This window comes from Mesorhizobium sp. CNPSo 4661, from assembly GCF_057784215.1.
Genome location: NZ_JBWGIO010000018.1, coordinates 112614 through 154239 on the forward strand (window position 1 = coordinate 112614; position 41626 = coordinate 154239).

At 60.5% G+C, this 41626-nt stretch carries 36 protein-coding genes and 3 pseudogenes; 14 read left to right on the forward strand and 25 right to left on the reverse strand.

Translation table 11 applies throughout. From position 1 onward, the window contains the following. Positions 1–30 precede the first annotated feature (30 nt). The 16 genes and pseudogenes from AC0YKC_RS25955 to AC0YKC_RS26030 form a co-directional block, all read right to left on the reverse strand. The gene (locus AC0YKC_RS25955; RefSeq protein ID WP_434721429.1) at positions 31–324 is read right to left on the reverse strand and encodes a hypothetical protein; all 294 of its coding nucleotides are present in this window, start codon (positions 322–324) and stop codon (positions 31–33) included. 449 nt (positions 325–773) lie between these two features. Beyond that, positions 774–1022, reverse strand: a complete 249-nt coding sequence (locus tag AC0YKC_RS25960; protein WP_320293645.1) for a cytochrome C oxidase subunit IV family protein — start codon at positions 1020–1022, stop codon at positions 774–776. Further along, positions 1019–1654, reverse strand: coding sequence for a cytochrome c oxidase subunit 3 (locus AC0YKC_RS25965; RefSeq protein ID WP_320293644.1), 636 nt, complete (start codon positions 1652–1654; stop codon positions 1019–1021). The genes AC0YKC_RS25960 and AC0YKC_RS25965 overlap by 4 nt, the downstream gene beginning before the upstream one ends. Then, positions 1651–3294: a cytochrome c oxidase subunit I gene (locus AC0YKC_RS25970; protein ID WP_488513138.1), complete on the reverse strand. Its 1644-nt coding sequence runs from the start codon at positions 3292–3294 to the stop codon at positions 1651–1653. The genes AC0YKC_RS25965 and AC0YKC_RS25970 overlap by 4 nt, the downstream gene beginning before the upstream one ends. After that, complete coding sequence (gene coxB, locus AC0YKC_RS25975) at positions 3291–4244, reverse strand: cytochrome c oxidase subunit II (RefSeq protein ID WP_320293642.1); 954 nt, start codon at positions 4242–4244, stop codon at positions 3291–3293. Before coxB ends, AC0YKC_RS25970 begins: the two co-directional genes overlap by 4 nt. Continuing rightward, positions 4241–4984 carry an SCO family protein gene (locus AC0YKC_RS25980; protein WP_434721426.1) on the reverse strand — a complete coding sequence of 248 codons (744 nt, stop codon included), beginning with the start codon at positions 4982–4984 and terminating at the stop codon, positions 4241–4243. The genes coxB and AC0YKC_RS25980 overlap by 4 nt, the downstream gene beginning before the upstream one ends. Positions 4985–4989: 5 nt before the next feature. Further along, the gene (locus AC0YKC_RS25985) at positions 4990–5436 is read right to left on the reverse strand and encodes a hypothetical protein (RefSeq protein WP_488513139.1); all 447 of its coding nucleotides are present in this window, start codon (positions 5434–5436) and stop codon (positions 4990–4992) included. Next, complete coding sequence (locus AC0YKC_RS25990) at positions 5429–6541, reverse strand: hypothetical protein (protein ID WP_488513140.1); 1113 nt, start codon at positions 6539–6541, stop codon at positions 5429–5431. The genes AC0YKC_RS25985 and AC0YKC_RS25990 overlap by 8 nt, the downstream gene beginning before the upstream one ends. Next, a complete protein-coding gene (locus AC0YKC_RS25995; RefSeq protein WP_488513141.1) occupies positions 6538–7080 on the reverse strand; it encodes a c-type cytochrome in 543 nt (180 codons plus the stop codon). The genes AC0YKC_RS25990 and AC0YKC_RS25995 overlap by 4 nt, the downstream gene beginning before the upstream one ends. Next, positions 7077–7604, reverse strand: a complete 528-nt coding sequence (locus tag AC0YKC_RS26000) for a DUF3341 domain-containing protein (RefSeq protein WP_320293637.1) — start codon at positions 7602–7604, stop codon at positions 7077–7079. The genes AC0YKC_RS25995 and AC0YKC_RS26000 overlap by 4 nt, the downstream gene beginning before the upstream one ends. Further along, on the reverse strand, positions 7601–8959 hold the full coding sequence (gene nrfD / locus AC0YKC_RS26005; RefSeq protein ID WP_320293636.1) for an NrfD/PsrC family molybdoenzyme membrane anchor subunit: 1359 nt from the start codon (positions 8957–8959) through the stop codon (positions 7601–7603). The genes AC0YKC_RS26000 and nrfD overlap by 4 nt, the downstream gene beginning before the upstream one ends. Continuing rightward, a complete protein-coding gene (locus tag AC0YKC_RS26010; RefSeq protein ID WP_488513142.1) occupies positions 8952–11924 on the reverse strand; it encodes a TAT-variant-translocated molybdopterin oxidoreductase in 2973 nt (990 codons plus the stop codon). The genes nrfD and AC0YKC_RS26010 overlap by 8 nt, the downstream gene beginning before the upstream one ends. Next, positions 11908–12564, reverse strand: coding sequence for a cytochrome c3 family protein (locus AC0YKC_RS26015; protein WP_488513143.1), 657 nt, complete (start codon positions 12562–12564; stop codon positions 11908–11910). The genes AC0YKC_RS26010 and AC0YKC_RS26015 overlap by 17 nt, the downstream gene beginning before the upstream one ends. A 504-nt stretch (positions 12565–13068) precedes the next feature. Then, the gene (locus AC0YKC_RS26020) at positions 13069–15345 is read right to left on the reverse strand and encodes a xanthine dehydrogenase family protein molybdopterin-binding subunit (RefSeq protein WP_488513144.1); all 2277 of its coding nucleotides are present in this window, start codon (positions 15343–15345) and stop codon (positions 13069–13071) included. Between the two features lie 3 nt (positions 15346–15348). Continuing rightward, positions 15349–16370: pseudogene (locus AC0YKC_RS26025) on the reverse strand (FAD binding domain-containing protein). A gap of 1 nt (position 16371) precedes the next feature. After that, positions 16372–16938, reverse strand: a complete 567-nt coding sequence (locus AC0YKC_RS26030; protein ID WP_488513145.1) for a (2Fe-2S)-binding protein — start codon at positions 16936–16938, stop codon at positions 16372–16374. Positions 16939–17172: 234 nt separating this feature from the next. Between AC0YKC_RS26030 and AC0YKC_RS26035 the strand changes: the two genes are divergently transcribed. The 4 genes from AC0YKC_RS26035 (at position 17173) to AC0YKC_RS26050 (ending at position 19446) form a co-directional block, all read left to right on the forward strand. Beyond that, positions 17173–17616, forward strand: coding sequence for a PPC domain-containing DNA-binding protein (locus AC0YKC_RS26035; RefSeq protein WP_434721421.1), 444 nt, complete (start codon positions 17173–17175; stop codon positions 17614–17616). Positions 17617–17625: 9 nt separating this feature from the next. Beyond that, positions 17626–18639: an ATP-dependent DNA ligase gene (locus AC0YKC_RS26040; RefSeq protein ID WP_488513146.1), complete on the forward strand. Its 1014-nt coding sequence runs from the start codon at positions 17626–17628 to the stop codon at positions 18637–18639. Positions 18640–18729: 90 nt separating this feature from the next. Then, a complete protein-coding gene (locus AC0YKC_RS26045; RefSeq protein WP_434721419.1) occupies positions 18730–19011 on the forward strand; it encodes a hypothetical protein in 282 nt (93 codons plus the stop codon). A 141-nt stretch (positions 19012–19152) separates the two neighbouring features. After that, positions 19153–19446: a hypothetical protein gene (locus AC0YKC_RS26050; RefSeq protein ID WP_488513147.1), complete on the forward strand. Its 294-nt coding sequence runs from the start codon at positions 19153–19155 to the stop codon at positions 19444–19446. A gap of 149 nt (positions 19447–19595) precedes the next feature. On the opposite strand, the gene AC0YKC_RS26055 is transcribed toward AC0YKC_RS26050, so the two are convergent. After that, positions 19596–19928, reverse strand: a complete 333-nt coding sequence (locus AC0YKC_RS26055; protein WP_320293628.1) for a low affinity iron permease family protein — start codon at positions 19926–19928, stop codon at positions 19596–19598. Between the two features lie 115 nt (positions 19929–20043). On the opposite strand from AC0YKC_RS26055, the gene AC0YKC_RS26060 reads away from it, so the two are divergent. The 3 genes from AC0YKC_RS26060 to AC0YKC_RS26070 all read left to right on the forward strand — a co-directional run bounded on the left by AC0YKC_RS26060 (position 20044) and on the right by AC0YKC_RS26070 (position 22992). Then, positions 20044–21255 carry an NAD(P)/FAD-dependent oxidoreductase gene (locus AC0YKC_RS26060; RefSeq protein ID WP_488513148.1) on the forward strand — a complete coding sequence of 404 codons (1212 nt, stop codon included), beginning with the start codon at positions 20044–20046 and terminating at the stop codon, positions 21253–21255. Positions 21256–21451: 196 nt separating this feature from the next. After that, a complete protein-coding gene (locus AC0YKC_RS26065; protein WP_434721417.1) occupies positions 21452–22357 on the forward strand; it encodes a hypothetical protein in 906 nt (301 codons plus the stop codon). Between the two features lie 194 nt (positions 22358–22551). Further along, a complete protein-coding gene (locus AC0YKC_RS26070) occupies positions 22552–22992 on the forward strand; it encodes a DUF6766 family protein (RefSeq protein ID WP_320293625.1) in 441 nt (146 codons plus the stop codon). A gap of 371 nt (positions 22993–23363) precedes the next feature. Here AC0YKC_RS26070 and AC0YKC_RS26075 read toward each other — a convergent pair whose 3' ends face one another. After that, positions 23364–23795, reverse strand: a complete 432-nt coding sequence (locus AC0YKC_RS26075) for a GFA family protein (protein WP_488513150.1) — start codon at positions 23793–23795, stop codon at positions 23364–23366. A gap of 121 nt (positions 23796–23916) precedes the next feature. Here AC0YKC_RS26075 and AC0YKC_RS26080 point away from each other — a divergent pair, with 121 nt between their 5' ends. The 4 genes from AC0YKC_RS26080 to AC0YKC_RS26095 all read left to right on the forward strand — a co-directional run bounded on the left by AC0YKC_RS26080 (position 23917) and on the right by AC0YKC_RS26095 (position 25336). Further along, positions 23917–24252, forward strand: a complete 336-nt coding sequence (locus tag AC0YKC_RS26080) for a hypothetical protein (protein ID WP_320293624.1) — start codon at positions 23917–23919, stop codon at positions 24250–24252. 82 nt (positions 24253–24334) lie between these two features. Beyond that, entirely contained in the window at positions 24335–24598 is a 264-nt protein-coding gene (locus tag AC0YKC_RS26085) for a hypothetical protein (RefSeq protein ID WP_488513163.1), read from the forward strand. Beyond that, positions 24595–24897 carry a hypothetical protein gene (locus tag AC0YKC_RS26090; RefSeq protein ID WP_434721415.1) on the forward strand — a complete coding sequence of 101 codons (303 nt, stop codon included), beginning with the start codon at positions 24595–24597 and terminating at the stop codon, positions 24895–24897. The genes AC0YKC_RS26085 and AC0YKC_RS26090 overlap by 4 nt, the downstream gene beginning before the upstream one ends. A gap of 124 nt (positions 24898–25021) precedes the next feature. Next, complete coding sequence (locus tag AC0YKC_RS26095; RefSeq protein WP_488513151.1) at positions 25022–25336, forward strand: plasmid stabilization protein; 315 nt, start codon at positions 25022–25024, stop codon at positions 25334–25336. Positions 25337–25601: 265 nt separating this feature from the next. On the opposite strand, the gene AC0YKC_RS26100 is transcribed toward AC0YKC_RS26095, so the two are convergent. Both AC0YKC_RS26100 and AC0YKC_RS26105 read right to left on the reverse strand, forming a co-directional pair. Next, on the reverse strand, positions 25602–27902 hold the full coding sequence (locus tag AC0YKC_RS26100) for an FdhF/YdeP family oxidoreductase (RefSeq protein ID WP_488513152.1): 2301 nt from the start codon (positions 27900–27902) through the stop codon (positions 25602–25604). A gap of 484 nt (positions 27903–28386) precedes the next feature. Then, positions 28387–28821, reverse strand: a complete 435-nt coding sequence (locus tag AC0YKC_RS26105) for a hypothetical protein (RefSeq protein WP_488513153.1) — start codon at positions 28819–28821, stop codon at positions 28387–28389. Between the two features lie 413 nt (positions 28822–29234). Here AC0YKC_RS26105 and AC0YKC_RS26110 point away from each other — a divergent pair. Further along, a pseudogene (locus tag AC0YKC_RS26110) lies at positions 29235–29580 on the forward strand (IS66 family transposase); the annotation flags it as partial. A 591-nt stretch (positions 29581–30171) separates the two neighbouring features. On the opposite strand, the gene AC0YKC_RS26115 reads toward AC0YKC_RS26110, so the two are convergent. From AC0YKC_RS26115 to AC0YKC_RS26135, 5 genes and pseudogenes are all read right to left on the reverse strand, one after another. Next, on the reverse strand, positions 30172–32220 hold the full coding sequence (locus AC0YKC_RS26115; protein ID WP_488513154.1) for a response regulator: 2049 nt from the start codon (positions 32218–32220) through the stop codon (positions 30172–30174). Positions 32221–32227: 7 nt separating this feature from the next. Beyond that, positions 32228–37906, reverse strand: coding sequence for a HAMP domain-containing protein (locus AC0YKC_RS26120; RefSeq protein ID WP_488513155.1), 5679 nt, complete (start codon positions 37904–37906; stop codon positions 32228–32230). A gap of 212 nt (positions 37907–38118) precedes the next feature. Further along, a pseudogene (locus AC0YKC_RS26125) lies at positions 38119–38476 on the reverse strand (ABC transporter substrate-binding protein); the annotation flags it as partial. A 38-nt stretch (positions 38477–38514) separates the two neighbouring features. Then, the gene (locus AC0YKC_RS26130) at positions 38515–39147 is read right to left on the reverse strand and encodes a hypothetical protein (protein WP_488513156.1); all 633 of its coding nucleotides are present in this window, start codon (positions 39145–39147) and stop codon (positions 38515–38517) included. Positions 39148–39215: 68 nt separating this feature from the next. Then, positions 39216–39392, reverse strand: a complete 177-nt coding sequence (locus tag AC0YKC_RS26135; RefSeq protein WP_488513157.1) for a hypothetical protein — start codon at positions 39390–39392, stop codon at positions 39216–39218. A 121-nt stretch (positions 39393–39513) separates the two neighbouring features. On the opposite strand from AC0YKC_RS26135, the gene xth reads away from it, so the two are divergent. Further along, on the forward strand, positions 39514–40287 hold the full coding sequence (gene xth, locus AC0YKC_RS26140; RefSeq protein ID WP_488513158.1) for an exodeoxyribonuclease III: 774 nt from the start codon (positions 39514–39516) through the stop codon (positions 40285–40287). A 524-nt stretch (positions 40288–40811) separates the two neighbouring features. Next, a complete protein-coding gene (locus tag AC0YKC_RS26145; RefSeq protein WP_488513159.1) occupies positions 40812–41531 on the forward strand; it encodes a Crp/Fnr family transcriptional regulator in 720 nt (239 codons plus the stop codon). The last annotated feature ends 95 nt before the right edge of the window (positions 41532–41626 follow it).

Sequence of the window (41626 nt, forward strand, 5' to 3'; positions counted from 1 at the left end):
CACCTCGCGCTCTCCGGACCGCCATCGCCGTCAGGCGATCGTCAGCACGCCGTCGACGAGATCCTGGCTGCCCGTCACGTAGGCCGCCTCGCCTGAGATCCGGACGGTCGATGACGGCACTGCCACCAGTTCGCGCACCGAATGGGTGTTGTTGCCGGGCACGGCAATGCCGTCGCCGTGATGGGCTTGCAGCCAGCGCGCCGAGGCAATGTTTGCCCCTTCGCCGGTGACGCCGACGAACAACCCGGCGGCGATGCCGTTGAGCAGGTGGCAGCCGGAATAAATGGCGTGGGCAACCTTGCCGCTCTGACGGCCGGCGACCACTGCTCGGTCTGGCGCTCACTGCGGATGCCGATGTCGGCGGCATGGCGACCGATGTCAACCGGTTCGGCGGTGGTAACGAGTTCCACCCCTTTTGAACGGGCACTTTTTCAATTTGTCGGAAATCGCCGCTCAAAATGCTACGATTTTCGGCAAAATCATTGGAACAGAATCCTAAATCGCATCACAGCATTCCGTGTTCTTCACCGACGACGGCTTACCGTATCGGCATCTCGCCGCGAAACAGCGGCTGGTGGGCCGCATCAAGGCGCTAATTCGATTGGCGACTTTTCGGACCGGCGGGAAGTGACGTTCCTGGTGTTGGGTGACGATCCATTGGTCGGTTTCGAGTTCGGGGATTGGCTTGGCGACGCGAACCAGTCGCGGATCGCTGTGACCGACGAAGCACGGAAAAGGCCGGGGCCGCCTGAACCGCTTCAGCCCGACGCGCTTTAACGTCCGATCAGTGTCAGCCCGAACAGGATGATGAGCCAAAGCCCCGCGGCCACAACGGCAAGCCGGGGCAACGTACCGATCAGATGCATGAACAGCATGGCGATCAGGACCGCCTTCGCGGCCGCTATCGCCAGGTTAAGGGCGACATTGAAGGGGCCGAGATCGATCAAGGAGGAGCCGACCGTCAGCGCCAGCAGCGCGAGCAGCCCGAGATAGCCGAACGTGAGTTTGCGCAGTTCGCTCATCGGTTGATCAGGTAAAGAACGGGGAACATGAAAACCCAGATGATGTCGACGAAGTGCCAGTAAAGACCGACGGCCACCACCTGGCGCAGCCGGTTGGCAGGGCTGGAAGTCGGCCAGAGCGCGACCATACCGGCGACGACCACCAGGCCGCCGATCAGGTGCAGCGCATGCAACGAGGTCATTGTGAAATAGAGGCCGAAAAACAACTCGGCTTGGGCCGGGTCCGGCCCGGCATAGCGAAACGGCAGGCCGAGGAGCGGCGCCAGGCCGTCGCTGATCTCCCTGCTATATTCGATCCCCTTCACGATCAGGAAGCAGATACCCAGCGCCGACGTCGCGGCCAGCGCCCAAACGGTCGCGCTCCAGCGTCTGTGAACGGCAAGCTTATGGGCCAGCGCCATGGTGAAACTGCTGGTGATCAGCACCGCGGTGTTGAAGGTGCCGAGCGGCAGCGAAAGATGTTTCGAGGCTGCGGCGAAGGCGGGGCCGAAATCGATATGCGCGACAAGGAAGACCAGAAAGATGGCGCCGAACAGCATCGCCTCGGAGCCGATGAACACCCACATGGCGAAAGTGTCGGCTCGCCGTTCGCGTTGAGGTGTATCGAAAGCGACGCTTTCGGTGCCGCTCATCCCGCCGCCTCCTCCCGGTGCGGACTGAAGCGTTCGTGCTCGAGCCCCTTCATGTCGTAGTCATAGGCCGGCCGCGTCACGACCGGTATCGTCTCGAAATTATGCGGCGGCGGCGGCGAGCTCGTTTGCCATTCGAGCCCGGTGGCGCTCCACGGATTGTGCACTGCGCGGGCGCCGCGAAACAGCGACCAGCCGAGGTAGAACAACGGCATCAGATAGCCGATCGCCAGCACCACGGCGCCGGCCGAGGACAACACGTTCCAGAACTGGAACTCCGGCGGATAGGTATGGTAGCGCCGCGGCATACCGTCGAAGCCCAGCACATATTGCGGGAAGAAGGTCAGGTTGAAGCCGATGAAGGTGACAGTCGCCGCAATCCTCCCTGACGTTTCCGAATACATGCGGCCGGTCAATTTTGGCCACCAGAAATGCAGGCCGGCCATATAGGCGGTCACCATGCCGCCAACCATGATGTAGTGGAAATGTGCGATGACAAAGTAGGTGTCATGGACATGCACGTCGACCGCGAGCGACGCAAGGAACAGCCCAGCCAATCCGCCGAAGGTGAACAGCGCGAGGAAGAACAGCGCGTAAAGCATCGGCGTCTCGAAGCTGATCTCGCCCTTGCGCAGCGTCAGGCTCCAGTTGAAGACCTTGATCGCCGACGGAATAGCGACACAGAAGGACAGGAACGAGAACACCACCCCGGCATAGGCCGATTGCCCGCTGACGAACATGTGGTGGCCCCAGACCAGGAAGCCGAAGACGGCGATCGCCATCGACGACATCGCCACCGCCTTGTAACCGAACAGCGGTCGGCGGCTGAAACAGGGCAGCACCTCCGACACGACGCCCATTCCGGGCAGGATCATGATGTAGACCGCAGGGTGCGAATAGAACCAGAATAGATCCTGAAAGAGCAAAGGATCTCCCCCGAGATCGGGATTGAAGATGCCAATGCCGAAGACACGCTCCAGCACGATTAGGATCAGGGAGGCGGCAAGCACCGGGGTGGCCAGCACCATCACCAGGCTGGTGGCGTAAAGCGTCCAGACGAAAATCGGCAGGCGAAACCAGATGAGCCCGGGAGCGCGCAGCATGTGCACGGTGACGATGAAGTTGATGCCGGTCATGATCGTCGAGAACCCGACAATGAAGACGCCGAAAGCCGCGGTCGAGACCCAGCCATTGGCGTAGAGCGTCGACAGCGGCGTGTAGAACGTCCAGCCGGTGTCCACGCCGCCGGCCACCACCGCAAACAGCGCGAACAGGCTGCCGAAAATGAAGACGTACCAGCTGACGAGGTTTAGTCGCGGGAAAGCGAGATCGCGCGCGCCGATCATCAGCGGCAAAAGGAAATTGCCAAGCGTGGCCGGGATCGACGGCACCAGGAAGAACCAGACCATGATGATGCCGTGCAGCGAGAACAGCCGGTTGTAGACATCGTCAGACACAAGGTCGCCGGCCGGTGTCGCGAGCTCGATCCGCATCAGCACCGCCATGGCGCCGCCGAGGAAGAAGAAGGCCGTCAGCGAGATCAGGTAAAGCCACGCCACGCGCTTATGGTCAGTGGTCAGCAGCCACGCGCGAGGGCCGCTTCCCTCCTCTAGATAAGTGCCAGGCATCGCCGCGTTGGTCATGGCTTGGCTCCTGCCTTAGGTAGACGCGATAACGACTTCAGATAGGCGAGCAGCATCTGCAGCTCACCTTCATCGATCAGGCCGTCGAAGCTCGGCATCACCGGCTCGTAACCGGCGGCGATCTCCTTCTTCGGATTGAGGATGGAGTCGCGCAGATAGCGCTCGTCGGCGATCACTGTCTGCTGGTTGTCGAGCGCCACCGGCCGACCGAAGATGTCTTCAAGCGAGGGCGCCCTCACCTTGCTGCTGGCGCCATGGCAGCCGGAGCATCCCAGCGCGCGAAACAGTTTCTCGCCGCTCGCGGCGAGCGTCTCGCCTTCGCTCTGACTGTTCAGCCAGGCGGCATATTGCTCGGGCGCCATCACAGTCACCCAGCCGCCCATTTGGGAATGTTGCGTGCCGCAATATTGGGCGCAGAACAGATGATAGCGGCCGGGCTCCGTGGCGATGAACCAGATATGCGTCGTGCGGCCCGGCACCGCGTCCTGCTTGATGCGGAATGCCGGCACGTAGAAGGAGTGGATGACGTCCTGCGAGGCGAGCGACACCACGACCGGTTTGCCGATCGGAACATGCAATTCGTTGATCTCACGCTGACCGCCGGGCTGTCTGAACTCCCACATCCATTGCTTGCCGAGTGCGATGATCTCCAGCGCATCCGCCGGCGGATGGTCGCGCCGAACGAAAAGGGTGGCGCCCCAGCCGAAGAAGACAAAGGCAATGACCAGGCTGGCCACGGTCCAGCTCATCTCAAGCGGCAGGCTGCGGGAACGCTTGCCTGTGCGATCCGCCTTCGAGCCGATGCGGTATTTCACCGCATAGCCGACGACCAGGCCGCTGAGCGCCAGTCCGAGAAGGATTGAAAAAGCGACCAACGTGTAAAATAGCGCATCAATCTGGCCGGCTTCCGACGAGGCTTCCTGCGGGAAGAAGGGGATGCCGAAGCTCACCTTGCCCTCCCCCAGGTCTGCCAGAGCACAGTTGCGCCGAGGCCGAGTAGCGTTGCCAGGCCTGCCACTTTCAGCGCCGCCCAGATGGCAGGCGTGTACTGGCCTTTCGACCTGTCGAACCCAGCGCAAAGCAGGAAGGCGTGATCCGCGATAGAGCCAAGTTTGTTGGCCGACGCCTCGACCAATGCAAGCTCGAGGTCGCGCGGCGTAAAGGTCAGCGCCGGCAGCACCTGTGAAATTCGGCCCGAGGGTGTGAGCGCGATAATTGCGATCGGATGGACAAACTGATCGATGCCTTTGCGCCGATCGAAAGTGATGCCGGCCTCGTTGGCGAGCGCTGCGCCAGCACCTTCGCTGCTGGTCAGAAAACGCCAGGTGGACAGGCCCACCGGACCGGCGGCGGAAGCGATCTCATCCCGTGCCGCTGTGGCATCGGCGGGGGTCTCATCGGCGTCGATCGAGATGAACAGCGCGCGGTAATCTGTCGGGAGAAGCGATGTCTTTTTCAGGTCGGACGCGACAGCCTGCTGGGTGACGCCGCAAAGGTTCGGGCATTTGTCGTAGCCAAAGATGACCAGGGCTGGACGGCCGTTCAGTGTTTTGCCAAGCGTCAGCCTCGCACCGCTTGCATCGGTCATTTCGCGATCGAGAGTCAGTTGCGCTCCGAGCCTCGGATCGAATGTCGGTCGCTCGGCGGCAGGAGCCGCGCCGGCAATGAACAAACAAAGCGCAGCGAACAAGCTTCTCATCGTCCTGCTCCGCTTTGCCCCCGGCAATTCTGACTCTGCGGAGCGCGGGGAACCGCCGCAGTAACCAACCCGCAGTCATCCCCTCCAGAGCTCACTGATCGCTGCTGCGACCAATCCGGCAAACCGTTGCTGACAATCGCCCACATGGCGTCGTCGATCGGCATACAAGCGATGCCGGCATCGCGGTCGATCCAGCCAAGCATTTTGAGCTGGCGATCCTCCTCGGCGCGAAAGCTGATCAGGTCCTGGTTTGGCGCGGTCTGCAACCCAGGGCTTTCCGGACTAGTGTTGCCCGGAACCGGCAACCAGGTCGGCGCGGTGTTGAAGGCAAGCTTCACGCCGATCGTGGCTAAAGCGATGAACAGAAGCAGACCGCCGCTGAAAGCGAGCAGCACACCCGGCTGGACATCGCGCACTTCGGGATGGCGGTGCGCCTTAGCCATGGGCGACCTCCCGCTTCCACCAAGTGATCCGATCCGGTCGGCGAAGAAGGAAGAGGAAGAGCACGAGCCACAGCCCGCCAACTCCAATCCATGCTGCCGCATCTCGCCATAGTCCCAGCAAGCCGCCGGAAAACAGCGGTGGGCGAATACGCCAGAACACATCGGCGAAATGGCCTGCTAAAGTTACTCCTGCCAGCCAGACCAAGCCGTCATGGCTGCGCTTGAGCGGTCGGCTGAGCGAGCCTGCGAACGCAGCCACCTGCAAGGCAATCAGCAGCCACAGCAGATACCACCAGCCGCCGGTGGCCCGGACGATGTACCACTGGATCTCGTCCGGAAGGTCACCGCCCCAGACGACAACCCACTGCATGAAGACGAGGTAGATCCAGGTCAGCACGAAGCCGAGCTGCATGTTGGCAAGGTCTTCGCCAAGCGCGGCATCTTCCTCACCGCCGGGTATGACCTCGACCGCCTGCCTCGCCGCCAGCACAAGGATCGCCAGAGCGAAAGCTCCAGTGACCTCCGCTGAAGCCTCGCAAAGTGCGTAGATAGTCGAGGTGAATTCGGGCTCGATCGAAAGCATCCAGTCGATGGCAAAGACGCTGACGGCAAGCGCATGGAGGATCAGGCTAAGGGCATATTTCCTCCCGCTGCCAGCCTTCCCGGAACCCTCTGAAGTCGGGCGGAGCACCACCCAAGTGAGGACGAGCCAGATCGCCGCGCAGACAGCAAAGCGCAGCATGAAGAATGGCACGTTGAGATAGGCAAGCTTCTCTCGAACCTTCTCGGACAGCGTCGCGGGATCGGCGCCGGCCCATGGTAAGATCAGATCGAGCCTCATCAGCACCGGCAGGAGCAAGACGAGTCCAAACGGCAGTGTTGCGGTCATGGCCCGCAAAGGCTGACGGACCGCCTCGCCCCAGCGTCCGCCGGTCAGCCCATGCACCATCAATATGGTCAGCGCGCCGAGCGGCAGGCTGAGCGCGAAGAGAGCCGCCGCGAGCCAGGCGCCCAGCATCGCTTTGACATCAAGCGATGCGCCAAGAACGCAAGGAACGAGCCCTGTGATGCCGACGGCGGCAAAACCCTGCTCGAGGCGGCTCACGGCGATGTCTCCGCTTCGAGCCGCGCGCGCAAGGTCTGCGGAAGCTCAGCGACTGGTGCGTTGCGCGAATATTGCAGCGCGCGGATATAGGCAACGATCGCCCAGCGGTCTTGCTGCGGCACGCGCGCCGCGTAGGAATACATGGCGCCATAGCCATTGGTGATGACATCGTAGAAATGCCGGTCGGAGGCCTTGCGAAGCGCATCCTGATGATAAGTCGGCGGCGCCGGAAAACCACGCTGGACAATCATGCCATGACCGTCGCCCGTGCGGCCGTGACAGGGCGAGCAGAAGATGTCGAAACGCTGCTGGCCACGCAGCAGCAGCGCGATCGTGATCGGATAGGGGATCCTGTCCGGGACAAGCGAAAGATCGGCATCGCGCGCGACGGTGCCCGTTACCGGCGTGCGTGCCGACATGCCGTCGGCGAACTGGTTGCTCGCCTCTAGCGGATCGTAGCGCGGCTGGTCCTCCATGTCCTGCCGGCAGCCGGCGACGGACAGCGCACCGAGGATCAGCGTGAGGCGCAAGCGGTTCACGCTTCGACCTCCTCGACGGTCTCGGCGCCGAGCCGCGTCAGTTGGCCCTTGGTGACGCCCTTGCGGTATTTCGGATCGGCCGCTTCGATCAGAAGATAGAACTTGCCACCGCGCGCGTAGCTGAAGCTCTCGGCGTTGAAGACCGGATGATGGTAGCGGGGCAGCCCATTGGCCGCGAGCACGCCCACAAATCCGGCAAAGGCGGCGCCCATAATGCCGGCCTCGAAGGCGATGACGACGAAAGGCGGCCAGGAATGCAGCGGACGTCCGCCGACATTGATGGGATAGTCGACTTCGACCGAGTACCAGAGCAGAGCATAGACGAGAGCCGCGCCGGCAATGCCGCCGGCGAGCACGGCCCAGGGCAGGCGCGTCTTCGGGATCGCCAATATCCCCTCCAGCTCTTTCACCTGAAATGGCGAGAACGCATCCATGCGCCGATAGCCGCGCTCGCGCATGCCGCGCGCTGCCTCGACGAGCGCTTCGGGATCGGCAAAAACCGCCATGAGACCGTAGAGGCTCATTTGAGCTTGCCCTCTTCCTCGGCCAGTTCCTCGACCTCGAAGATCGTGATCGCCGGCAGGATGCGGATGAACAGGAAGACGAGCGCGAAGAAAGTGCCGATCGAGCCGAACAGGATACCGAAATCGAGCCAAGTCAGCGACTGCTCGCCCCAGGACGACGGCAGGTAATCGCGGCTCGGGCCCGTCACGACGATGATGTAGCGTTCGATCCACATGCCGATATTGATGGCGATGGCGATCGCGAACAGCAGCGGCATGTTGCGTCGGACGCGCCTAAACCACAGCAATTGCAGCACGCCGCAGTTCAGGCCGATCATCGTCCAGAACAATGTCGCGTATGGACCCAGCGCGCGCTGGGCCATCATCGCGCGTTCATAAGGCTTGCCTGAATACCAGGCGAAGAACGCTTCCGAGACATAGCCATAGGCGACGACCATGCCGGCGGCGATCATCAGCTTGGCGGCGTTGTCCATGTGCCTGAGCGTGATCAGGTCCTCGACCGAGAAAGCCCAGCGCAGCGGAATGGCGATGGTAAGCACCATGGCGAAGCCGGAGAGCAGCGCGCCGGCGACGAAATAAGGCGGAAAGATCGTCGAGTGGTAGCCGGGCGTGATCGCGAAGGTGAAATCGAGCGAGACGATCGAATGCACCGAGACGACCAGCGGCGTGGCTAAGGCCGCAAGCAGGAAATAGACGACCTGGTAGCGCGCCCAATGATAAGCCGAGCCGCGCCAGCCAAGCGCCAATATGCCATAGAAGAGCTGCGCCGGTTTCGAGCTTGCGCGATCGCGCAGCACCGCCAGATCCGGCAGCAGACCCATGTACCAGAACAGCAGCGAGACGGTCGCGTAGGTCGCGATCGCCGCAAAATCCCAGACCAGGGGGCTGCGCCATTGTGGCCAGTGCATATGCACATTGGGCAACGGCAGCAGCCAGTAGAAGAACCACGGTCGGCCGAGATGCAGGATCGGAAAAAGTCCGGCCATGGCAACGGCGAACAGCGTCATGGCCTCGGCGAAGCGATTGATCGAGGCGCGCCACGGCTGGCGCAGCAGCAGAAGCACCGCCGAGATCAACGTGCCGGCATGACCGATGCCGATCCACCAGACGAAGTTGGAGATCATCGTGCCCCAGACCACCGGCATATTGATGCCGTAGGCGCCCACGCCGACCGCGATCAGGTAGGTGATTGAATAGAGCAGCAGCAAAACCAGCAGGAAGCAGAGGAAGAACGCCGCCCAGAAATGACGCGGCAGGCGGCCGTTGAGCACGATCGAGCCGATGCGCCCACTGATCTCGCGAGAATCGTGCCGCCCGCGCAAGACGGCCGGGCTGTTCGCGCTGGCTTCAGCCATCGGTCGCCTCGCCCGGCTTGGCAAGCTTGCCGTTCGGATTGCAAATCTTGCCGAGATAGGTGGTGCGCGGCCGTGTATTCAGTTCCTCGAGCAGCGCGTAATTCTGCGGCGCGCTTTTCTCGCGAACGACCTTTGCATCTTTCTTGTTGCGATCGCCGAAAGTGATGGCCAGGGTCGGGCAGGCCTGCTGGCAGGCGGTGACCACCTCGCCATCGGCGAGGTCGCGGTTCTCGATCTGGGCCTGGATGCGTTTGGCGCTGATGCGCTGGACGCAATAGGTGCATTTCTCCATCACCCCGCGCGAGCGCACGCTGACATTGGGGTTGTGAACGGCCTGCTCCGGCCCAGCTTCGTCCTTGTCGAAGGATTGGTGCTCGAGAAAATTGAAGCGCCGCACCTTGTAGGGGCAGTTCTGCGAGCAATAGCGCGTGCCAATGCAACGGTTATAAACCTGCGCATTCAGCCCATCATGCGTATGGACGGTAGCGTTGACCGGGCACACCACTTCGCAGGGCGCCTTCTCGCAATGCATGCACGGCACGGGCTGGAAAAAGGTCTCGGGCGCATCGACTGGCCCGGCATAGTAGCGATCGACCCGCAGCCAGTGCATCTCGTGGCCGCGCTCGCATTCGTCCGGCCCGACCGGCGCGATGTTGTTTTCCGCCTGGCAGGCCGAGACGCAGGCCATGCAGCCGATGCAGGTCGACAGATCGATCGCCATGGCCCAGGCTTCCTGTTTGTAGGGCCAGGCGGGATAAAGCGATTCAGTCGGCGCCGACGGTGAGTCCGTGCGCACGAAATCTGGATTCTGCCGGAATGCGTCGAGCGAGGCGTGGCGCACAATGGCGCGACCTTCCATCGCCTGGTGTTGCTGCGTGGTGATGACGCGCATGCTGTTCTTGCGGAGCGTGATGGCCGCGCCGGTCGCGAACCATTGCGACCCACGGCGCAATTGGAAAGCGTCATAGCCTCCCGATAGGAGAGCGACAGAACCGACCTTTCGCCCGAAGCCAATGGAAAGCGTTATCGTTTCGTCCGGGTGGCCGGGCACGATCCAGGCCGGCGCGTCGATGTCCGCTCCGTCGCACGCGACGTTGATGGCCTGGCCGTTTCCGACTTTCAGTCGCTCGGCCGTGGCGGGCGAGATGAGCGCGGCATTACCCCATACGATCTTGGTCAAGGGTCGCGGCAGTTCCTGCAGCCATGAGGCGTTGGCGAAACGACCGTCGCGCAACCAGGGATCGGCGACGAAGCGGATATCGATACCGGTGCCTGCTTTTGCCGCCGGCTTCAATCCGGCCAGGTCCGGCGGCACTGTGACGGATACTGGCTTGGCGGCACCATTTGCTATGACCCCGTCGCGCAGAGCCTTTCTCCACGCGTCATCATCGAGCTCGGTCCAATGCTGCCGGACAAGCAAAAGCGGATCCGTATCGAACGCGCCACCAAGCACGGCGAGCAGCTCATGCCCGGTCTTTCCGTCGTAAAGCGGCCTGATCAGCGGCTGCACCATCGAGGTGCTGCCGTCATAGGCACGGATGTCGCTCCAGCTCTCGAGCTCGTGCGCCGCGGGCAGATGCCAGTGCGCCAGGAAAGCGGTCTCGTCGCGGTAGAGCCCATGATGGACGAGCAGCTTGACGCTGGAGAAGGCCTTTTGCACATCGAGGCCTGCCGGCGCGGTGTAGAGTGGGTTTGCGCCCAGCACGACCACTGTGTCGATCGCCTTGAGGCCAATCGCTTCGTACATCGCCTCCAGATCGCCATCGACCGACAGCGCATCCGGCGCCTCGATAAACTCCACTGTATTGCCGAGCGCACCAAGGCTCGCGTTGGCGGCAAACGCGGCGGCGTGAACGAACGCGCTCTGATGCGCACCCGGAACGACCAGCGCGCTGTGGCCGGCCGCCTTCAGATCGTCGACCAGCGCTGTCATCCATGTCTGGTCGATAGATGTGCGGGAAGTTCCGGCTTGGCCACTTAACGCCGCAATCAATCTCGCAGCCACCTCCTCCATCTCGCTTGGCTTGATCGCAAGCCGATGATCGGCTGCTGCGCCGGTGATCGTCGGCGTCGACTCCACCGCGTAAAGCCGGCTCATGCGGTCACTCGGGCTGCGCACGCGTCGCCGCGCTGCGAAGTCGCGCGCATAGACGAGCCGCCCTGGCCCCTCTCCCAGGAAATCGGCATCAAGGCTCACGATCGTTTCTGTACGATTGAAACGATAGACCGGCGTCAGTGCCGCCCCGAACAGAGCACGCGACGCCTCGGCCGATCCCGGCGCCGCCAGCGGATCGTGGCGGTAAATTTTCAGCTTTGGATAGCGTGTCCGCAGCGCATCCAGCTGTGCCGCGAGAGTCGGCGAGGTCGTTGATTCTATCAGCAAGGCACCGCCCTGCCCCTTCGATGCCGTCCATTGCGAAACGAGCCCTGCCATGTCCTTCAGGAAATCGCCATAAGATGCCGGCTCGCCATTCTTCAGCGGCGTGCGTGAACGATCGGGATCGAACAGCATCAGCACAGCCGCCTGCATCACCGCGTCGGTTCCGCCAAGCGATGCCGGATGATCCGGATTGCCCTCGACCTTTGTCGGCCGCCCTTCATGGCTCTCGACTATGGCGCCGATGCCGAAGCCGTCGCTCGACAAGGTTGTCGCGTAGTAGGTCGGCTTGCCCGGGATCAGGATTTCCGGCTGGCGCACATAAGGGACGATGCTCTCCGCTCTGCTGCAGGCAGCCAGACCGGCTAGCGACAGCGACGCGCCCATCAGCTTCAGCAGCGTGCGTCTGTTCGGCCTTGCCGGCAGGCGCTCCGCGATTGCCGGGAATTCGGTTTCGACAAAGCGGCGGAAATCGTTGGTGCCGGCGATCTCGTCGAGACTGCGCCACATGTCGCGATCGCTTGTCAGCCGTCGGCGCAACGCTGCGATGTCGATGGCGGGCCGGCCCTTTTCAGCGATGGCAGACATAGCAATCCGTCATCGTCTCGGGATGGATGTCGAGCATGCCGATCAGCTGTCGCCTGATCTCATCGATGTCGGCTGGCGGCCGCCAGTGCATCAGGAACACGTCCTTCGGCGGACGCAGATTAGGACCGGGATTGCGATGACAGCCCAGACACCATTCCATGCTGAGCGTATGTGCCCGCATCGTCAGCGGCATCTGGTCGACCTCGCCATGGCAGGTCTCGCAGGCGATGCCCTTGTCGATATGGATCGCGTGATTGAAGAAAACGAAATCGGGCACGGTGTTGACCCGCTGCCATTCGATCGGCTTGCCGCTGGTGAGGCTTGCACGCACCGGCGCCAGCATGTCGGCATTGGTGAAGAGCTGCGAATGGCAGGTCATGCAAACTTCGGTCGGTGGTAAACCCGCCGACGAGGAGGTTTCGACGCCGTTGTGGCAATAGCGGCAGTCGATGCCGAGCTGGCCGACATGATGCTTATGGCTGAACGGCACCGGCTGCGCCAATGGCTCACCTACTCCCGTTGCAAAGTCCGAACGGGGAAGGATTGTCCCGATCGCGGCGGCGATCAGCAGAACCGCACAACTTCCCCAGATGACAAAGCGCGCAACGCCGTTGGCGTTTTTCGAGAAGATCTGCGGCATCCCCTCGCCGATTCTGCTAAAGGCAAACTCAATGTTGACGACACCTAACGGTGCTTTTGCCTCGAAGGTTCCGAAGCCGCAAAAGGATCACAAAATGGTGACCCACAGCGAGAGCCGGCTTCAAAATTAATCCGCAACCACAGGCAGTCGCACGCGTTCGCCAGATATCACGATCGGGCCGATGACCTATGAGGCAATACATAGTCATCGCGCCTGGAGGACATCGTTTCATGGGAACCAAGGTTGGCGATGAAGTCATCGCCTATGCTCTGCCGACTGGATGAGACCGGCTTAAAAAGCGCTTTAACCTTCTAGGTCGCCACGACGGCGTCCCGTCGTCCGCGAAGGGCCGTCTCTCCTCTCCGCCAGTCTACGACTTCGACGCCTGGCAAGAAAATACATCCAGATCAGGATGAGGAACAAAGGGACGCCCGCGACGGGCAGCATCCACATGCCAATGTGAAACATGGGTCTCCCCAATCATAGAACGGTCTTAGAGCATACTCAGGCGAGAAGTTGCTCAATCCTGATCGGCAGGTCGCGGATGCGCTTGCCGGTCGCATGATAAACAGCACTCGCAACAGCAGCGGCGGTGCCGACATTGCCGAGTTCGCCAAGGCCCTTGACGCCGGCAGGGTTGACCGCATGGTCGACCTCCGGAATCAGGATCACCTGCAGGTCCTTGATGTCGGCATTGACCGGCACGAGATAATCCTGCAGGTCCCGGTTCACATAGCGGGCGTAGCGACGGTCGATTTCCGTCGCTTCATGCAGCGCCTGGCCGATGCCCCAGATCATGCCGCCCATCAACTGGCTGCGCGCCGTGCGCGTGTTCATGATGCGGCCGGCCGCGAACGCCCCGACAATGCGTGGAACGCGAATTTCCAGAGTGTAGCGGTTGATGCGGACTTCGACGAATTCGGCACCGAAAGCGTATTTTACCGAGCCCGCATCCTGTTCACCGCCGTGGAACTCCGGCGTGCCAGCATAAAGCTTCTTCAGCGCCTCGGGCGTCGCGCCCTTCGGCGCAAACTCGGCATACTCCTCGATGGCGCCGACCTGCATGGTCTTCAGGATGTCTTCGACCTTGGCCGACGCACCGCCCTTTGCCACGATCTTTCCGTCGGTGAGGTCGAATTCCTCGTTATGGGAGCCGGCCAACGGACCGCCTTCTGCGGTCGCGGCGGCAAAGAGCTTGCTGCGGATGGCGTCGCAGGCTTTGAGCACCGCCGAACACACGCTAGCTGTGGAGATCGACCCACCGGAGACCGGAGCCGGAGGCAGGTTGCTGTCGCCCATCTCGACGCTGACCCGATCGATGCCGACGCCGAGCCGCTCCGACGCCATCTGGCCGGCCACGGTACGCACGCCGGTGCCGATCTCGTGGGAACCACATTGCAGCCGAACATCGCCGTCGATGGTGAGGCGCACCCGTGCCGCGCATGGCGCGACGGCGGTGGGATAGATCGCCGTGGCACAGCCCATGCCGACCAGCCAGTCGCCGTCACGCATCGCGCCGACTTTCGCCTCGCGCTTGGCCCAACCGAAAGCTTCCGCCGCCTGGTCGTAGCATTGGATCAGCGAGCGGCTGGAGAATGGCTTTTTGCCGATCGGCTCTGTCACCGGTTCATTGATCCGGCGGAACTCCACCGGGTCCATGCCGAGCGTCACAGCCATTTCGTCCATGGCGTTTTCGAGCGCATAGACATAAGGGGTCTCTGGCGGCGAGCGCATGTAGCCAGGCGTGTTGCGGTCCGCCTGCACCACCGAGACGTGTGTCAGCACCGAGGCGTAGTCATACATCCGTCCAGTTGCTGATGTCCCCCCCACGACATAGAGGTCTGGCCGCGAGGTGACCTCCCAGCCTTCATGCGCAAAGGCCGTGATGCGCCCGTCCTTGTCAGCGCCGATCCTGATGCGGTGCCTCGTCTCCGCCCTATAGGTCTGAGTGCCGAAGGCTTGCATGCGGCTGACCACGCAGCGCACCGGGCGGCCGAGCCGCCTGGCGGCGATGGCGACAATGGCGGTGCGGGGTGTCATCGGCCCCTTGGAACCAAAGGCGCCGCCGATGAAGGGGCTGACGATACGCACCTTTGCCGGATCGATCTTCAACTGTCTGGCAAGCTCGACCTTCCAGCCGGTCACATTCTGCGACGGCTCGTGTATGGTCAGCTCGTCGCCCTGCCAGAAAGCGGTGGTTGAAAACAGCTCGATCGGATTGTGGTGCTGCGCGGGTGTCGAATAGCGTTCGTCGACCTTGACGGCGGCGGCGGCATAGGCGGCATCGAAGTCGCCGGCCTTCACGTCTTCCTTGAACAAAGGACTCTTGCCGGCGGCGGGAATGGTCACCGTGCCCCGACTGTCGAAGCTCGCCGTCGGAGCCTCCACATCATACTCGGCGCGGATCAACTGCGCCGCCTCTTCGGCTGCTTCGAATGTCTCGGCGACCGCGAGCGCGATGATCTGGCCGTCGTGGAAGATCGTCCGGTCATGCAGCGGTCCGATCGAGGTCGCGCCGGAATTGCCGAATTTCGGTTTCTCGACCTTGTCCATGTCGCCATAGGTAACAATGTCGAGCAGGCCGGGCACCGCGCGGGCTTTGTCCAGGTCGAGCTTCGTCACCTTGCCTCTGGCAATGCTGCTGGTAGCCAATGCGCCGTATGCGACGTTGGGGCTCGGCAAGTCGGCGGGATAATGCGCCTGTCCGGTGACTTTCAGGCGCGCATCGATGCGCGGCAGCGGTTCGCCCTGATTTTCTTTGGGTGTTGGTGTGGCGTCCATGGTTCATACCTTCATGTCGCGGGTTTCAAGCAGCGCGCGCATCAGCGTTCGTTTGCCGAGCTCGATCTTGAACGCATTGTGCTGGCGCGGCTGGGCCTCGGCGAAGGCGGCGTCCGCCGCCGCAGTGGCGGTGGCTTCGTCAAGCTTCTTGCCTTGCAGACTCTGTTCGGCCGCGCGGGCGCGCCAGGGCACGGTCGCCACGCCACCCAGCGCAATGCGCGCATCGCGAACGTTGTCACTGTCCAGGTCGAGCGCAACAGCGGCCGAAGCCAGCGCGAATGCATAGGATTCACGGTCCCGAATTTTCAGGTAAAGCGAGCGCCGCGCCCATGGCAGGGCCGGCACTTCGATGGCAGTGATGATCTCGTCGGCAACGAGATCGGTCTCGATGTGCGGCGTTTCGCCAGGTTGCCGATGCAATTTGGAAAATAGGATTTTGCGCGCCCCACGCGAACCCTCGGCATGCACGACGGCGTCGAGGGCGATCAGCGCCTGGGCAAGTCGCCGTGATAGGTCGCAATGCAGGCATCGCTGCCGCCCAACACCGCATGCTGCCGATTGAAACCCTCTATCGCGGCGCAGCCGGAGCCCGGCACGCGCTTGTTGCAGGACCAGGATGTCTCGCGAAAATATTCGCAGCGTGTGCGCTGGAGGATGTTGCCCGAGAGGCTAGCCATGTTGCGGATCTGACCGCTCGCGGCCAGGCGCAGGCTGTCGGCAATGACGGGATAGCGGCGCTTGATCTCGGCGTGATCGGCGGCCTCACCCATCCGCACCAGGGCGCCGAAGCGGACTCCATCCTCGCTCACGCGTATTTGCCGTAGCCCGGGATCCTTGAGCCGGTTTAGGTCCACAAGACGGTTGGGCTCCGCAACGCCAAGCTTCATGTAGTCGGCGAGATTGGTGCCGCCGGCGATGAACTGCGCATTCGCTCGCGTCGGCTGGTCGTCGTTGGTGGTGAAGCGGGATGCGATAGCGACAGCATCGGAGATGTCGCTGGGCTGTTCATAGACAAACGGGCGCATATCAGGCTCCCTTCGTCTGATCGCGTGCCTGCAGGACGGCGGCGACAATGTTAGGGTAGGCAGCGCAGCGGCAGATGTTGCCGCTCATATATTCTCGGATGTCGTCTTCGGATTCCGCGTGCCCCTCATTGACGCAGCCGATCGCCGACAGGATCTGTCCCGGCGTGCAATAGCCGCACTGGAACGCATCGTGATCGATGAAGGCCTGCTGCATCGGATGCAGCTTGCCGTCACTGGTGGCAAGCCCCTCGACGGTTGTGATATCCTTGCCTTCGTTCATAACCGCAAAGGTTAGGCACGACAGTACGCGCTTGCCGTCGACCAGCACCGTGCAAGCGCCGCACTGGCCATGGTCGCAACCCTTCTTGGTGCCGGTTAAGCCGATATGATCTCGCAAGGCATCAAGCAGGCTGGTTCTAGTATCGAGCGATAGTTCATAGGCCTGCTGGTTGATCCGCAGCGACGCCACCACTGGCGCCCGGAGTTTCGGGCCAGATGGGGCTGGCGCTTCGGCTTTCGCGGATGACGCGAGCAACGGCGCTGCTGCGGCCGAGACCGTGCCTGCCATGAAATTTCGCCGGCTGAGGCCAAGCGCGGATGAAAGAGAAGGCTGGGACATGGCTCGCTCCTGGCTGGCTAGTCATCGGAGCTAACCCTTCATGCAGGCCATTGTTCCGGCCTTGCCCGCGCAGAATCATAAGCTCACCGAAGCGTGATCCTGGCCGATAGACGCGCATCATTCTGGAACATGGATGCCGGCTTCGAGTTCTACGGCCAACACCAACGCTGATGGGTAGCCGATATGAAATCGAAACTGGTCGCGGAGACGTCTGGACAAAGGACATTCGTGGTCGTTCTGGATCCGGGAGAGGAAGCCTTTGCCGCGCTGTCCGCGTTCGCCGCTCAGAAAGGAATCGCCGGCGCTTCGCTGACGGCAATCGGCGCTTTCGAAAAGGCGACAGTCGGCTGGTTCGACTTCGGCTCGAAATCCTACCGCAAGATCCCGGTCGGCGAACAATGCGAGGTTCTGAGCGCCATTGGTGACATCGCGGTCGACGACAGCGGCAAGGCGAGCCTGCATGTCCATGCTGTCCTTGGTCTAAGCGACGGATCGACGCGCGGCGGCCATCTTGTCGAAGGCATTGTCAGACCTACGCTCGAAGTCACGGTGACGGAATCGCCGGTTCACCTGCGGCGCACCAAACGCCCCGGCCTCGGCATCGCTTTGATCGATCTCGGCGCCTGAGGGCCGGCGATGGCAGCGGTCGCAACCGAGGTGTTTCCTCTCCCTCTCGATACATCCCCAATCGAGGCTCGGACCGATGAAGCATTGCCGCAGGACAAGGGCATCTGGCAGTTCGAACCGAAATGGGATGGGTTTCGCTGCCTCGCTTTCAAGAATCGCAAAATGGTCGATCTCAGGGCGAAGTCGGGCAAGCCGCTTGGGCGTTACTTTCCCGAGCTGATAGCGATGATGCAAAACCTGGAAGCCAAGGATTTCGTGGTCGACGGCGAAATCGTCATCGAGATCGGCGGCGTCGCCTCTTTCGACTCCCTGCAGATGCGGCTTCATCCGGCGGAGAGCCGCATCCGCAAGCTGAGCGCGGAAACACCGGCGCGACTGATCGTGTTCGATATGCTGGTCGCGCCGGGCGGCAAATCGCTGCTGGAGGCCGCACTGACGCAAAGGCGCGCGGCAATCGAAGACTTCGTCACGAAAGCAAACACCGGCGCTCTTCAGCTCTCGCCCTGCACCACGAGTGTCGAGACCGCTGGGCGATGGCTGAAAGATGCCGGTCATGGGTCTACCGACGGTGTCGTCGCCAAACGGCTGAATGATCCCTATCGGCCGGGCGAGCGCGCGATGATCAAGGTCAAGCGACTGCGTACGGCCGACTGCGTGGTCGGCGGCTTCCGCTATCTGAACGGCAAGTCGCAAGTCGGGTCCCTGTTGCTTGGCCTCTACAACGAGCGCGGCTTGCTTGACCATGTCGGCTTCACCTCGACATTTGCCAATGAGGAACGCGCCGCGGTTACGAAGAAGTTGGAGGCGCTGCGCGGCGGGCCCGGCTTCACCGGCAAGGCGCCGGGTGGGCCGAGCCGCTGGAGCACGGAGCGCAGCGGCGAATGGGAGCCGTTGCGGCCGCAGCTCGTCGTGGAGGTACGCTTCGACCACGTCACGGGGGAGCGCTTCCGGCACGGCACTCGATTCGTTCGCTGGCGGTCCGACAAAGCGCCGAGCCAATGTACGTTCGAACAGATTCGATAGGAGCTCACTTCCGGAACAATCGCCTTCCCGGGCGGTTCCTGGTCAGGACGGCCCCGCGCCACGAACGCACCTACCGTTGGAGACAAGAACATGGATCCGCGCGATAAACAGCGAGCCACAAGGCAGGAAGAAACCGAAGCTCCCGGCATCGAACAACAAGACTGGGACGCTCTTGAGGGTAACCGGATCCTGCCTGACGGCGTCGCCGTAAACGGCGATCCGGGAGACGATATGGAACCACAAGGTGTCCTTCCCGAAGAAGACGACGACAATCCTTATCAGGAGAGCGACGAAGCCTTACCTGACGATGAGGAAGAGCGCGTGCTATCGCGCGACCCTTCCAAGGAAGGCAGTCGCTTTGACGAAGCCTAGCGAAAGGCTTCAATTGCGAGGTTGCAAGGCGGCCGACGGTCGTCGCAGCGACCCTTGGTCAGTCGATTGTGTTTATCGAACCAGCACGTCGCGAATTTTTGCGGCCAGTTCATTCGATTGTATGGCTTGGTCAAAAGTTCCGTGCCGAAATCCAACGTGCCGTTGTGCGCGATCGCGCTGCGCGCCGGTGGTATAGGGACCTTTAACGAAAGGCTGGACCAGCTTCACTTTGTCGACGAGTTCGCGTCCGGACATTTCGGGCATCACTACATCGGTAAAGAGCAGCGACGGGATTTTCCCGCCTTCTATGCCGTAACCGGCGCAGTTGATCTCGAAGTTTCGCCCGACCAACTCGGCTGCTGCGTAAGCCAGCTCGCCGGCATCTCGATCTCGCGAATCCGATCTCCCAGCGCCGCCAGAAGTTTAAGGCGCTGAACCCCAGTCTGCCGATCGTGCTCGATAACCCCCATTGCGCCCCCCTGCCGGTGCGGCCGGAAAAATGCGCTCAAGGGAGATCGGTTCCGCATGGTGCCTCGCCCCTAGATACTCAGCCCAAAAGTCTGGCTGTGTCTATCCGGCGACACCTACGGCGCTGCTCTGGCTTCGTGAGTACGCAGGGATTCGATCTCTTCCGGTTCTTTTTCATCGATCTTGGCAATGCTGTCGCGAGCAGTTTCGCTGGCTCTTATAAGCTCGTCCAATTTTGCTTGCAGCGCTTGGGTGTCGCGATGTTCGGCTCGCTGAATCAGCAGGGTCATGGCCCAAGTGACAAGTGTGGCGATGCCATGCCAATCCAGGCTCTCAGGTTCGAAAATCACCCAGCAGGCCGTAAAACCTCCCAGCACCAGGAACGCCGATGGTCTCGAAGTAGCCGTGCCTATTGCCGTGAGCAATTCGCCGATTTGATGTTTTGCCATGCCCTCGAACGGACTGAGCGAGGTCCAGTTCCGCTGAAGGTGATGACTTGTCGGAGGCGTTCACGGGGGAACGCTACGGCTTGCGGCGACTTATCGTGCGCAACCGGGAGTTTCCATGCCACGCAAGCTCGATCTCAGAGGTGGCACACCAGTGTGGTCGGCCTATCGTTCGCCCGCAGTGCCGGTGGCTGCTCTGAAGGGGGATACAAAGACGGATGTGTTGGTCGTCGGCATGGGCATCAGCGGTGCAATGATGGCCGAAGCGCTCACCCGGGATGGCCATTCGGTCATCTGCATCGACAGACGCGGCCCGCTGAAGGGGTCGACCGCAGCGACGACGGCACTCGTCCAGTTCGAGATTGATCAGCCGCTGACAACGCTTTCAAAAATAATCGGAGGCGATGCTGCTCGACAGGCCTGGCGACGATCGCGACTTGCTCTAGCAAATCTGCAAGCGCGCGTAAGCGAATTGCAAATCCGCTGCCGGTCGGTCGCCACCCCGTCAATTTATTTAGCGGGCAATCGGCTCGGCGCGTCCGACCTGCGCCGGGAAGCGGCTGCAAGGCGGCAGGCCGGCATCGGCGCATCGTTCCTGACCCGCAAAGAGCTGCAAGACGAATTCGGCATAGACCGCGGCGGCGCTATTCTCAGCCATGGCAACCTGGCGCTCGATCCTCGTAAATTGACGGCCGGCCTGCTCCTGACGGCATTGCAACGCAAGGCAAGGTTCTACGCGCCGGCCGAAGCAACAGCGATCGAGGGTCATCGCTCCGGCGTAACAGTGGCGACGCGGCAAGGCCCTGTGATCGAGGCCCAACATCTTGTCCTTACGACGGGGTACGAACTCGCCGATATCGTTCCCGCCCGGGGCCACCACATAATCTCGACATGGGCTATTGCTACCGCCCGGCAGCCGAGCAAGATCTGGCCTCTTGCCGCAATGATCTGGGAAGCCTCAGATCCTTACCTGTACGTCCGGGCGACGGCCGATGGGCGTGTGATCTGTGGCGGCGAGGATGAGGAGTTCACCGATGAGGAGCGGCGAAACACTCTGACCTTGAAGAAGGCGGCTCGCCTAACGAAGAAGCTCGAACGAATGTTTCCGGACTTGGATCCCGCAGCACGGTTTGCCTGGAGCGGATCATTTGGAGCCACGGGGACCGGACTACCCATTATCGGCGGCGTGCCCGGGCATCCGCGTATCTATTCGGTGATGGGATATGGCGGCAACGGGATCACATTTTCGCAGATTGCGTCCGAGATCATTTCGGCATCCATCGCCGGGCTGGAGGATGTCGATGCCGAACTGTTCAAGCTCGAAGCATGAACTCATGGGACGGTGGGAAGCCGGCTAGCAACTTCGTCAAGCCGCCGGAACGAAAGCTATCGCTGGGAATTGTCCCTAAGTCTCAATACTTTATCAGGAGGTCGATATGGGACGCGGTATCTTGCTCTGGCTCCTTGGGGTGCCAATTCCGATCATCATTCTGCTCATGCTGTTCATGCGATAGGGGAGCTCGACAATGCAATCCCCTCTCCCCTCCGCGGCCGTGGCAGCCGCACCTACAGAATCTTCTTCGTCCGCAGTCAGTTGGGCATCAATTATTGCCGGCGCGTTCGCGGCGTCCACTCTCACCGTCATCCTCATGTTGATTGGATCGGGGCTCGGCCTGACGATGGTTTCGCCGTGGACCGGCTCCAGCGCCGCTCCCACGACATTTGCGGTATCGGCCGCCGTCTGGCTTGTCGTTGTTCAATGGCTCTCTTCCGCTGTCGGCGGCTATCTCACCGGTCGCCTGCGGACGAAATGGGTGAACGTCCATAACGACGAGGTCTATTTCAGAGACACCGCGCATGGCTTTCTCGCCTGGGCTCTGGCGACGTTGCTGCTGGCGGGTGTGCTCGGCTCCGCCTTGTCTGCCGCGCTTGGATCAGGGGTTCAGGCTGCCGCGACTGTTGCGTCCGGAGCCGCGATGGGGGCCTCCAGTGCAGCCGCCGCGTCGCAGCGTCCGTCGGCTGAAAGCTCGATGAACTATTTTGTCGACATGTTGTTTCGTCCTGCCGACCCGGCGTCGGCAACGGCAGCCCAGAACGACACTGCCGTCGCGCAGGCCGGCCGTATTCTCGTTGCGGGCGCAGCAAACGGCGAAATCTCTCCCGACGACAGGGCGTATCTCGCGAAGCTCGTAGCTTCGCGAACCGGCCTGTCCGAGCCGGATGCGAAGAAGCGGGTAGATACTGTGCTGGCTGGCATCGACGATGCCAAGAACAAGGCCAAGGCGGCCGCCGATACCGCCAGGAAGGCCGTAGCGACATTCTCGCTTGTGGGAGCACTGTCAATGGTACTTGGCGCCTTCATCGCGAGTGCGGCGGCAGCTCTTGGCGGTCGACAACGCGATGAGGAAGAGGCTCTTTTCCTAAATCGCTAGCCAGGATGCAGGACGCCCGCCGATGACGAGGGCGGGCATCCTGTTCAAACGTGGCGACCCAGCCCTCACGAGTCACCGATGCGCGCCGAGTGCGGCAAATATTTCGGTACCTGGGATGAATTGCAGGCCTACTTCGAGCGTCAAGGGAGGCAGCGGAGTTTTTCGCCTCGACAGGGTCGTATCAAGCGGCTGTTGTGACCCGCCTGCGTCCGGTTTGGGCACTAATTGTTGCCGGCATGGGGCGACGGATTGCCGCTTCGCCAGAGGACGAGGGCCCAACGCTGCGCCAGGATGATCCGCAAGCCCCGTGGCCGGTGAAGCGCGGAGGTTGGATATCGCGGCCTTACTCTCGCTCGCTTGGAGCGGCGCTGCTCGCCATTTTCATGGTCACGTTCATCGCTCGCCTGTGGCAAAGCACCCGCCATGCGGCCGAGCAGGCAGCGGCGCACGGCCAGCCTGCCGAGGGCGTTCTCCAGCACCTCTTTTCGGGTCAATTCTGGTTCGAAAGTTTCCAGAATTGGCAAAGTGAATTCCTGTCGACGGGCGTGCTCGTGCTCCTTGCTATCTGCCTACGGGAGAAGGGATCACCGGAGAGTAAGCCGGTTGCGGCGCCGCATCAGAAGACCGGCCATTGATGCAAGGTCATTAAGCTTGGGTTGTTAATCGCGGGGTATCAAAATCGGTACTCCAATATTCGTGACCGGAGGGAACAACTGACCGGAGGACAGGTTTTTGAATAGGAAAACCGTCTCAGTTTGAACCGCAGCGATGGGCGAGAAACGCGACAACAAATCCAGAGCCAGCCTTCTTAGGCGGCAATTCTCGAACGAAATCATGCGCCGATATCTACGCAGCCTACCTCTGTTTCACGTAAGCCGCTGGCTCCCTGACGAACTGCGCGAATTGCTCAAGCGTCTCGACCGCAAGCATAAGTGAAGCCACCATCTTCACTTCCCTCAACGCCCAAAAATGGGGGCCACGTTCTTGCCGTTCAACCGAACGCGCCTCACCAACTCTCCTCCAGGTTATGGTCAGGCAGCTCCAGTCCACAGCAGACCCATGGCAGCCGCGTCCGCGAGGCATAATTATACTGCGGCACGCGGTTCGACGGTTCATCGAAAGTGCCCACATGCAGCGCAATCCGATCGATGTCGAGATTGTAGCTTAGCGTGAGCGGCGAACCACAAACGCCACAGAATCCTCGCTCCGCAATGGGAGAAGACTTCCTGAAGGTGGGCGCTGCGCCCGACCACGAGAGGCTGGTCCTAGGCATCCACGCAAGAACCGCGAAAGCACTGCCTGTTGCGCGTCGACACATATCGCAATGGCAGTAGTGAATTCGGGGCTCGGACGAGGTCTTATACCGGACACCACCGCAAAGGCATCCGCCCGTACGTTCACGTCCAGGTGCTTGATCGATCTCTCCGGAGTTCGCCATCTACCGACAACGCCGAACGCCGAAAGTGGTTTCGGCTACCCACGTCGTTCGGCACGAACTGAGGCGGTGCATCCTTCCTTGAGCATCCGCGTTTGTGGTTCACAAATCCGGAGCTCAAGCCATGAAGATGGACATTCTCCCTGCCCCCACTGACAACCCAGCCCAGCTCGATACCCTCGTCAACAGACCGGGACACTTCGTCGAGGAGTGGATCGAAGGTCATCCCGTCAAGCCGCTCGCCGAAGCATCCCCGGAAACCGCGGCGGAAAAATTGGCGACAGCTTGCATCGCGGACGCAGAGCGTGAAGGCATCCTCGCGGAAGAAATCAGCGATGAGGTCGGCGATCTAAAAGAATATCTCGCCGTCACGGTCCTCGCCGAACGTAAAGCCGTCGGCGAAATGGATGCCGACACCAATACCCCGACCGCACGAGCGTTGGCTGACCCAAAGGCTTAGCTTTCGCGGCTGAAAAGTTATCGAATCGCAATGACGCTAATCTCAACACGAGTCGTCCACATCAGCGGTGGCAGAGGCCGATATGTGCGTGTTGGCGACGCTGCTCGCAGCGATCGACTTCGGCTACAAGACCATCCTGGTCGAGGACGCGATCGGCAGCACATCTGACGAGGCCCGAAAATATACTCAAGCTGTTCACGACGCGATATTCGCATCATGTCGAAGTGGTTTTCCGCGGAGGAGGTCCTGGCTTACTGGCGCTGACACCGTGGGCATATCAGGTGGAACATGCTGGCTCCAGCGGGGTTGTGGAATTGTCCATGTTTCAAAGGAGACTGTGCGATGACGAACGGTGAAAACCGCCGCGAAACCGGCGCTACGAAATACCCCGCGACCCAACGCGGCACCGGTGATTTCTCGCAAGATGCAGCAACCAACAAAAAGCCGGACACCGGGATTGGCCTTACGCGCCCCGTGGACGAGGTGAACGACAAGACGCACCAAAGTGACGGGCTAAACCGGAGGCTGACACCTTCACCTTCGACAGAAAAAGTATCAGGTGCGGGTCCTGCTTTGGCCGAGCATTCGAAGGACTCCAAAGCTCCGAAATCGGGCCGGCCATCCAGCGCTTATGTCAAGAAATAGGACGCCATATCCCACAGCGGTAGAGTTGGAACCGTTCGGTTTTGCGGCGGTTAGGAGAGAAGTTCCAGCGACGCATCATGGATTGAACCCTATCGCCATCCCGAACGCTACCAGGAGCAGCACAATGCCACGCGGAGACAAATCGAAATATACCGACAAACAGGAACGCAAGGCCGACCACATTGCCGAAGGCTACGAAAAACGCGGCGTCTCTGAAGAGGAAGCCGAACGCCGAGCCTGGGCAACGGTCAACAAGGATGATGGCGGCGGCAAAAAGGAGGGTGGTTCGGGTCGCGGCAAACACACGGGGCATCCTGCCGCTCACAAGGGTGGAAGTAAGGGGGGCGCCGCCTCAGCCAACCGCGCCGCCGCCGAAAGATCAACATCCGCGAAGAAGGCCGCGAAAACGCGGAAAACCCATGAACAGCATATCCATTGATACGCCGGAAGATCAGCGTGGCGATCCGGTGTCTGAACGAAGCCGCTGCATCGCCCTACTTCGGAGGCACGCAAGAGCGTTCGAAAACCGGAAGCTGTTTCATATATCGCGGGCATTGCTGAGGGTCGCGGATGAGCTGACATTTTCCGACAACCGCACGGCATAAAGCTGTCGAGGAGTTACCGGCAATAGGTGGCTCCTCAAGTACTCGCTGGCGCCGCCGATCGTCGTGGCATGGGCCCGCTCGACAAGAAATCTCCTCCCCTTAAATTGCTATTCGGACTGGCACCGATTTCGCCGCCGGCACATGCGCCTTTTCCGCCCTATGCCACAGCGGGATCAGTGGATTCAGTTCGGGATAATAGCCGGCGCAATCCCCTCGGGGGATGGAATAGGTGGTCACCCTAAGTCCGCTCACCCGGCGCGGGACCCCGTCATCGGCTGCCGACTCCAGACTGATCATCTGTCCCTCGTGGAGTCCCATGCGCCGGATGTCGTCTTCGTTCATGAGCACCACCATGCGCGTGCCGTTGATGCCACGAAGGCGATCGCGGTAGCCGTAGATGGTGGTGTTGAACTGATCGTTGGAGCGAATGGTGATCAGCGTCAGCACGTCGGATCGCGAGACGTCGATATCGGGATCCGTTTCCAGCATCGTCGGCGGCTTGAAATTGGCCTTCTTATTGGGAGTCTGCCACACCCGCTTCGAGGCCTTGATGTCACGATGAAATCCGCCGGGCACAAGAAAGCGTTTGTTGAAATCCACGAAATGGTCGGGGTAGCAACGCTCGATTTCATCCCTGACGCGCGAATAGTCTGCCACCCATTCGTCCCACGGGACCGAACTTTTTCCTTCCACTGTCGCCTTGGCGAGTTCGGCAACGATGCGGGGCTCGGAGAGCAGGTTGGGTCCAGCCGGTGGCCGATAGCCGAAGGAACCATGGATGCAGGCTGTGGAATCCTCCATCGAGACGTGCTGCTCTCCGGCCTTCTGCAGATCCTTCTCGATCCGGGAGAGACAGGGCAGAAGATAGGTGACGGCACCCGGTATCAGATGGCTGCGGTTGAGCTTGGTGGCGATCTGGACATGCAATCTGAGATGCCGCCAAGCCTCTTCGACCAGACCCGTTTCCGGAACAGCGCGCACGAAATTGCCGCCCAGTCCAATGAAAGCCTTGACTGAGCCATCGATAATCCCTTCGCATGTTTCCACGGTATCGCGCCCTTTCTCGCGCGGTGGTTCAAACTTGTAGAATGCTGCGAACTTGTCGAGCGGGACAAGTTCCGGCTTTTCGGAGATGCCGACGGTGCGTTGGCCCTGGACGTTGGAGTGACCGCGAAGCGGCGAGACGCCGGCGCCCGGCTTGCCAATGTTGCCTCGCATTAGGAGCAGGTTGCACAGCATATGGACGTTCTCCGTCCCATGCCGGTGCTGCGTCAGCCCCATGCCGTAGTTGCCGATGACCGCTGAAGCCTTGCTGTAAACCTCGGCGACATGCTCGAGATCCGCACGTGCAATGCCCGATCGCGATTCAATCTTTTCCCAAGGTGTGCGGCGCAGATAGGCCTCGAACGCACCGAAGCCGTCGGTATGTTCTTCGATGAAGGCCGTGTCGAGGACGCGCGGCGCGCCGACCTTCTTGGCCGCGTCGTCGAGCGCCAGAACGGCTTTCGCTATACCCGTCATGGCGGCGATGTCGCCGCCGCTGCGGATCTGGAAGAAGTCGCTAGACATCTTGGTGCCGGCGCCAGGCGAAAGCATTTCAACCGGGCTTTGCGGATTCTTGAAGCGCTTGAGCCCCCGCTCAGGCAGCGGATTGAACGTAATGACAGGTATGCCCCGCTGGCGCGCCTCCTCGATGGGGTGAAGCAATCGCGGCGCGCTCACGCCGGTGTTGTGGCCGAAGAAGAACATCAGGTCACAGTGGCTGAAATCCTCCAGCTGGACGGTGCCGACCGGCGAGCCAATGGACTCCGGCAAACCTACCGAAGTCGACTCGTGACACATGTTGGAGGAGTCCGGCAGATTGCCCGAACCGTAGATGCGAGCGAAGAGCTGATACATGAACGACGCCTCAAGCGAGGCACGGCCAGAAGTGTAGAACACCACCGATTTCGGATCGAGCTTCCGGAGCTGCGCGCCGATGTCGCTGAACGCGGTCTCCCACGGGACCCGTTCATATTTGTCGGTGACCTCATTGTAGCGCATCGGCTCGAGCAGGCGGCCCTGCTTCTCAAGGTCATGGTCTGGCCAATCGAGCAACTCCTTGACGGGATGGGCAGCGAAGAACTCCGGGCCACACCGTCGCTTCGTCTGGTCCCAGATCGTGGCCTTGGCACCGTTCTCGCAAAATTCGAACGGCCGCGGCTCGGCGGGCTTCGCCCAGGAACAGGAGACGCACATATAGCCGTCGGGCTTGTTCTGCTTCAGCAGGGTGCTCCAGATGCCCGACATCAACAATCCTTCGCCGCGGGCCTTGCGGATCAGGGACTTCAAAGAACCCCATCCGCCGGTAGGGTGCTTGTATTTGCGGATTTCTACGTTGTTGGTTGTGGCCGGATTCATCTCAGTGCGCCCCTGCTCATCGATAGGAGCAACACCACCCCGATAAGGAAGTTCCTAAGCCGGAGGCGTCTGGCCGGAACTTCCAGGTCACGTATTGGTGAACAGTGGATCCCACCCTCTCGCAAATGGCAGAGCCGAGAGTGGGACCTTGAGCAACGCTCAATGTCGATTGCCGGGCAGGATCGACTGAGGACGTGCCGTCCCGTTCCGCGCACCGGTTGCGCGAAGTCCACTGCACTCCATAGGGTATTGCGAAGCCCACCACCGAGGCGAGCCCGCCGGACAGCGACTCACCGCTATACAAGCAATCGGCCCGACAGAGATCTTACTGCGAAGCCACGACGTCGGAGCAAACAAGAAAGATCCGGTTTAAGAGTCCACTGCCGCCGAAGAACGGCGGCATGCACCATTGCGTATGCGCTGAGTACAATCTTGCTCCGCGAGCATCGCCCCACAGTAGCGATTTGCTATAAATCGCTTCGGATCAATGCGCGAGAAAACGCCTCCTTATCCAAGCCCAGATTTTGCTACCGGCAACTATCCGACGGACTCGCCCGGCAGCCCATCCTGCCTGCATGGTGGCGCCGACATGGCAACTGCAGACGATTTCATGCAACTCCCAATCGGACAGGTCGAAAAACCTCTTGGCGGCGCCGAATGTATCCGAAGCCAGACCCGCACTGCGCAGCAGCGAATCTTCGAAGGCGACTGTGATCGGCGATCCAACAGCTCTCGCTTCATCCCGAACACCGGGATAGAGATGCTCTGTTCCTGTAAGCGCTGCGAGGCAGCGAGAAGGATTGCGTTCAAGCAACTCCGCCCAGCGTTCGATCCGTTGTGTTCTTGTCATCGGTCTGGCGGGTGCCAGAGGATTGATTTCAGCAACCGCATGCAGTTGATCGATTGTTTGATGTTTCATGGCCAGCTCCTGTTCGTGGCTTCGGCGGCTTCTGCTAGCGTACGGGTGGCTAGCGCGCGTGGGCATTCACGAGCGCTGCCACTGATCTTCGGCCAACACACAAGCAGCAGTGTTGATGTGCTACAGAACCAACAGCAAACGCTAATGTTCCATGTGACCAACGAGCAGAATCGCTACCCCTGTCACCGGGACTATGCGCTCTGCGGCTCGCGCCGATTCGGTGCGAAAGGTCCTCATTCCGCCAAGAACAATGAACGTCATCAATTCCATACCGGACTTCCGACGTGATCAGGCCGCTGGATTGATACATAGCCCTAAAGTAAGCGATGTTCTGAGGGCACCTTTCGGACGACGCTTTGAGGGGCGATGTTCGACATCCGCGGCCAGCCGGCAGACGCACCACGTGCCGTGCGCCAGGGAGCCGGCCGATCCTGGCCGAGCTCGAGCCATGGCTGCGCGAGAAGCTCGGCCTGATCAGTCAGAAGACGAAGCTCGCCGAAGCGATCCGTTACACGCTGTCACGCTGGGGAGGGGCTCGCCCGCTTCCTCGGCGACGGACGCATCGAGATCGACTCCAATACCGTCGAGCGGTCGATCCGCCCGATCGCGCTCAAACGCAAGAACGCCCTCTTCGCGGGCTCTGACGGCGGCGCCGAGCACTGGGCCGTCGTCGCTTCACTGATTGAGACGTGCAAGCTGATTGAGGTCGAGCCACCCTGGGCCTACATCACCGCTCCAGAGCTTCAAGCCGTGGCCTGAGAACACTGCTACGGTGAAAGCACACGAGGCGGATAGTTAGTTGAAGCAGGCGCAAGCTATCACGTCGGGTTCAACCGCGATAAGTTCTGGCATCAACTGGGTTGGCCAACGAGACACATCCATCCACCCGGCGGGCTACAGCGGCGGCGGCATAATGAGTGAACACAACCACGGCACTTACGAGAACTGTGGATGCGATAAATGCACAGTGGCTCGCGGCGGCTCCGAATCGACTGCCCCCTCGGGAGTGCCTGAAAGCACATACGTGCTTACGGCAGAAAAGATAAAGCCAGTCTGGGCTGCGCTCCTTGCTATGGCGGGAGACATCCATAGCGGCCAAGACAACCTCTCTGAGGCGGATTGGACCGCTGCTGATGCAGTTTTGGCGGATCTAACGCAGATCATGGAAGCTCGCCGCTTCCTAGAGCGGGAGGCGGCAGAAAATACGGGGCAACCATTTTGCCCATGATATCTGCTAGTCGCTGGTGGCTCCGCGACAGCGCTTACGCCCTAAGCGATTTCGCGAGTCCGCTCCAACTCAGATCTTCCTGCATTTGCGGCACTTGTCTGGCGACGACCAGCATTTCTGGTCTAACCGCGGGATTGCTTTGCCAGCCGGATGGACTCGATCAGTTCGATATCCTTGAACGGTTTACCAAGGAGGGGCACATCGCTAGGCAGAGCGCCGATCGCTCTGGTGTCTGCGTAGCCCGTGATAATGACCGCAGGCCAGTCAGCCTTCAGGCTCCGCGCAAACCGGATCACTTCGACGCCCGAGACAAGCGGCATGGCGAAATCCGTAACGATCACATCGAAGTCATCCGGCGATTTTTCGATAGCAGCCAACGCCTCAGCTCCTCCAGCGGCGCAAGTCACATCAAAACCGGATTGCCGTAACGACGCAGCGGTCAATTCGCGCAAGGCCTCGCTGTCATCGACTAACAAGATCGATGGCTGAGCGCCATTGCCATTGTATTGAGGGTGGATGATTTGCTCCCGCTCCCCCCGGAGTTCCGGATCCGTTAGAGATCTAGGCAACCATAGACGCATCGTAGTTCCCCGGCCGACCACACTATCGATGCGGAGGGCGCCGCCCGACTGTTTCGCGAAGCCGTACACTGTGCTCAACCCAAGCCCGGTGCCTTTTCCAACGGGCTTTGTCGTGAAAAACGGTTCAATCACTTTGGTCAAAAGATCGGCAGGAATCCCCGAGCCGGTGTCGGTGACCGAGATGACCACGTAGTCGCCTTGTCTTAAATCATATGAATTCTGGTTGGCGGTATTGTTGGCAGCTCGTATGGCGATCGTGCCTCCAGAAGGCATTGCGTCACGGGCGTTGAAAACCAGGTTCATGAGCGCGAGTTCGAGCTGGCCCACATCCACATGAATTGGCCAAACTGAATCATCTATATGCCACTCGAAACGGACCAACCCTCCCAGAACCGGCGCGACGAGCCCGTTCATGGTCTCTTCCAACGCGGTCAGCCGCACCCCTTCCGGCTTCAGGTTCTGGCGTCGTGAAAAGGCGAGCATCCGATTAACGAGCTCTGCTCCTTGTCTGGCGGAGCGCCTTGTCAAATCGAGCACCTTTAGCGCCTGTTGGTCGAGGGTTGAATTTCGCTCGAGTAGCCCCAATCCGCTCAGGACGGCTGCAAGCAAATTGTTGAAATCATGAGCCAAACCGCCCGTAAGCTTACCGATAGCATCGATGCGTTGTGCCTGCAGTAACTTATCCTCAAGCTCGCGCCGTTCTGTGACGTCAAGCAAAGTACCAATGATTTCATTGGCACCCTCTACTGGGTCGGATGAGATGACGCCTTGGTCGAGAAAAGTCCGGTATTTGCCGTCGGCGCACTGCCAGCGGAACTCGCAATTGTAAGCCCCTGTGGTCTTGGCGCCCAACAGAGCTGCCCTCACGTTCGGCAGGTCGTCCGGGTGCACACGACTGAGACCGAAACCTGGCTCTGACGTCATTCGTTCGGCAGGAAAGCCGGTCAGCCGCTCGACACCTGCAGTCACAAACCTCGCCCCGAAAGGCGGCTCGGCTGATCGGGCGTGAAAGCAAACCGGCAGGGACCGCAGGATCGTTTCCTGACGTTGCTCAGAAGCGCGCAAAATGCGCTCGGTCTTCAGTTTCTCGTCCTGTGCTTGCAGCGCTTGCTCCAAGAGCCGCTGCTCGAGCGTGGCCTTGCGCTGGATTTCCAACGTCTTTTCATGCAACTCAACAAACACCGCAACCTTCGAGCGCAACATCACAGGATCAAAGGGCTTGAATACATAGTCGACTGCACCTGCATCATAGCCGCGCAGCATATGCGCTTCTTCCTTGTTGATTGCGGTCAGAAAAATGATCGGTGTGCGCTTCGATTGCTCGCGTTTCCGGACTAGCGATGCAGTCTCGTACCCATCCAAACCAGGCATGAGCACATCGAGCAGAATAACGGCAAAGTCTTCCTTCAGCAGAAGTCGCAAAGCTTCTTCGCCGGAGGGTGCGCAAGCAACCTCGCCAACACCATCCAGAACTTCCCTGATCGCCAGAAGATTGCGGTAGTCGTCATCTACGGCGAGAATTCGCGCACGCTCCGGCGCTTTCGGCAAAGCCCCAGGACGCTTACCTTTGGTTTTCTCGATCCGCTGCATGTTGTCGTCAGACTGCCGCTGCCAGCTGTTCCGTCACGTCGACATTTTGCCGAGAACGGCCAATCCAGACGCGAAGCAGCGCAAGCAGAAGATCAAGATCCACAGGTTTGGCTATGTAGTCCGACGCACCAGCGTCGAGACATTTCTGCCTGTCACCTTTCATCGCCTTGGCTGTGACGGAGATTAGAGGAATATGCGCAATCGCCGCCATGCCGCGTATCTGGCGCATCGTCTCGTAGCCGTCCATCTCGGGCATCATTATGTCAATAAGGGCGGCATCGATGTTTGGATTCTGCTCGAGCAAGGCGATGCCATCTCGGCCTCGCTCAGCGTGCAGCACCTGAATGCCATAAGTCTCGAGGACACTGGTGAGCGAATAGATGTTGCGGATGTCATCATCGACAATCAGAACCCTGGCGCCGGCAAGGTCGGATTTGTCTGACGGTTGCATAACGGCGCCGCCGTCGCTTTGTCCTTCGCGTGGCAGGGCCGCCGACATCAGCAACGTCAGTTGCCCGAAATTTTCGGCTCGTGGAACGTCGGCCATCTCCGGTTTAAGGGCGATCAGTTGTTCCAGCGCTTCTGGATGTGGAGCGAAGAATAAAAGGTTTGACGGTGGGCCTTCGAACGAGGCGGAGATCTCCTCGAGCGTCTTAGCATTGTCCTTGCCGGATCGGCCGAACCCGAGCACGATCGCGTCGTAGGCCGCAAAATCGACATTTTGGCCATTGGCAGCAATCCGGGCCAAGGCGGTCACAGAGGTGACGCCGTCGCGTATTGCCTCCACCAGTGACAGGCGGCGCTCTGGTTCTGCATCGACCACCAGGACGGCGCGCTGGACACGGAGCTTGCTGGAATGAATACCTTCGAAGACGCTCATGAGATCATCGGTCGACACCGGCTTGGTGGATACGCTGGCCGCGCCATTGGCCGACAAGCCGGCAGCGTCGTCGGCGCCGGAAATGACGTGTATCGGAATCCCTTCCGTCTTCGGGTCGTGCCTCAGCAGGTCGAACAAAACCCATCCATCGATGTCAGAAAGACCTAGATCCAGGGTTATGGCATCCGGGACCAGTTTCCTCGCCAACGCGACCGTGCCGGAACCTGCGGTGGACAGCACGCCCTTGAGACCGGCGGAACGAGCCATGCCCAAGAGAAGCCCAGCAAAAGTTGGGTCGTCCTCGACGATCAGCACTACCCTGTCATTGGGCGATAGAGTGTCGCGATCATCCATCAACTCCGCGGTCGGCATGGCCGAGGTCGGCGAAGCAGCAGACCCTTCATCATCCAGCGATGCCATGGCCTGGGGCGCGGCCCGAGGCCCGTCGAATGGAATGACAAGCGTGAAGGTCGAGCCCTTCCCTGCCGTGCTCTCCACTCTCAATTCGCCGCCTAGCAGGCGAGCGATCTCGCGGCTTATCGACAAGCCAAGACCGGTGCCGCCATATTTGCGGCTCGTCGTTCCATCTGCCTGCTGGAATGCTTCGAAAATCAATTTCTGTTTGTCGTCAGGAATGCCAATGCCGGTATCGGTGACGGCGATCGCGAGCGCCTTGGGAGGCTGAGCGCCATTGCGTCGTCCTGCTCTCTCTGGCCTGAAGTGCAGGCTAACCTGGCCTTGAGATGTGAACTTGAAGGCGTTCGACAGCAGATTAAGGACGATTTGCTGGAGGCGCTTTTCGTCGGTGCGCACAGTCTCGGGAAGCCCCGGATCCACGTCGATGGTGAAGCCAAGCCCTTTATCTGCGGCCAACTGACGGAATGTGCGTTCCATATGCTGGCGAAGATGCGCCAGCGGCATGTCGTTAATCTCGACGGAGACCGTACCGGACTCAATCTTCGACAGATCGAGAATGTCGTTGATGAGGCTGAGCAGATCAGTCCCGGCCGAGTTGATGGTGCGAGCAAACTCGACTTGCTTGTCGTTGAGGTTGCCCTGCTGATTGCTGGCGAGAAGGTTCGAAAGGATAAGCAGCGAGTTCAACGGGGTGCGCAGCTCGTGACTCATATTGGCCAGGAACTCGGATTTGTATTTGGATGTCAGGGCCAGCTGCTCCGCTTTCTCCTCGAGCGCCCGCCGAGCCATCTCGATCTCGAGGTTCTTATTCTCCACCTGTTTCTTTTCGTTCTCGAGCAGCTGCGCCTTTTCCTGCAGTTCCTCGTTCGTGGCGTGCAATTCCTCCTGTTTCTTGGTCAGCTCTGTTTGGCGCGCCTGCAATTCGGATGTCAGCAACTGCGATTGCTTAAGAAGCCCTTCGGTACGCATCGTCGCTGCGATCGTGTTGAGCACGATGCCGACCGACTCCATCAACTGGTTCAGGAATGACTGGTGGGTATCGCGAAATTCGTTGAAGGAAGCGAGTTCGATAACCGCTTTGACTTCGTCTTCGAACAGGGCCGGCAAGATGATGACATTGGCGGGGGCGGCGCTGCCAAGGCCGGACGTGACACGAAGGAAATCCGGCGGCACATTGTCGAGCACAATTGCGCGCTTGTCGGCAGCACTTTGCCCAATAAGTCCCTCGCGCAGATCCAACCGCTGCTTCATCGCGGCCTTGCTCTCGGCGCCATAGGACGCGGCGAGTTCGAGATAGGATTCGTCTTCTTCTCGGTTGGTCACGTAGAATAAGCCGTATTGTGCGTTCACCAACGGCGCCAGCTCCGACATGATCAGACGCGACACGGTCGCCAGATCGCGTTCGCCCTGCAGCATGCGCGAGAATCGGGCGAGATTTGTCTTTAGCCAGTCCTGTTCGGCATTCTTGAGTGTCTGATCCTTGAGGTTGCGGATCATCTCATTGATGTTGTCCTTGAGTGCCGCCACCTCGCCCGACGCCTGCACGCTGATCGAGCGTGTTAGATCACCCTTGGTCACCGCCGTCGACACCTCAGCGATAGCACGCACCTGGGTTGTCAGATTGGCCGCAAGCTGATTGACGTTGTCCGTCAGGTCGCGCCAGAGGCCGGCGGCACCCGGCACACGGGCCTGGCCGCCAAGTTTGCCTTCGATGCCGACTTCGCGCGCGACGTTGGTTACCTGGTCGGCGAAGGTGGCGAGCGTCTCGATCATGCCGTTGATGGTGTCGGCCAAGGAGGCAATCTCGCCCTTGGCGTCCACCGTCAGCTTGCTGCGTAGATTTCCTTGTGCAACCGCCGTCACGACGTCCGCGATGCCACGCACCTGATTGGTGAGGTTCGTCGCCATCAGGTTGACGTTGTCGGTCAGATCCTTCCAGGTTCCAGCGACGCCCTCAACGCGCGCCTGACCGCCAAGTTTGCCTTCGGTGCCAACCTCGCGCGCCACGCGCGTCACCTCCCCGGCGAACGAATTCAGCTGATCGACCATGGTGTTGATGGTCGACTTCAGCTCGAGTATCTCGCCTTTGACGTCGACGGTAATCTTCTTCGACAGATCGCCACGCGCCACTGCGGTGGTCACTTCGGCGATGTTGCGCACCTGGCCGGTCAGGTTTTCGGCCATGGAATTCACGTTGTCGGTTAGGTCTTTCCACGTGCCAGCGACGCCACGAACTTGCGCCTGGCCGCCGAGCTTGCCCTCAGTGCCGACCTCACGTGCGACGCGTGTCACTTCGCCGGCGAATGAGTTCAGCTGATCGACCATCGTATTGATCGTCGACTTCAGCTCCAGAATCTCTCCCTTGACGTCGACTGTGATCTTCTTCGAAAGATCGCCGAGCGCCACGGCGGTGGTGACCTCGGCGATGTTGCGAACCTGGCCGGTCAGATTGGCCGCCATGGCATTGACGTTGTCGGTCAAATCCTTCCATGTCCCGGCAACCCCACGCACCTGCGCCTGTCCGCCGAGCTTGCCATCGGAGCCCACCTCGCGCGCCACGCGCGTGACTTCCGAGGCGAACGAATTGAGCTGGTCGACCATCGTGTTGATGACGTCCTTGATCTGAAGGATCTCACCTAGGGCGTCGACCGTGATCTTCTGGGTCAGGTCGCCGGTGGCGATGGCCGTCGCCACCTTGGAGACGTCGCGCAACTGCACCGTTAGATTGCCGGCCATCGCGTTAACGTTGTCAGTCAAATCCATCCAGGTGCCGGCAACGCCTTCGACGTGAGCTTGGCCGCCGAGCTTGCCTTCGGAACCGACTTCGCGCGCCACGCGCGTCACCTCGGAGGCAAACGAATTCAGCTGGTCGACCATCGTGTTGACGGTGTCCTTGAGCTCCAGAATTTCGCCCTTGACGTCGACCGTGATCTTCTTCGACAGGTCGCCACGGGCGACAGCCGTGGTCACTTCGGCGATGTTGCGCACCTGGCCGGTGAGGTTAGCGGCCATCAGATTGACGCTGTCGGTGAGATCTTTCCAAGTTCCGCCGACGCCTTTCACCTCGGCCTGACCGCCGAGCTTGCCTTCAGTGCCGACCTCGCGGGCAACGCGCGTCACCTCGGAGGCAAAAGAATTGAGCTGGTCGACCATCGTGTTGATGGTGTCCTTGAGCTCCAGGATTTCTCCCTGGACGGCCACGGTGATCTTTTTCGACAGGTCGCCCGACGCGACGGCCGTCGTCACTTCGGCAATGTTGCGAACCTGGCCGGTCAGGTTTTCGGCCATCGAGTTCACATTGTCGGTGAGGTCCTTCCAAGTGCCCGCAACACCACGCACCTGGGCCTGACCGCCCAGCTTGCCTTCGGAACCGACCTCGCGCGCCACGCGGGTGACTTCGGAGGCAAACGAATTCAACTGGTCCACCATCGTGTTGATGGTATTTTTCAACTCGAGGATCTCGCCCTTCACATCGACGGTGATCTTCTTCGAAAGGTCGCCGAGAGCGACGGCGGTCGTCACCTCGGCAATGTTGCGAACCTGGCCGGTCAGGTTCTCGGCCATCAAATTGACGTTGTCGGTCAGATCTTTCCAAGTCCCTCCGACACCTTCGACACGCGCCTGGCCGCCAAGCTTTCCTTCGGTGCCGACCTCGCGCGCCACGCGCGTCACCTCCGAGGCGAATGAATTGAGCTGATCCACCATTGTGTTGATGGTGTTCTTAAGCTCGAGAATTTCCCCTTTCACATCGACAGTAATCTTCTTCGACAAATCACCCGATGCGACGGCCGTGGTAACCTCGGCAATATTGCGGACCTGCCCCGTCAGGTTGGTCGCCATCGCATTGACGTTGTCAGTCAGGTCCTTCCAGGTGCCAGCCACGCCTTTGACGCGCGCTTGCCCTCCGAGCTTGCCTTCTGTGCCCACTTCACGGGCGACGCGAGTGACCTCCGAGGCAAAGGAGCCCAATTGCCCGACCATGGTGTTGACGACTTTGCCGATGCGAAGGAACTCACCTCGCAGGGGCCGCCCGTCGATCTCCACCATCATGGTTTGCGACAGGTCACCCTTGGCCACGGCTCCAATGACACGGGCGACTTCCGTCGTCGGTTGCACCATGTCCTCGATCAGATTGTTGACGGAGCGAACGCTGCTCTCCCAACTTCCGGTGGCGTTGCGAACGCGGCCGCGCTCACCGATCCGCCCGTCCTTACCGACCACCCTGCTCAGCCGCTCGAACTCGCGCGTAACTTGGTCGTTGATTTCCACGATCTGGTTAAATGCATCGGCGATATCGGAATCGAGTCCGTCGTAGACATTCTCGATGCGGACGGAAAAGTCCCCACGCCGGAACGCTTTGAGCGCATTCAAGATGTGCCGGCGGTCCAACTGCGCCTTCGATGCTAGCCTACCCACAGCGCCCCTCACACTCAGCTGACACAGATAAACGTCGTTTTGCTGAAAAACCCCGTCGCGGATACACCTCCGCGAGGAAAGTAACGCGAAAAGCTCCTCTGGGTTCCAACGCTGCGCTGGGCTACACGACAACTCGGCGAATAAGCGGGGAAGCGTCCTCCTCCCTCGATATCGCCAGGTCCGGAGAGCTTACGCCAATACGGTTGGATGATGATCCCGGCGTCCCTGCAGGATGTCCTTCATGAGCTCCTCGCGCTTGGGGGTGTGGGAACTGCAAGGGCTGCATTGATCTTGGCGTTCCAGTCCGGATTCGACCAAGCCGATCCATTCCATGCCTCGCCGTGCGGTAGCGCACCGATAAAACTTGAACTCCTAGCGGTCGCATATTCCAGTTGGTGGTGGAGAGCGAATATTTCGTTCAATCGTTCCAGAAGGTTGAGCCCGGCAGCATGGTGCGTTGACCTTGATACCGGCTTCACGCCCACGGAGCCGCGATGGCATCGCCGGTGTTTTCTGCCAATCCTCGTCGACCGCGCATAGCTTGCCGTCAGCTGCCGAAGACCTGTTATTCGAAACGCCAGTCACCGCAAGAGCCCGTTCATATCGAAGTCTTCCCAGCCCCGCAGGCGGGTCGCCTCGTCCCAACTCGCGTCAATGTCATTTGCAGGACCGTGGCGCCTCTTTTGCGAGCGTTTAATGGCAGTCTTCGCGGCGGCGCGTCGTCGGTTCTCGGCGACCTTCGCCGCGTCTTCTTCGCGCCAGACTGAGACCAGGTCGCGGTCAAGCACATCCTCGATGTGACGCGGATCGAAGACGTGGAAGGTTATCTTCCTGGCTCGGCCGCGAAGCTTGACTGTCCTGGTCCCCGCGCTCTGCAAGCGACCGTCTTTCAGCCAGCGGCGCCGCTCGCCCTGCTTGATCGTGAGGATGTCCTCGACTTCGCGCGGGATCACCGGCAAGTCTTCGATGTCGTGCATGGCCTCGAACACGATCGCCGAAGCCGCCTGAATATCAGCATCGGAGCCCTCTGGCAGGCGCAAGGTCACTTTTCGAGATTCAATGTGGAGCAGCTTCCTCAAAGCCGCAGGAAGGCGAGCACGGATCTCGAGGAAAATGCCCCTCGCCCGCACCGACGATCCAAGCGTCGCCGCCGAAGACAGGGGCCACTCAGCAATTAACTTACCAGTTGGAGAAATTTTGCGGCGTGCGGACATGGCCTTTAGATTGGCCTTCGATCCAGTTCGTTTCAATACGGCCGCGCCGGTGAGGGTCCGCCATACTGCTATTTGGAGTCGCGTTCGATACCGACGGTGTCGCCGTCGCCATGCACTGCGTCGCGGTCCCAATCGTTGGTCTTGCCGGGTGTTTTGGCGGCCGCTTCCCGCCGCTCTTGACCTTTGTCTTTGCGCGGCTGGCGCTCCTGCATCTCGGTGTATTTCGATTTCTCGTTGCGCGGCATGCAAACCTTCCATGAATAAGCCATCGAAATTCAACCGGCAGGCTGGACAATCGTTCCAGAGAAGTTGAACCCGGCGCCAGCGCCTTGCGTTTGTTCTTGGAGCCGCTCAGGGAGACAAACGGTGACCCGGATCGCAACCTTCAACGTTAATGGTGTCAACGGCCGCCTACCGGTGCTCCTGAAGTGGCTCGGCGAAACCAGCTACGACGTGGTCTGCCTGCAGGAATTGAAAACTTCCGACGACAAATTTCCGATCGAGGCGATCCGGGACGCCGGCTACGGCGCTATCTGGCATGGCCAGAAATCCTACAACGGCGTGGCGATACTGGCGCGCGGGAGGGATCCCATCGAGCGCCGCCGCGGCTTGCCTGGTGACCCCGACGATACGCATAGCCGCTATCTGGAGGCGGAGATCGACAACATGGTCGTCGCCTGCATCTACCTGCCCAATGGCAATCCGGCGCCAGGACCCAAATTCGATTACAAGCTGCGGTGGTTCGAACGTCTCGTCACCTACAGCAGATCGCTGCTGGACGAGCGCGCCGTGCTGTGTGGTGACTACAATGTCGTCCCGACCGAGATAGACGCCGTGGTGCCTGCTCGCTGGTTGGGCGATGCCGTCTTCTTCCCGGAAAGCCGGAAAGCCTATGCGAAAATGCTATCCTTGGGCTGGGTGGACGCGATGCGCCGGATTTACCCAGGCAAGGGCATCTACACCTACTGGAACTTCTCCTACCGCGGCGGCTACGACCGAAGCTCCGGATTGCGCATGGATCACTTGCTTGTCAGCCCATCGCTGGACGAGAACATTCGAGATGCCGGCGTGGATGTCGAAACCCGAGGCTGGGAAAAGCCGAGTGATCACGCACCAGCTTGGCTCGACCTTGGCCGTTAGGTCCCTGGTCCCGGGATTGCTCCCATCAACTCCAGCATCCAGATACCGCAGAGTAAAGGAATTCCTCATTCAGCAAATCAAATTCAGCCTCCATGGCATCCAGCTAATCAGCTGTTACGCCGACAAACTTCTTTCTCGGCCCGGTGGGATACACCAACTGGGACGGTGGTGTGAGTGTGATGAGAAGTTGCGCAAAGTGGAAGTTCGCCCGGCTCAGGCGATGATCAGGCTCGCCGCTTTAAGCTGCCTTTCAGCATGGTCGCTAAGTCTAGGCCGCCACATGGGCGCTTCCCATCCACTAAGGCCGTCGCTGTCGGTTCACGGCTAGGCACCAGCACGGGCCACCATGTGTTGCGGGGCCACTAAGGAGTTAGGCCTCAATCGCAAAACGGGCTTACCGACTGAGCTACATCCCAATTTGCTAATCGCGCGCTTGAGGTCTACTCTGCGATACATCGGCCGCCAGTGTTTCGGATGCAGCCGACCGTAAGAGGTACGCGCTCTTGCCCGTCAGGGAGAGCGCCGTGCCCCAATCTCTTCTTCGCAACCATATTTTGAAAGCCCTTTCGCCCGAGGATTTCGGGCTGCTGCAGCCGTCAATGCATCACGTCGAACTGGGCATCAAGGACCGACTGGAGACCCCGTATCAGCCAATCGAGCATGTGTATTTTCCAGAGGCGGGCATCGCTTCGGTAGTCGCCACCCTGACCGGCGGCCGGCAAAGCGAAGTCGGCATCATTGGCCATGACGGCATGACAGGGGTCGCGATTATCCTCGGCCAGGACAGTTCCCCCAACGAAACCTACATCCAGGTGGCAGGCAATGGCTGGTGCCTGCCAGTTCCCAGCCTTCGCGTCTCGATTGCAGAAAGCCAGAGCCTTCGCGACTCGCTGCTTCGCTACGCACACGCGTTCCTGGTGCAGTCGTCCCGCACGGCACTGGTCAATGGCCATTCGAAAATCGAGGAACGGCTGGCCCGGTGGTTGCTTATGGTCGATGATCGTATGGAGGGCAACAGGATCTATCTGACGCACGAGTTTCTGGCCACCATGCTTGGCGCGCGGCGCCCTGGCGTCACCATAGCCCTGCAAATGCTTGAATATCGGGGGCTGATCCACGCCAGGCGCGGCGAGATCACAATTATCGACCGGCCCGGAATGATAAAGCTGACGCACGGCGCCTATGGGGAGGAAGAGCAACGTCACTTCGGCGCTGCCCGGCTGATTGTCCGGAATCGGACATAAGCTTGAAGGCCGCCGAATATTTGGCCATAAATCGCGTTGGTCTTGGTTCAGGGAGGAACTCCAATGACCAACACTGTTCACACCGTGACGGTTGA

Bases quoted from the DNA above. Each gene is read 5' to 3' on its own strand.
- AC0YKC_RS25960 (WP_320293645.1), bottom strand. From the start codon at position 1,022: ATGAGCGAACTGCGCAAACTCACGTTCGGCTATCTCGGGCTGCTCGCG.
- AC0YKC_RS25965 (WP_320293644.1), bottom strand. From the start codon at position 1,654: ATGAGCGGCACCGAAAGCGTCGCTTTCGATACACCTCAACGCGAACGG.
- AC0YKC_RS25970 (WP_488513138.1), bottom strand. From the start codon at position 3,294: ATGACCAACGCGGCGATGCCTGGCACTTATCTAGAGGAGGGAAGCGGC.
- AC0YKC_RS25985 (WP_488513139.1), bottom strand. From the start codon at position 5,436: ATGGCTAAGGCGCACCGCCATCCCGAAGTGCGCGATGTCCAGCCGGGT.
- AC0YKC_RS26000 (WP_320293637.1), bottom strand. From the start codon at position 7,604: ATGAGCCTCTACGGTCTCATGGCGGTTTTTGCCGATCCCGAAGCGCTC.
- nrfD (WP_320293636.1), bottom strand. From the start codon at position 8,959: ATGGCTGAAGCCAGCGCGAACAGCCCGGCCGTCTTGCGCGGGCGGCAC.
- AC0YKC_RS26010 (WP_488513142.1), bottom strand. From the start codon at position 11,924: ATGTCTGCCATCGCTGAAAAGGGCCGGCCCGCCATCGACATCGCAGCG.
- AC0YKC_RS26015 (WP_488513143.1), bottom strand. From the start codon at position 12,564: ATGCCGCAGATCTTCTCGAAAAACGCCAACGGCGTTGCGCGCTTTGTC.
- AC0YKC_RS26020 (WP_488513144.1), bottom strand. From the start codon at position 15,345: ATGGACGCCACACCAACACCCAAAGAAAATCAGGGCGAACCGCTGCCG.
- AC0YKC_RS26030 (WP_488513145.1), bottom strand. From the start codon at position 16,938: ATGGCAGGCACGGTCTCGGCCGCAGCAGCGCCGTTGCTCGCGTCATCC.
- AC0YKC_RS26035 (WP_434721421.1), top strand. From the start codon at position 17,173: ATGAAATCGAAACTGGTCGCGGAGACGTCTGGACAAAGGACATTCGTG.
- AC0YKC_RS26040 (WP_488513146.1), top strand. From the start codon at position 17,626: ATGGCAGCGGTCGCAACCGAGGTGTTTCCTCTCCCTCTCGATACATCC.
- AC0YKC_RS26045 (WP_434721419.1), top strand. From the start codon at position 18,730: ATGGATCCGCGCGATAAACAGCGAGCCACAAGGCAGGAAGAAACCGAA.
- AC0YKC_RS26055 (WP_320293628.1), bottom strand. From the start codon at position 19,928: ATGGCAAAACATCAAATCGGCGAATTGCTCACGGCAATAGGCACGGCT.
- AC0YKC_RS26060 (WP_488513148.1), top strand. From the start codon at position 20,044: ATGCCACGCAAGCTCGATCTCAGAGGTGGCACACCAGTGTGGTCGGCC.
- AC0YKC_RS26065 (WP_434721417.1), top strand. From the start codon at position 21,452: ATGCAATCCCCTCTCCCCTCCGCGGCCGTGGCAGCCGCACCTACAGAA.
- AC0YKC_RS26075 (WP_488513150.1), bottom strand. From the start codon at position 23,795: ATGGCGAACTCCGGAGAGATCGATCAAGCACCTGGACGTGAACGTACG.
- AC0YKC_RS26080 (WP_320293624.1), top strand. From the start codon at position 23,917: ATGAAGATGGACATTCTCCCTGCCCCCACTGACAACCCAGCCCAGCTC.
- AC0YKC_RS26085 (WP_488513163.1), top strand. From the start codon at position 24,335: ATGTGCGTGTTGGCGACGCTGCTCGCAGCGATCGACTTCGGCTACAAG.
- AC0YKC_RS26090 (WP_434721415.1), top strand. From the start codon at position 24,595: ATGACGAACGGTGAAAACCGCCGCGAAACCGGCGCTACGAAATACCCC.
- AC0YKC_RS26095 (WP_488513151.1), top strand. From the start codon at position 25,022: ATGCCACGCGGAGACAAATCGAAATATACCGACAAACAGGAACGCAAG.
- AC0YKC_RS26100 (WP_488513152.1), bottom strand. From the start codon at position 27,902: ATGAATCCGGCCACAACCAACAACGTAGAAATCCGCAAATACAAGCAC.
- AC0YKC_RS26105 (WP_488513153.1), bottom strand. From the start codon at position 28,821: ATGAAACATCAAACAATCGATCAACTGCATGCGGTTGCTGAAATCAAT.
- AC0YKC_RS26115 (WP_488513154.1), bottom strand. From the start codon at position 32,220: ATGCAGCGGATCGAGAAAACCAAAGGTAAGCGTCCTGGGGCTTTGCCG.
- AC0YKC_RS26130 (WP_488513156.1), bottom strand. From the start codon at position 39,147: ATGTCCGCACGCCGCAAAATTTCTCCAACTGGTAAGTTAATTGCTGAG.
- AC0YKC_RS26135 (WP_488513157.1), bottom strand. From the start codon at position 39,392: ATGCCGCGCAACGAGAAATCGAAATACACCGAGATGCAGGAGCGCCAG.